General features: G+C 41.2%; 73 protein-coding genes and 2 other annotated features (2 of these 75 cut by a window edge). Of the genes, 71 read left to right on the top strand and 2 right to left on the bottom strand.

Annotated elements, in window-relative coordinates; translation table 11 throughout:
• From gltX to BK583_RS20000, 64 genes are all read left to right on the top strand, one after another.
• Positions 1 to 931 carry the 3' portion of a glutamate--tRNA ligase gene (gene gltX / locus BK583_RS20315; protein ID WP_055736633.1) on the top strand. Its footprint begins 533 nt before the window's first position, so 931 of the gene's 1464 nt are visible here — the last part of the coding sequence; its start codon lies beyond the left edge, outside the window; it ends in the stop codon at positions 929 to 931.
• Positions 932 to 938: 7 nt separating this feature from the next.
• Positions 939 to 1157 (top strand) — a binding site (T-box leader).
• Between the two features lie 60 nt (positions 1158 to 1217).
• Positions 1218 to 1874 (top strand): serine O-acetyltransferase, encoded by a 657-nt coding sequence (cysE, locus tag BK583_RS20310; protein ID WP_038484991.1) that lies wholly within the window; start codon positions 1218 to 1220, stop codon positions 1872 to 1874.
• A 34-nt stretch (positions 1875 to 1908) separates the two neighbouring features.
• Positions 1909 to 3303: a cysteine--tRNA ligase gene (gene cysS, locus BK583_RS20305; RefSeq protein ID WP_055736634.1), complete on the top strand. Its 1395-nt coding sequence runs from the start codon at positions 1909 to 1911 to the stop codon at positions 3301 to 3303.
• 13 nt (positions 3304 to 3316) lie between these two features.
• Positions 3317 to 3718 (top strand): Mini-ribonuclease 3, encoded by a 402-nt coding sequence (locus BK583_RS20300; RefSeq protein ID WP_038484994.1) that lies wholly within the window; start codon positions 3317 to 3319, stop codon positions 3716 to 3718.
• Entirely contained in the window at positions 3715 to 4557 is an 843-nt protein-coding gene (gene rlmB / locus BK583_RS20295) for a 23S rRNA (guanosine(2251)-2'-O)-methyltransferase RlmB (RefSeq protein ID WP_078440281.1), read from the top strand. Before BK583_RS20300 ends, rlmB begins: the two co-directional genes overlap by 4 nt.
• A 1-nt stretch (position 4558) precedes the next feature.
• The gene (locus tag BK583_RS20290; protein ID WP_055736635.1) at positions 4559 to 5068 is read left to right on the top strand and encodes an NYN domain-containing protein; all 510 of its coding nucleotides are present in this window, start codon (positions 4559 to 4561) and stop codon (positions 5066 to 5068) included.
• An 86-nt stretch (positions 5069 to 5154) separates the two neighbouring features.
• The gene (sigH, locus tag BK583_RS20285) at positions 5155 to 5820 is read left to right on the top strand and encodes an RNA polymerase sporulation sigma factor SigH (RefSeq protein ID WP_038475763.1); all 666 of its coding nucleotides are present in this window, start codon (positions 5155 to 5157) and stop codon (positions 5818 to 5820) included.
• Between the two features lie 87 nt (positions 5821 to 5907).
• Positions 5908 to 6081 (top strand): 50S ribosomal protein L33, encoded by a 174-nt coding sequence (gene rpmG, locus BK583_RS20280; RefSeq protein ID WP_437182837.1) that lies wholly within the window; start codon positions 5908 to 5910, stop codon positions 6079 to 6081.
• 72 nt (positions 6082 to 6153) lie between these two features.
• Complete coding sequence (secE, locus tag BK583_RS20275) at positions 6154 to 6345, top strand: preprotein translocase subunit SecE (protein WP_035395626.1); 192 nt, start codon at positions 6154 to 6156, stop codon at positions 6343 to 6345.
• Positions 6346 to 6393: 48 nt separating this feature from the next.
• Positions 6394 to 6930: a transcription termination/antitermination protein NusG gene (gene nusG, locus BK583_RS20270; protein WP_035395629.1), complete on the top strand. Its 537-nt coding sequence runs from the start codon at positions 6394 to 6396 to the stop codon at positions 6928 to 6930.
• Between the two features lie 158 nt (positions 6931 to 7088).
• Complete coding sequence (gene rplK / locus BK583_RS20265) at positions 7089 to 7514, top strand: 50S ribosomal protein L11 (RefSeq protein ID WP_035395631.1); 426 nt, start codon at positions 7089 to 7091, stop codon at positions 7512 to 7514.
• A 98-nt stretch (positions 7515 to 7612) separates the two neighbouring features.
• Complete coding sequence (gene rplA / locus BK583_RS20260; protein ID WP_038475767.1) at positions 7613 to 8308, top strand: 50S ribosomal protein L1; 696 nt, start codon at positions 7613 to 7615, stop codon at positions 8306 to 8308.
• A gap of 43 nt (positions 8309 to 8351) precedes the next feature.
• Positions 8352 to 8487 (top strand) — a sequence feature (ribosomal protein L10 leader region).
• 35 nt (positions 8488 to 8522) lie between these two features.
• Positions 8523 to 9023, top strand: coding sequence for a 50S ribosomal protein L10 (rplJ, locus tag BK583_RS20255; RefSeq protein ID WP_038475770.1), 501 nt, complete (start codon positions 8523 to 8525; stop codon positions 9021 to 9023).
• A gap of 46 nt (positions 9024 to 9069) precedes the next feature.
• Positions 9070 to 9429: a 50S ribosomal protein L7/L12 gene (gene rplL, locus BK583_RS20250; RefSeq protein ID WP_035395635.1), complete on the top strand. Its 360-nt coding sequence runs from the start codon at positions 9070 to 9072 to the stop codon at positions 9427 to 9429.
• A 79-nt stretch (positions 9430 to 9508) separates the two neighbouring features.
• A complete protein-coding gene (locus tag BK583_RS20245; RefSeq protein WP_055736636.1) occupies positions 9509 to 10123 on the top strand; it encodes a class I SAM-dependent methyltransferase in 615 nt (204 codons plus the stop codon).
• 309 nt (positions 10124 to 10432) lie between these two features.
• Positions 10433 to 13975 carry a DNA-directed RNA polymerase subunit beta gene (rpoB, locus tag BK583_RS20240; protein ID WP_038475775.1) on the top strand — a complete coding sequence of 1181 codons (3543 nt, stop codon included), beginning with the start codon at positions 10433 to 10435 and terminating at the stop codon, positions 13973 to 13975.
• A 111-nt stretch (positions 13976 to 14086) separates the two neighbouring features.
• Positions 14087 to 17707 carry a DNA-directed RNA polymerase subunit beta' gene (gene rpoC, locus BK583_RS20235; protein WP_055736637.1) on the top strand — a complete coding sequence of 1207 codons (3621 nt, stop codon included), beginning with the start codon at positions 14087 to 14089 and terminating at the stop codon, positions 17705 to 17707.
• Between the two features lie 97 nt (positions 17708 to 17804).
• Positions 17805 to 18053 (top strand): 50S ribosomal protein L7ae-like protein, encoded by a 249-nt coding sequence (locus BK583_RS20230; protein ID WP_035395636.1) that lies wholly within the window; start codon positions 17805 to 17807, stop codon positions 18051 to 18053.
• Between the two features lie 98 nt (positions 18054 to 18151).
• Entirely contained in the window at positions 18152 to 18571 is a 420-nt protein-coding gene (gene rpsL / locus BK583_RS20225) for a 30S ribosomal protein S12 (protein ID WP_035395638.1), read from the top strand.
• Between the two features lie 38 nt (positions 18572 to 18609).
• On the top strand, positions 18610 to 19080 hold the full coding sequence (gene rpsG, locus BK583_RS20220; protein ID WP_035395639.1) for a 30S ribosomal protein S7: 471 nt from the start codon (positions 18610 to 18612) through the stop codon (positions 19078 to 19080).
• A 38-nt stretch (positions 19081 to 19118) separates the two neighbouring features.
• Entirely contained in the window at positions 19119 to 21197 is a 2079-nt protein-coding gene (fusA, locus tag BK583_RS20215) for an elongation factor G (RefSeq protein ID WP_038475780.1), read from the top strand.
• Between the two features lie 117 nt (positions 21198 to 21314).
• A complete protein-coding gene (gene tuf, locus BK583_RS20210) occupies positions 21315 to 22505 on the top strand; it encodes an elongation factor Tu (protein WP_038475783.1) in 1191 nt (396 codons plus the stop codon).
• 291 nt (positions 22506 to 22796) lie between these two features.
• Positions 22797 to 23105: a 30S ribosomal protein S10 gene (gene rpsJ, locus BK583_RS20205; protein WP_017729599.1), complete on the top strand. Its 309-nt coding sequence runs from the start codon at positions 22797 to 22799 to the stop codon at positions 23103 to 23105.
• A 41-nt stretch (positions 23106 to 23146) separates the two neighbouring features.
• On the top strand, positions 23147 to 23767 hold the full coding sequence (gene rplC, locus BK583_RS20200) for a 50S ribosomal protein L3 (protein WP_035395645.1): 621 nt from the start codon (positions 23147 to 23149) through the stop codon (positions 23765 to 23767).
• A 24-nt stretch (positions 23768 to 23791) separates the two neighbouring features.
• Positions 23792 to 24415 carry a 50S ribosomal protein L4 gene (gene rplD, locus BK583_RS20195; RefSeq protein WP_038475788.1) on the top strand — a complete coding sequence of 208 codons (624 nt, stop codon included), beginning with the start codon at positions 23792 to 23794 and terminating at the stop codon, positions 24413 to 24415.
• Positions 24415 to 24702, top strand: coding sequence for a 50S ribosomal protein L23 (gene rplW / locus BK583_RS20190; protein ID WP_035395648.1), 288 nt, complete (start codon positions 24415 to 24417; stop codon positions 24700 to 24702). Before rplD ends, rplW begins: the two co-directional genes overlap by 1 nt.
• A 26-nt stretch (positions 24703 to 24728) precedes the next feature.
• The gene (rplB, locus tag BK583_RS20185) at positions 24729 to 25559 is read left to right on the top strand and encodes a 50S ribosomal protein L2 (protein WP_038475791.1); all 831 of its coding nucleotides are present in this window, start codon (positions 24729 to 24731) and stop codon (positions 25557 to 25559) included.
• Between the two features lie 60 nt (positions 25560 to 25619).
• Entirely contained in the window at positions 25620 to 25895 is a 276-nt protein-coding gene (gene rpsS, locus BK583_RS20180; RefSeq protein WP_035395650.1) for a 30S ribosomal protein S19, read from the top strand.
• 22 nt (positions 25896 to 25917) lie between these two features.
• On the top strand, positions 25918 to 26262 hold the full coding sequence (gene rplV, locus BK583_RS20175; protein ID WP_035395652.1) for a 50S ribosomal protein L22: 345 nt from the start codon (positions 25918 to 25920) through the stop codon (positions 26260 to 26262).
• A gap of 3 nt (positions 26263 to 26265) precedes the next feature.
• Entirely contained in the window at positions 26266 to 26928 is a 663-nt protein-coding gene (rpsC, locus tag BK583_RS20170; RefSeq protein WP_038475794.1) for a 30S ribosomal protein S3, read from the top strand.
• 2 nt (positions 26929 to 26930) lie between these two features.
• A complete protein-coding gene (gene rplP, locus BK583_RS20165) occupies positions 26931 to 27368 on the top strand; it encodes a 50S ribosomal protein L16 (RefSeq protein WP_035395655.1) in 438 nt (145 codons plus the stop codon).
• A complete protein-coding gene (rpmC, locus tag BK583_RS20160) occupies positions 27355 to 27558 on the top strand; it encodes a 50S ribosomal protein L29 (RefSeq protein ID WP_035395658.1) in 204 nt (67 codons plus the stop codon). The genes rplP and rpmC overlap by 14 nt, the downstream gene beginning before the upstream one ends.
• A 17-nt stretch (positions 27559 to 27575) precedes the next feature.
• On the top strand, positions 27576 to 27836 hold the full coding sequence (gene rpsQ / locus BK583_RS20155) for a 30S ribosomal protein S17 (RefSeq protein ID WP_035395660.1): 261 nt from the start codon (positions 27576 to 27578) through the stop codon (positions 27834 to 27836).
• A 29-nt stretch (positions 27837 to 27865) separates the two neighbouring features.
• A complete protein-coding gene (rplN, locus tag BK583_RS20150; protein WP_035395662.1) occupies positions 27866 to 28234 on the top strand; it encodes a 50S ribosomal protein L14 in 369 nt (122 codons plus the stop codon).
• 55 nt (positions 28235 to 28289) lie between these two features.
• Positions 28290 to 28598, top strand: a complete 309-nt coding sequence (gene rplX, locus BK583_RS20145) for a 50S ribosomal protein L24 (RefSeq protein WP_035395719.1) — start codon at positions 28290 to 28292, stop codon at positions 28596 to 28598.
• Between the two features lie 29 nt (positions 28599 to 28627).
• A complete protein-coding gene (gene rplE, locus BK583_RS20140; protein WP_038475797.1) occupies positions 28628 to 29167 on the top strand; it encodes a 50S ribosomal protein L5 in 540 nt (179 codons plus the stop codon).
• A 26-nt stretch (positions 29168 to 29193) separates the two neighbouring features.
• The gene (locus BK583_RS20135) at positions 29194 to 29379 is read left to right on the top strand and encodes a type Z 30S ribosomal protein S14 (protein ID WP_035395665.1); all 186 of its coding nucleotides are present in this window, start codon (positions 29194 to 29196) and stop codon (positions 29377 to 29379) included.
• 26 nt (positions 29380 to 29405) lie between these two features.
• Positions 29406 to 29804, top strand: coding sequence for a 30S ribosomal protein S8 (gene rpsH / locus BK583_RS20130; protein ID WP_035395667.1), 399 nt, complete (start codon positions 29406 to 29408; stop codon positions 29802 to 29804).
• A gap of 32 nt (positions 29805 to 29836) precedes the next feature.
• Positions 29837 to 30373 carry a 50S ribosomal protein L6 gene (rplF, locus tag BK583_RS20125; RefSeq protein ID WP_038475800.1) on the top strand — a complete coding sequence of 179 codons (537 nt, stop codon included), beginning with the start codon at positions 29837 to 29839 and terminating at the stop codon, positions 30371 to 30373.
• A gap of 31 nt (positions 30374 to 30404) precedes the next feature.
• On the top strand, positions 30405 to 30767 hold the full coding sequence (rplR, locus tag BK583_RS20120; protein WP_035395670.1) for a 50S ribosomal protein L18: 363 nt from the start codon (positions 30405 to 30407) through the stop codon (positions 30765 to 30767).
• Positions 30768 to 30790: 23 nt separating this feature from the next.
• The gene (gene rpsE / locus BK583_RS20115) at positions 30791 to 31291 is read left to right on the top strand and encodes a 30S ribosomal protein S5 (protein ID WP_038475803.1); all 501 of its coding nucleotides are present in this window, start codon (positions 30791 to 30793) and stop codon (positions 31289 to 31291) included.
• Between the two features lie 13 nt (positions 31292 to 31304).
• Positions 31305 to 31493, top strand: coding sequence for a 50S ribosomal protein L30 (gene rpmD / locus BK583_RS20110; RefSeq protein WP_035395673.1), 189 nt, complete (start codon positions 31305 to 31307; stop codon positions 31491 to 31493).
• A 36-nt stretch (positions 31494 to 31529) separates the two neighbouring features.
• A complete protein-coding gene (gene rplO / locus BK583_RS20105) occupies positions 31530 to 31970 on the top strand; it encodes a 50S ribosomal protein L15 (protein WP_038475806.1) in 441 nt (146 codons plus the stop codon).
• Positions 31970 to 33280 (top strand): preprotein translocase subunit SecY, encoded by a 1311-nt coding sequence (gene secY, locus BK583_RS20100; protein ID WP_055736638.1) that lies wholly within the window; start codon positions 31970 to 31972, stop codon positions 33278 to 33280. The genes rplO and secY overlap by 1 nt, the downstream gene beginning before the upstream one ends.
• A 68-nt stretch (positions 33281 to 33348) precedes the next feature.
• Positions 33349 to 34002, top strand: coding sequence for an adenylate kinase (locus BK583_RS20095; protein ID WP_038475811.1), 654 nt, complete (start codon positions 33349 to 33351; stop codon positions 34000 to 34002).
• A complete protein-coding gene (map, locus tag BK583_RS20090; protein ID WP_038475814.1) occupies positions 33999 to 34745 on the top strand; it encodes a type I methionyl aminopeptidase in 747 nt (248 codons plus the stop codon). The genes BK583_RS20095 and map overlap by 4 nt, the downstream gene beginning before the upstream one ends.
• Positions 34746 to 34818: 73 nt before the next feature.
• Positions 34819 to 35037 (top strand): translation initiation factor IF-1, encoded by a 219-nt coding sequence (infA, locus tag BK583_RS20085; RefSeq protein WP_035395681.1) that lies wholly within the window; start codon positions 34819 to 34821, stop codon positions 35035 to 35037.
• A 32-nt stretch (positions 35038 to 35069) separates the two neighbouring features.
• A complete protein-coding gene (gene rpmJ / locus BK583_RS20080; RefSeq protein ID WP_003333770.1) occupies positions 35070 to 35183 on the top strand; it encodes a 50S ribosomal protein L36 in 114 nt (37 codons plus the stop codon).
• Between the two features lie 22 nt (positions 35184 to 35205).
• Entirely contained in the window at positions 35206 to 35571 is a 366-nt protein-coding gene (rpsM, locus tag BK583_RS20075; protein WP_035395683.1) for a 30S ribosomal protein S13, read from the top strand.
• Between the two features lie 18 nt (positions 35572 to 35589).
• A complete protein-coding gene (gene rpsK, locus BK583_RS20070; RefSeq protein ID WP_035395685.1) occupies positions 35590 to 35982 on the top strand; it encodes a 30S ribosomal protein S11 in 393 nt (130 codons plus the stop codon).
• Positions 35983 to 36154: 172 nt separating this feature from the next.
• Positions 36155 to 37099, top strand: coding sequence for a DNA-directed RNA polymerase subunit alpha (locus BK583_RS20065; RefSeq protein ID WP_038475820.1), 945 nt, complete (start codon positions 36155 to 36157; stop codon positions 37097 to 37099).
• A 31-nt stretch (positions 37100 to 37130) separates the two neighbouring features.
• Entirely contained in the window at positions 37131 to 37493 is a 363-nt protein-coding gene (rplQ, locus tag BK583_RS20060) for a 50S ribosomal protein L17 (RefSeq protein ID WP_035395688.1), read from the top strand.
• 96 nt (positions 37494 to 37589) lie between these two features.
• Positions 37590 to 38384: an ATP-binding cassette domain-containing protein gene (locus BK583_RS20055; protein WP_038475823.1), complete on the top strand. Its 795-nt coding sequence runs from the start codon at positions 37590 to 37592 to the stop codon at positions 38382 to 38384.
• A complete protein-coding gene (locus BK583_RS20050; protein WP_055736639.1) occupies positions 38360 to 39205 on the top strand; it encodes an ATP-binding cassette domain-containing protein in 846 nt (281 codons plus the stop codon). The genes BK583_RS20055 and BK583_RS20050 overlap by 25 nt, the downstream gene beginning before the upstream one ends.
• The gene (locus BK583_RS20045; RefSeq protein ID WP_055736640.1) at positions 39198 to 39992 is read left to right on the top strand and encodes an energy-coupling factor transporter transmembrane component T family protein; all 795 of its coding nucleotides are present in this window, start codon (positions 39198 to 39200) and stop codon (positions 39990 to 39992) included. Before BK583_RS20050 ends, BK583_RS20045 begins: the two co-directional genes overlap by 8 nt.
• A gap of 19 nt (positions 39993 to 40011) precedes the next feature.
• On the top strand, positions 40012 to 40764 hold the full coding sequence (gene truA / locus BK583_RS20040; RefSeq protein WP_055736641.1) for a tRNA pseudouridine(38-40) synthase TruA: 753 nt from the start codon (positions 40012 to 40014) through the stop codon (positions 40762 to 40764).
• A 215-nt stretch (positions 40765 to 40979) separates the two neighbouring features.
• On the top strand, positions 40980 to 41417 hold the full coding sequence (rplM, locus tag BK583_RS20035; protein ID WP_035395693.1) for a 50S ribosomal protein L13: 438 nt from the start codon (positions 40980 to 40982) through the stop codon (positions 41415 to 41417).
• 20 nt (positions 41418 to 41437) lie between these two features.
• Entirely contained in the window at positions 41438 to 41830 is a 393-nt protein-coding gene (gene rpsI / locus BK583_RS20030) for a 30S ribosomal protein S9 (RefSeq protein WP_035395695.1), read from the top strand.
• A 496-nt stretch (positions 41831 to 42326) separates the two neighbouring features.
• On the top strand, positions 42327 to 43232 hold the full coding sequence (locus BK583_RS20025) for a hypothetical protein (protein WP_139366223.1): 906 nt from the start codon (positions 42327 to 42329) through the stop codon (positions 43230 to 43232).
• Positions 43233 to 43241: 9 nt separating this feature from the next.
• On the top strand, positions 43242 to 43439 hold the full coding sequence (locus BK583_RS20020; RefSeq protein ID WP_055736643.1) for a hypothetical protein: 198 nt from the start codon (positions 43242 to 43244) through the stop codon (positions 43437 to 43439).
• A 289-nt stretch (positions 43440 to 43728) separates the two neighbouring features.
• Positions 43729 to 43947, top strand: coding sequence for a hypothetical protein (locus BK583_RS21470; RefSeq protein ID WP_055736644.1), 219 nt, complete (start codon positions 43729 to 43731; stop codon positions 43945 to 43947).
• Positions 43948 to 44587: 640 nt separating this feature from the next.
• Complete coding sequence (locus tag BK583_RS20010; protein WP_055736645.1) at positions 44588 to 44848, top strand: hypothetical protein; 261 nt, start codon at positions 44588 to 44590, stop codon at positions 44846 to 44848.
• A 262-nt stretch (positions 44849 to 45110) separates the two neighbouring features.
• Positions 45111 to 45542, top strand: coding sequence for a cell wall-binding protein YqgA (gene yqgA, locus BK583_RS20005; RefSeq protein WP_055736646.1), 432 nt, complete (start codon positions 45111 to 45113; stop codon positions 45540 to 45542).
• 85 nt (positions 45543 to 45627) lie between these two features.
• Positions 45628 to 45882 (top strand): hypothetical protein, encoded by a 255-nt coding sequence (locus BK583_RS20000; RefSeq protein ID WP_095149330.1) that lies wholly within the window; start codon positions 45628 to 45630, stop codon positions 45880 to 45882.
• 87 nt (positions 45883 to 45969) lie between these two features.
• On the opposite strand, the gene BK583_RS20990 is transcribed toward BK583_RS20000, so the two are convergent.
• A complete protein-coding gene (locus BK583_RS20990; RefSeq protein ID WP_160319298.1) occupies positions 45970 to 46137 on the bottom strand; it encodes a hypothetical protein in 168 nt (55 codons plus the stop codon).
• A 622-nt stretch (positions 46138 to 46759) separates the two neighbouring features.
• Between BK583_RS20990 and BK583_RS19995 the strand changes: the two genes are divergently transcribed.
• From BK583_RS19995 to salA, 6 genes are all read left to right on the top strand, one after another.
• Positions 46760 to 48352 (top strand): right-handed parallel beta-helix repeat-containing protein, encoded by a 1593-nt coding sequence (locus BK583_RS19995; protein ID WP_055736648.1) that lies wholly within the window; start codon positions 46760 to 46762, stop codon positions 48350 to 48352.
• 146 nt (positions 48353 to 48498) lie between these two features.
• On the top strand, positions 48499 to 48930 hold the full coding sequence (locus tag BK583_RS19990) for a DUF2521 family protein (RefSeq protein ID WP_038475844.1): 432 nt from the start codon (positions 48499 to 48501) through the stop codon (positions 48928 to 48930).
• A gap of 57 nt (positions 48931 to 48987) precedes the next feature.
• Positions 48988 to 49716 (top strand): N-acetylmuramoyl-L-alanine amidase CwlD, encoded by a 729-nt coding sequence (cwlD, locus tag BK583_RS19985; RefSeq protein WP_038475847.1) that lies wholly within the window; start codon positions 48988 to 48990, stop codon positions 49714 to 49716.
• A gap of 66 nt (positions 49717 to 49782) precedes the next feature.
• Positions 49783 to 50622, top strand: a complete 840-nt coding sequence (gene glcT, locus BK583_RS19980) for a glucose PTS transporter transcription antiterminator GlcT (protein WP_055736649.1) — start codon at positions 49783 to 49785, stop codon at positions 50620 to 50622.
• Between the two features lie 139 nt (positions 50623 to 50761).
• The gene (ptsG, locus tag BK583_RS19975; RefSeq protein ID WP_055736650.1) at positions 50762 to 52807 is read left to right on the top strand and encodes a glucose-specific PTS transporter subunit IIBC; all 2046 of its coding nucleotides are present in this window, start codon (positions 50762 to 50764) and stop codon (positions 52805 to 52807) included.
• 102 nt (positions 52808 to 52909) lie between these two features.
• Positions 52910 to 53962: an iron-sulfur carrier protein/transcriptional regulator SalA gene (gene salA / locus BK583_RS19970; RefSeq protein ID WP_055736651.1), complete on the top strand. Its 1053-nt coding sequence runs from the start codon at positions 52910 to 52912 to the stop codon at positions 53960 to 53962.
• Positions 53963 to 53997: 35 nt separating this feature from the next.
• On the opposite strand, the gene gerD is transcribed toward salA, so the two are convergent.
• Positions 53998 to 54582 carry a spore germination lipoprotein GerD gene (gerD, locus tag BK583_RS19965; RefSeq protein ID WP_078440277.1) on the bottom strand — a complete coding sequence of 195 codons (585 nt, stop codon included), beginning with the start codon at positions 54580 to 54582 and terminating at the stop codon, positions 53998 to 54000.
• A 134-nt stretch (positions 54583 to 54716) separates the two neighbouring features.
• On the opposite strand from gerD, the gene BK583_RS19960 reads away from it, so the two are divergent.
• Positions 54717 to 55062, top strand: partial view of a KinB-signaling pathway activation protein gene (locus tag BK583_RS19960; RefSeq protein WP_055736652.1) — the 5' portion only. It continues 239 nt past the right edge of the window; 346 of the gene's 585 nt are visible here — the first part of the coding sequence; it begins with the start codon at positions 54717 to 54719; its stop codon lies off the right edge, out of view.

Raw genomic sequence — 55062 nt, 5'->3', positions numbered from 1 at the left:
TGACTCGAATGGAATTGGCGATTTCGTTATTGCTCGTAAAGATGGCGTGCCAATGTATAATTTTGCGGTTGTTGTGGATGACCACCTAATGAAGATTAGCCATGTTATTCGCGGAGAAGAGCATTTATCGAATACACCAAGACAGATTCTGTTGTTTGAAGCATTTGGTTGGGAAGTACCAACTTTTGCACATGCGTCCCTTATTCTTAACCCGAATCGCCAGAAAATGAGTAAGCGCGATGAATCGATTATTCAATTTGTTGAACAGTATAAGGAGCTTGGCTATATGCCAGAAGCGATCGTCAACTTCTTAGCTTTATTAGGGTGGTCGCCAGTGGGAGAAGAGGAGATCTTCACATTAAAGCAATTAGAAGAACAATTTACACTTGACCGCGTGTCGAAAGCTCCTGCTGTGTTTGATACGGATAAGCTTGCATGGATGAACAACCAGTATATTAAAGAAGCAGACCTTGATGAAGTAATTGATTTAGCGCTACCACACTTAATTTCAAGTGGTCGTGTTTCTGAAAATATGGGTGAAGAGCGTCTCGAATGGGCGAAGCGTCTTATCGGTCTTTATCAAGAGCAAATGCAGTACGGTGCAGAGATTGTCACGCTAACGGAACAATTTTTCAAGAAAGACGTAGATTATACAGAAGACGCAAAAGCAGTTCTAGCAGAAGAGCAAGTACCAGAAGTCTTAGAGCAATTTGCGAAAGAACTTGACCAGTTAGAAGAATTTACAGTGCCAGAGATTAAGAAGGCGATTAAAGCGACACAAAAAGCAACAGGGCAAAAAGGAAAGAAATTATTTATGCCAATTCGTGCGGCTGTGAGCGGTCAAACCCACGGACCAGAGCTTGGAGATACGATTGAGCTGTTAGGCAAAGCGGTAGTGACAAGTCGTTTACAAGAAGCGGTCCAACAATAACATATAGCTATACATGATGATTGGGAAAAGTAAGCACAGGAATTTTACAGAGAGAATGACCAAGGGCTGGAAGTCATTTAGAAGGAATGTGTTGAACATGCACCCAGGAGTCTTGCTTTGAATGCATATGCGTAGTAGGAGTGAGCGGCAGACCACGTTAAGGTTAGAGAGATCCAGGTTCTTTCCTGGAAAACAGAGTGGAACCGTGCAATCTTGTGCCTCTGTACCTACTGTAGGTACGGAGGTTTTTTATTGTGACAAAAAGGAGGGGAACTGTTTGAGTTTAATGCGTACCATGCTTAGTGACATAGACGTTGTATTTGATCGAGATCCTGCAGCAAGAAACCGATTAGAAATTATTTTTACGTACTCAGGTGTGCATGCGGTATGGGGGCACCGCATCGCTCATGCGCTATGGAAAAGAGGCTGTTTTTTCCTAGCTCGATTGCTTTCTCAGTTTACGCGTTTTTTGACGGGTATAGAAATCCATCCTGCTGCCCAAATTGGAGAAAGACTTTTTATTGATCATGGTATGGGTGTTGTCATTGGTGAAACATGTGAGATAGGAAACGATGTCACCATTTTTCAAGGAGTCACGTTAGGCGGTACAGGGAAAGAAAAAGGCAAGAGGCATCCTACAGTGAAAGACGGGGCACTTATTGCCACAGGAGCAAAAGTGCTAGGGTCTTTTACAATTGGTGAGCAAGCTCGAATCGGAGCAGGCTCAGTTGTTTTAAATGAAGTGCCTGCCTATTCAACTGTTGTTGGTATTCCAGGGAAAATTGTCATTAAAAACGGAAAGAAAGTTGCTTCAGCGCATACATTAGACCATTCATTACCCGATCCCATTGCAGACAGTATTTCAGAAATGGAAAAAGAAATTCAGCGTTTAAAACATGAATGTGTTCGGCTTTCGGAGGAAAAAAACGGGTCAATCCATTAAGCAGTCATAACGGATATTGGAAAGGAAGTTTACCATGTTAAGAATCTATAATAGCTTAACGAATAAAAAAGAAGAATTTAAGCCGATGGTTCCTGGAAAAGTAAAGATGTATTTCTGCGGGCCGACAGTTTACAATTTTATACACATTGGAAATGCCAGGCCACCTATTGTGTACGATATGGTCCGACGTTATTTAACGTATCGTGGTTTTGATGTCACGTTCATCTCAAATTTCACAGACGTCGATGATAAAATTATTCGTGCTGCCCAAGAGCTTGGCGAAGAAGTTTTTGATGTAGCAGAACGATTTATTGAAGCGTACCACACAGATACTGCCGCATTAAATGTAAAAAAAGCAGATCTTCATCCTCGTGTAACCGAGACAATGGATGACATTATTGATTTTATTAAACAACTTGAAGAAAAAGGATTTGCTTACGAAGCCGGTGGGGATGTTTATTTTCGAACAAGGAAGTTTGATGATTACGGAAAGCTCTCGGGCCAATCAATAAATGAATTGCGAAGTGGAGCACGAATTGGTGTAGATGAACGCAAAGAAGATGCGGTTGACTTCGTTTTGTGGAAAGCAGCTAAGCCAGACGAAATATCGTGGGAAAGTCCATGGGGGAATGGACGGCCTGGGTGGCATATTGAATGTTCAGCAATGATTCGAAAAAATTTAGGTGACACCATCGACATCCATGCAGGCGGAAAAGATTTAACGTTTCCCCATCATGAAAATGAAATTGCCCAATCAGAGGCACTAACAGGAAAAACATTAGCAAATTATTGGATGCATAATGGATTTGTTAACATTAATAACGAGAAAATGTCGAAATCTCTTGGCAACTTTGTGTTAGCACATGACATCATTCAACAATTCCCGGCAGAAGTCGTGCGCTACTTTATGTTGTCCACTCACTATCGTACGCCAATAAACTTTAGTGACGAATTGTTAACAAGTGCAGTAACAAGTCTTGACCGTTTAAAAAATGCGGTTACAAATATCCAGCATCGTTTAAATGAAACGGTGGATTTAGGAAAAATCGATGATTGGTTGGAAAAGATTGCGTCCTATAAACAGCGTTTTATAAAGGAAATGGATGATGATTTTAATAGTGCAAATGCGATAAGTGTCCTATTTGATTTAGCTAAAGAAGCAAACGTTTATACGAGCGAGGCGCAAACATCTAAGCGCGTTTTGGAAGCATTTTTGAAGCTGTTTGAAGAGATAAGCAACGTACTTGGCTTGGAACTGACTCATGCAGAGGAACTGGTAGATGATGAGGTTGAAGCGCTTATCCAAGAACGGAATGAAGCTCGAAAATCAAGAAACTTTGCCCGTGCAGATGAGATTCGAGACCTATTAAAAGAAAAGAAAATCTTGTTAGAAGATACGCCTCAAGGTGTAAGGTGGAAACGAGGATAACGTGAAATCAAAAATGGAATGGAAACAGTTGAATGGTTTAGCCTTAGCCTATATGGGGGATGCCGTCTTTGAGAAGCGTGTTCGATTTGAGCTTCTCAAAGAAGGGGCAGTACGTCCGAATAAGCTGCATCGTGCAGCTACGACGTACGTTTCCGCAAAGGCACAGTCTTACATTCTGCATGAATTAGAGAATCGGGGTTTGTTGACAGACGCAGATTTTGCTGTCATAAAAAGAGGTAGAAATGCTAAATCACACACAATCCCTAAAAACACAGACGTTGCAACTTACAAAAATTCAACAGGATTTGAGGCGCTTTTAGGCTATTTATATGTTCTTGAAGAAACAGATCGACTCGAACAGTTGCTAAGTCAATCGATTCAAATTATTAAAGATAAAGGAGGGCAGTCTTCATGAAAAAGAAAGAACGGACAAACGTGAAAAAAGAAAAACCTCAGTTAAATCAACGAAAACGACCACGACCACAACAACCAGCTGAGCCAGTGAATGATCCCCAAAGTGAGTTTGTGACAGGAAAAAACCCGGTCATTGAGTCATTAAAATCGGGAAGAGAGATTCATAAAGTATGGATTGGGGAAGGATCGCAGCGTGGTCAAATGACCTCGATTATTCAGTCAGCAAAGGAAAAAAATATTCTTGTACAAACTGCCCCTAAAAAGAAGCTTGATCAACTAGTTGGGCACCAAAATCACCAAGGTGTTGTCGCTTCAATTGCTGCCTATCGGTATGCGGAAATAGATGATCTGTTCGGGAAAGCGAAAGAGAAAGGGGAAGAACCGTTCTTTCTTATCCTTGATGAAATTGAAGACCCACATAACCTAGGTTCGATTATGCGAACAGCTGACGCCGTTGGGGCACACGGTATTATCATCCCGAAGCGACGTGCAGTTGGCCTCACACAAACGGTGGCAAAATCTTCAACGGGTGCCATTGAGTATATTCCAGTTGTACGTGTGACAAATATTCCAAGAACAATGGATGATTTAAAGAAACGTGGCTTATGGTTTGCAGGTACCGATGCAAAAGGTGAACAAGATTACCATCAAGGTTCTTTTGATATGCCGTTAGGTCTTGTCATTGGCAGTGAAGGAAAAGGGATTAGTCGATTAGTGAAAGAGAAGTGTGACTTTCTATTGCAAATCCCTATGGTTGGTCATGTGACGTCTCTCAATGCTTCGGTTGCTGCAAGTCTACTAATGTATGAAGTGTTCAGGAAACGAAAAGGACTAAACTAAGATGAACATTCTGCTCGTTGATGGCTATAACATGATCGGAGCGTGGCCTGTATTGCAGCGCCTTAAAGTAAAAGATTTAGGTCAAGCAAGGGACAAGCTTGTTGACATGCTCGCTGAATATGCAGCTTATACTGGCTTTAACGTGAAAGTCATCTTTGATGCACACATGGTGTCTGGTATTGGAAAGGTGTATCATACCCATAGAGTGGATGTACTATATACAAAGAATAAAGAAACAGCAGACGAACGGATAGAAAAGCTAGCGCGGGAATTAAAAAGAATTGATCGAACAATCTATGTCGCTACTTCTGATATGGCAGAGCAGTCGGTTATATTTGGTAGTGGAGCGTTGCGGAAATCAGCAAATGAGCTAATGGTGGAAACGGAACTTGCTTCAAAGCGAATCAACAAGATGGTACAAAAGACAAAATTAGTGCAGGAATCGTCGAAAATTAGCTTATCAGAGGAAGTTGCTGAAATTTTTGAAAAATGGCGTCGAGGAGACAAATAAGCTGTTGACCTGCTAGAAAAATGTGCTATATAATGTGTATAACTTTTCACAACATTATGTCTATGCAATCGCGAGGAGTGATTAGTTTGGGTGCAGGTCTAGTAGAAGAAGTCGCAGTAAGGTTTCAAGAAAATCCATTTGTCAACTGGGAAGACGATTCGCTCATTAACGAAGTTCGAACAGGCAATACACTTGCATTAGAGCACTTGATTGGAAAATATCGTAATTTTGTGAGGGCAAAAGCGCGATCTTATTTTCTAATTGGTGCAGATCACGAAGACATTGTTCAAGAAGGAATGATTGGGCTTTATAAAGCAGTGAGAGATTTTAATGGGGACAAGCTATCTTCGTTCAAGGCTTTTGCTGAACTATGTATCACTAGACAAATTATCACGGCGATTAAAACAGCAACAAGACAGAAACACATTCCGCTTAATTCATACGTTTCATTGGACAAGCCGTTGTATGACGAAGAGTCTGATCGAACGTTAATGGATGTTATTTGTGGGAATCGAATCACTGATCCTGAAGCGCTTTTAATAAACAGAGAGGAATTTTCGTTTATTGAAGGTAAGATGAGTGAGATTTTAAGTGAGTTAGAACGACAAGTACTTATGCTTTATTTAGATGGTCGGACTTATCAAGAGATTTCTGTGGATCTTAAGCGCCATGTGAAATCAATTGATAATGCCTTGCAACGAGTAAAGCGAAAGCTAGAACGCTATGTTGAATTAAAGAGCGTCATGCTATAATGAATAAGGGCGTTGACTTCTGTCACGCTCTTTATTTCTTTTGCCATAGATTGACACTATGTACTAGCTGTGCTAGAGTCTAAGGGCATGTGGATTCGTCGGAGGTGTGGAACGAATATGAAAAAACGTATAATGGCTTGTGAACGTTGTCAAGCGAGAAACTACTCGTATCCAACGGACAATAATGCGCACACCCGATTAGAAATGAAGAAATTTTGCAAACGATGCAATGAACATACGCTCCATTTAGAAACAAAATAACATTTTCAGTAAACGTCTTTACGGACGTTTCTTTTTCGAGATATCGAGATTAATGGAGGTGCTCCTAGCAAGATGGCTGATGAAAGAAAAGGTCCTGTGGCGTTTCTTCGTAATGTAGGCAAAGAAATGAAGCGAGTCTCATGGCCAACAAGAAAAGAACTTACGCGATATACATTAGTTGTACTAGCAACGCTCGCAATTATGGTTGGTTTCTTTTTCCTAGTGGACGAAGCCATTTCATTTTTATTACGATTTTTACAGTAGGCAAGGTTGAGTTGGATTAAAAGGAGGGAAGGACAGCTGTCCTGAAAAATGGAAAAGAATTGGTTTGTAGTACACACGTATTCAGGTTATGAAAACAAAGTAAAAGCAAATCTAGAAAAACGTGTGGAATCGATGGAAATGACAGATCACATTTTCCGCGTGCTCGTTCCGGTTGAAGAAGAAACGGAAACGAAAAACGGAAAAACAAAACAAGTAACAAAGAAAGTCTTTCCTGGATACGTATTAGTGGAAATGGTTATGACAGATGATTCATGGTATGTTGTGCGTAACACACCAGGCGTAACTGGATTTGTTGGGTCAGCAGGTGCAGGTTCTAAACCGACAGCGCTTATGCCTGATGAAGTTGACCGCATCCTTAAACAAATGGGCGTGGAAGAACAGCTTATGGAAGTGGACTTTGAAATTAAAGAGTCTGTTAAAGTGAAAACAGGTCCATTTGCAGACTTTGTCGGTACGATTGAAGAGATTCAACTAGATAAACAGAAGCTAAAAGTGCATGTAAACATGTTCGGTAGAGAAACACCAATTGAATTAGAATTTGCGCAAGTTGAAAAGATTTCTTAAAAAAACTTGCGCCATTGTTTTTTAAGTGATAGAATCTTAATGTTTAGTATGACATGTACTATACAGTCGGATGTTTTTGCATCCGTCTTTTTGAGTGGGAGGATATGAAATTTGACATATCCGGGTAACCACATCACGGACTTAAGGAGGTATGTCACGTGGCTAAAAAGGTAATTAAAATGGTTAAGCTACAAATCCCTGCAGGTAAAGCTAATCCGGCACCACCAGTTGGACCAGCACTAGGTCAAGCAGGTGTAAATATCATGGGATTCTGTAAAGAATTTAATGCTCGTACAGCAGACCAAGCAGGTCTTATCATTCCAGTAGAAATTACTGTATTTGAAGACCGTTCTTTTACATTTATCACAAAAACGCCACCAGCTGCAGTTCTTTTAAAGAAAGCAGCAGGAATCGAATCAGGTTCTGGTGAGCCAAACCGTAACAAAGTTGCGACTGTTAAACGCGATAAAGTAAAAGAAATCGCTGAAACAAAAATGCCTGATTTAAACGCGGCTTCTGTTGAAGCGGCTATGCGCATGGTTGAGGGTACTGCCCGCAGCATGGGTATTGTGATTGAAGACTAATTGGTTCGTTTGCTGAGAGGTTGCGCTCACATATGGGTCGCAGCCTTTCAAATAGTGGGAGGACTTTCCGTTAAAACCACATACGAGGAGGAAATAGAATGGCTAAAAAAGGTAAGAAATATACAGACGCTTTGAAGCTTGTTGATCGCGATGCGTCATACCAAGCAGAAGAAGCTATCGAATTAGTGAAAAAAACATCGATCGCTAAGTTTGATGAAACAGTAGAAGTTGCTGTTCGTCTTGGCGTTGATCCTAAAAAAGCAGACCAGCAAATCCGTGGAGCAGTTGTGCTTCCTCACGGAACTGGTAAGACACAACGTGTTCTTGTATTTGCTAAAGGTGAGAAAGCGAAAGAAGCTGAAGCAGCTGGAGCAGACTTCGTTGGAGAAGATGATTTAATCAACAAAATCAACCAAGGTTGGTTTGACTTTGATGTTATCGTTGCAACTCCTGACATGATGGCTCAAGTTGGTCGTCTTGGTCGTGTGCTTGGACCAAAAGGTCTTATGCCGAACCCGAAAACAGGAACAGTTACATTTGATGTAACAAAAGCTGTTGAAGAAATCAAAGCTGGTAAAGTAGAATACCGCGTTGATAAGTCTGGAAACATTCATGTACCAATTGGTAAAGTTTCATTTGACTCAGCGAAGCTTACAGATAACTTCAAAACAATTATTGAAACACTTCACAAAGTAAAGCCTGCTGCAGCAAAAGGAACGTATGTTAAAAACATTGCAGTAGCTTCAACAATGGGCCCTGGTGTCCGCGTTGTTACTTCAGCTTACTCTAAATAATTCCATTTGACATGGGTTGTAACGTTGTGGTAAGTTTTATCTTGTGATTAAAATAGTCATGCCGTAGACAGTAGGAGCGTGTACGCTTAAATATCCTACCGAGGTGAGCAAATAGATCTCTTGTAATTTAGAGTGAATTGCCCTCGTGTGTCGAACGCGAGGGCTTTCTATATGAGCCGGGCGGTATGCAATTCGTTTTACAGGAGGTGTAACTATGAGCAGTATTATCGAGCAAAAACAACAAGTTGTAGCTGAGATTGCTTCAAAGCTAAAAGACAGCAAGTCAACAATTGTTGTTGACTATCGTGGTCTTAATGTTGCGCAAGTAACAGAGCTTCGTAAGCAACTACGTGAAGCGGGTGTTGAGTATAAAGTTTACAAAAACACGCTTGTACGTCGTGCTACAGCTGAGACAGGCCTTTCTGGACTTGATGAGCACCTTGTTGGACCAACTGCAATTGCATTTGGTGGAGAAGATGTTATCGCTCCAGCTAAAGTTCTTAATGAATTTGCTAAGAAGAACGAAGCGCTTGAAATTAAAACAGGTGTAATCGAAGGTGAAGTTGCAACAGCGGCAGATGTGAAAGCATTAGCTGAGCTTCCATCTCGTGACGGTTTACTTTCAATGCTTGCAAACGTGCTTCAAGCACCAGTACGTCAGTTCGCGCTTGCTACAAAAGCAGTTGCAGAACAAAAAGAAGAACAAGGCGCGTAAGTTAACCGCCTAAACTATAACAGATATCGAATTAGGAGGATTTACAATGAGTAAAGATCAAATCATTGAAGCGATCAAAGAAATGACAGTTCTTGAGCTAAATGACCTTGTAAAAGCAATCGAAGAGGAGTTTGGTGTAACAGCAGCAGCTCCGGTAGCAGTAGCAGCAGGTGGCGGAGAAGCAGCAGCTGAGCAAACTGAATTTGATGTAGTTCTAGAATCTGCTGGTTCATCTAAAATCGGCGTAATCAAAGTGGTTCGTGAAATCACTGGTCTTGGACTTAAAGAAGCGAAAGCACTAGTTGATGGTGCTCCAGCTCCAATCAAAGAAGGCGTATCTAAAGAAGACGCTGAAGAGATGAAAGGCAAGCTTGAAGAAGCTGGCGCTAGCGTAGAAGTTAAGTAATTTCGCTTAACAATAGAAAGAAGGTCCGTGGAACGTTTCCACGGACCTTCTTTTCCCATAAAGTAAAGGAGGGATTCTGTTGAGTGATCATTATTATTCCCATTCACCAAACGCTAAAAGCAATGAGCGAACGTGGCGTTATACGTTGAGAGGGCATGATTTTTCGTTTACAACCGATAGGGGAGTTTTCTCAAAAGGAGAAGTCGACTTCGGTAGTAGGCTCCTGATTGAAACCTTTCAAGCACCAGAAATTGATGGAGGTATTCTTGATGTCGGTTGCGGGTATGGTCCAATAGGATTAGCGCTTGCGAAAGAATGTCAAGATCGCTCTGTTGTCATGATTGATGTCAATGAGCGTGCATCCACACTTGCGGAAAAAAATGCAACGGTTAATGGTGTGGCTAATTCTGATATCCGTTGGTATGAGAATGGTGTAAAGGACTTACGAGATTCGGACGTATTTGCTTCGGTGGTGACGAATCCGCCTATCCGAGCTGGGAAAGAGACTGTTCATGAAATCTATGAAGATGCTTATGAAAGGTTGCTTCCAGGAGGAGAGTTATGGGTTGTCATTCAAAAGAAGCAAGGGGCGCCATCAACGAAAAAAAAGTTAGAAGTTTTGTTTGGAGAAGAGTCAGTTGAAGTGAAGGCAAAGGATAAGGGGTATTTTATCTTTTTTGCAAGAAAAAATTGACTTGTTTTTTTCTCTATGCTATTATTATTTAATGCGTATAACTGCCTAAAATGCCGTTTCCAAATTCATGAGAGAACGCTCAATGATTGAAACGGTTCATTTTTGGTTATGCTAGTGCAATGCGTATAGAGTATATGAAAAATGTTTCTGATTTTCATACTATAAAGCTTTTTGTTCGTTTTGTATAGTCTAACATTTTTATGTTGGATCATGTAAGGCATTAGGATCAATCTGTTTGACTATCATTTTATGAGGGGCAAACAGTTGTAAGTTTAGATACTAAAACGCGAGATTTAAGGGGTGAATCAGTTGACAGGTCAACTAATTCAGTATGGACGTCACCGCCAGCGAAGAAGCTATGCGCGAATTAATGAAGTGCTGGATCTGCCAAACTTAATTGAAATTCAAACAGCTTCCTATCAATGGTTTCTTGATGAGGGTTTAAGAGAAATGTTTCAAGATATTTCTCCAATCCAAGACTTTACAGGTAATCTAGTCTTGGAATTTATTGACTACAGCTTGGGCGAACCTAAATACCCAGTTGATGAGTCAAAAGAACGTGATGTAACGTACGCTGCTCCACTTAGAGTAAAAGTGCGTTTAATCAACAAAGAAACAGGTGAAGTAAAAGAGCAAGAAGTGTTCATGGGAGATTTTCCTCTTATGACGGAGACAGGCACGTTTGTCATTAATGGAGCTGAACGTGTTATTGTATCTCAGCTTGTTCGTTCACCGAGTGTGTACTACAGCCAAAAACTTGATAAAAACGGTAAAAAAGGGTTTACAGCTACCGTTATTCCGAATCGCGGTGCGTGGCTTGAGCTTGAAACAGATGCTAAAGACATCGTTTATGTTCGTATCGACCGTACAAGAAAGATTCCTGTATCGGTATTACTGCGTGCGCTAGGTTTTGGTTCTGATCAAGAAATCATTGACCTTTTAGGTGAAAATGAGTACTTGCGTGCGACCCTTGAAAAAGATAATACAGATTCAACGGATAAAGCGCTATTAGAAATTTACGAGCGCCTACGTCCAGGAGAGCCGCCAACCGTTGAAAATGCAAAGAGCTTATTAGAATCTCGTTTCTTTGATCCAAAGCGCTATGATTTAGCGAATGTTGGACGTTACAAGATTAATAAAAAGCTTCACATAAAAAATCGCCTGTTTAATCAACGTTTAGCCGAAAAGCTTGTTGATCCTGAAACAGGTGAAGTACTTGCAGAAGAAGGTACGTTACTGGACCGTCGTACATTGGATAAGTTGATCCCTCATTTAGAGAAAAATGTTGGTTTCCGTACAGCTCGTACGTCTGGTGGAGTATTAGAAGAATCGGATGTAGACATTCAGTCTATTCGCATTCAAGCTGCAGATGACCTTGATGAAGAAAGAACGATTTCCGTTATTGGTAATGGAATGGTTGATCGCGATGTGAAGCACATTGCTCCTTCTGACATCATTGCATCTATCAGCTACTTCTTTAACTTGTTACATGGTGTAGGTGACACGGATGATATTGATCACCTTGGTAACCGTCGTTTGCGTTCTGTAGGGGAACTTCTACAAAACCAGTTCCGTATTGGTCTTTCTCGTATGGAGCGTGTGGTTCGTGAACGTATGTCAATTCAAGACCCGAATGTCATTACGCCACAGGCACTTATTAACATTCGCCCTGTTATTGCATCTATTAAAGAGTTCTTTGGTAGCTCTCAGCTTTCTCAGTTCATGGACCAAACAAATCCTCTTGCCGAGTTAACGCATAAGCGTCGTCTTTCTGCACTCGGACCAGGTGGTTTAACCCGTGAACGTGCTGGTATGGAAGTGCGAGATGTTCATTACTCTCACTATGGTCGTATGTGTCCAATTGAAACACCAGAGGGTCCAAACATTGGTCTAATTAACTCCCTATCTTCTTATGCAAAAGTAAATGAGTTTGGTTTTATGGAGACACCGTATCGTCGTGTGGACCCTGAGACAGGTAAAGTAACAGCTCGTATTGATTACTTAACGGCAGATGAAGAAGATAATTATGTAGTCGCTCAAGCGAATGCGAAATTAAATGATGATGGTTCCTTCATGGATGAGAACATTATCGCTCGTTTCCGTGGTGAAAACACCGTTGTTCCTTTCGAAAGAATTGATTATATGGATGTATCGCCGAAACAAGTTGTATCTGCGGCTACGTCGTGTATTCCTTTCTTAGAGAATGATGACTCCAACCGTGCCCTTATGGGAGCGAATATGCAGCGTCAAGCTGTTCCGTTGCTTGTACCTGAAGCACCACTTGTTGGTACAGGGATGGAGCATATGTCTGCGAAAGATTCTGGTGCTGCAGTTGTGTCGAAATACCCTGGTGAAGTAGAGCGCGTTACGGCAAAAGAAATTTGGGTACGCCGTATAGAAGAAGTAGATGGTAAACAGGTAAAAGGGGATCTTGATAAATATCGCCTACAAAAGTTTATCCGCTCGAACCAAGGAACAAGCTACAACCAGCGTCCAATCGTTCGTGAAGGTGACGTTGTTGAAAAACGTGAGATTCTTGCAGATGGTCCTTCTATGGAACAAGGCGAAATGGCTCTTGGTCGTAACGTACTTGTTGGCTTTATGACATGGGAAGGTTACAACTATGAGGATGCTATTATTTTAAGTGAGCGTCTTGTTAAAGATGACGTGTATACATCTGTTCATATAGAAGAGTATGAAAGTGATGCTCGTGATACAAAGCTTGGACCTGAAGAAATTACAAGAGACATTCCAAACGTCGGTGAAGATGCACTACGCAACCTTGACGAACGTGGAATCATCCGTGTTGGTGCAGAAGTAAAAGATGGCGATATTCTTGTTGGAAAGGTTACTCCAAAAGGGGTTACAGAACTAACGGCTGAAGAGCGTCTTTTACATGCCATCTTTGGTGAGAAAGCGCGTGAAGTTCGTGATACTTCATTACGTGCACCACACGGTGGAGACGGTATCGTGTTGGATGTGAAGATCTTTAATCGTGAAGATGGCGATGAGTTACCACCTGGTGTGAATCAGCTTGTACGAGTTTATATCGTACAGAAGCGTAAGATTAACCAAGGTGATAAAATGGCCGGACGTCACGGTAACAAAGGTGTAATCTCACGTATCCTACCAGAAGAGGATATGCCGTATCTTCCAGACGGAACACCAATTGATATCATGTTAAACCCATTAGGGGTACCATCACGAATGAACATCGGACAAGTGCTTGAGCTTCATTTAGGAATGGCAGCTCGTAAACTTGGCATTCACGTTGCATCACCAGTATTTGATGGCGCTCGTGAAGAAGATGTTTGGGGAACCCTCGATGAAGCGGGTATGGCTCGTGACGGTAAAACAATCCTTTATGACGGACGCACAGGTGAGCCGTTTGACAACCGTGTTTCTGTAGGAATCATGTATATGATTAAACTTGCGCACATGGTTGATGATAAGCTTCACGCACGTTCAACAGGTCCTTACTCTCTTGTTACACAACAACCACTAGGTGGTAAAGCTCAGTTCGGTGGACAGCGTTTCGGAGAGATGGAAGTATGGGCACTTGAAGCCTACGGTGCTGCTTACACACTACAAGAGATTTTAACGGTGAAATCAGATGATGTTGTAGGACGTGTGAAAACGTATGAAGCGATTGTTAAAGGTGAGAATGTTCCTGAACCTGGCGTTCCTGAATCGTTCAAAGTATTAATCAAAGAGCTTCAGTCCCTTGGTATGGACGTTAAGATGCTTTCGAGTAATGAAGAAGAAATAGAAATGAGAGAATTAGACGATGAAGATGAACAAACATCTGAAAAGCTAAATCTCCAATTAGAAACAAACGAATCACAAGCTTAATAGTGAGGAGGGAGGAGTGATCCTCCTTCCCTCATCCATTTATAGAGGGTGGAACGTTCCACCTATAAAAGGGACTCCACAGTAGTGGAAATCATAAGGGAGGTTGGCCCCTTGATCGATGTAAATAACTTTGAATACATGAAAATTGGTTTGGCATCGCCAAATAAGATTCGTTCTTGGTCTCGTGGTGAAGTAAAAAAACCTGAGACAATTAACTACCGTACATTAAAGCCGGAAAAAGACGGTCTTTTTTGTGAGCGTATCTTTGGACCGCAAAAAGACTGGGAATGTCATTGTGGAAAATATAAACGCGTTCGTTATAAAGGTGTCGTTTGTGACCGTTGTGGTGTTGAAGTTACACGGGCGAAAGTACGCCGTGAACGCATGGGGCATATCGAATTAGCTGCTCCTGTATCTCATATTTGGTATTTCAAAGGAATCCCAAGTCGAATGGGGCTTGTTTTAGACATGTCTCCTCGTTCTTTAGAGGAAGTCATTTATTTCGCATCGTACGTGGTAACAGATCCAGGTGATACACCACTTGAGAAGAAACAACTTCTCTCTGAAAAAGAATACCGCGCTTATTATGATAAATACGGTCGTACGTTCACCGCGTCAATGGGTGCAGAAGCGATCCGTAAACTTTTAGCTGATATTGATTTACCTAAAGAAGTAAATGCGTTAAAAGAAGAATTAGAAACAGCACAAGGTCAAAGACGTACACGTGCGATTAAACGTTTGGAAGTATTGGAAGCATTCCGTAATTCAGGGAACGAGCCGTCTTGGATGGTGCTTGATGTTCTACCTGTTATCCCGCCAGAACTACGTCCGATGGTTCAGTTAGATGGTGGTCGTTTTGCTACTTCTGATCTGAATGACCTTTATCGCCGTGTGATTAACCGGAATAACCGTTTAAAACGTCTATTAGATCTAGGCGCTCCTAATATTATCGTACAAAATGAGAAGCGTATGCTTCAAGAAGCTGTCGATGCACTGATTGACAATGGTCGTCGTGGTCGTCCTGTTACAGGTCCTGGTAACCGTCCATTAAAATCACTGTCTCATATGCTAAAAGGAAAACAAGGTCGTTTCCGTCAAAACTTACTAGGTAAACGTGTTGACTACTCAGGTCGTTCGGTTATCGTTGTTGGTCCGAACTTGAAGATGTATCAGTGTGGATTACCGAAAGAAATGGCGCTTGAACTCTTTAAGCCATTTGTTATGAAAGAACTAGTTTCTAAAGGGTTAGCTCATAACATTAAGAGTGCGAAGAGAAAAGTAGAACGTGTTCAACCAGAGGTCTGGGATGTGCTAGAAGAAGTTATTCGTGAACATCCGGTACTTCTAAACCGTGCACCGACACTTCACCGTTTAGGAATTCAAGCTTTCGAACCAATTTTAGTTGAAGGCCGCGCAATTAAGCTTCACCCTCTTGTATGTACAGCTTATAATGCTGACTTTGATGGTGACCAAATGGCGGTACACGTACCACTTTCTGCTGAAGCACAAGCGGAAGCGCGTATCTTAATGTTGGCTGCGCAAAACATCTTAAATCCTAAGGATGGTAAGCCAGTTGTAACACCTTCACAGGATATGGTCCTTGGTAACTACTATTTAACAATGGAGAATGCAGAGGCTCGTGGAGAGGGTGCAGTATTTAAAGATACGAACGAAGCGATTATTGCGTATCAAAACGGCTACGTCCACCTTCATACAAGGGTTGCTGTTCCTGTTTCATCACTTAACAAGCCTACTTTTAAAGAAGAGCAGCAAGACTTGCTTTTACTTACAACTGTAGGGAAGTTACTCTTCAATGAAATTATGCCGGATTCATTCCCTTATATAAATGAGCCGACAAATACAAACCTTGAAGTAGAAACGCCAGAGAAATATCTCGTTTCAAGTGATACAAATATTAAGGAAGAATTTAAGAATCGCCCTATCGTTGCGCCGTTCAAAAAAGGATTCCTTGGTAATGTTATCTCTGAAGTCTTCAAGAAGTTCAAGATTACAGAAACGTCTAAGATGCTTGACCGCATGAAGGACCTTGGTTTCACGTATTCGACAAAAGCGGGTATTACCGTTGGTGTATCTGATATCGTCGTACTATCTGAGAAAAAGGAAATTCTTGAAGAAGCTGATACGAAAGTTGAACGTATTACGAAGCAGTTCCGTCGTGGTTTGATTACAGAAGAAGAGCGTTATGACCGTGTTATCTCTATCTGGAGTGAAGCGAAAGACGTTATTCAAAGTAAGTTGATGGGTACCCTTGATGAACGTAACCCAATCTTTATGATGAGTGACTCTGGAGCCCGTGGTAACGCATCAAACTTTACGCAGCTTGCTGGTATGCGTGGACTAATGGCGAATCCATCTGGTCGAATTATTGAATTACCGATCAAATCAAGTTTCCGTGAAGGGTTAACGGTACTAGAGTACTTTATCTCTACACACGGAGCTCGTAAAGGTCTTGCCGATACCGCACTTAAAACGGCTGACTCAGGTTATTTAACACGTCGACTTGTTGACGTTGCCCAAGACGTTATCGTTCGTGAGAATGACTGTGGCACCGATCGCGGTCTTGAAGTAGCAGCGATTAAAGAAGGCACTGAAACAATTGAGAATCTATATGATCGTCTTGTTGGACGTGTGGCGTTTAAAACCGTTCATCATCCAGAAACGGAAGAAGTTCTTATTCGTCGCGGTGAATTAATGACTGAAGACATTTCGAAACAGATTGTTGATGCTGGTGTTGAAGCAGTAACGATTCGTTCTGTCTTTACATGTAATACCCGTCACGGTGTATGTAAAGCTTGTTATGGCCGCAACCTTGCAACAGGAAGCGATGTTGAAGTTGGAGAAGCAGTTGGTATCATTGCTGCCCAATCCATCGGTGAGCCAGGAACACAGCTTACGATGCGTACATTCCACACAGGTGGTGTAGCAGGTGACGATATTACACAAGGTCTACCGCGTATCCAAGAGTTGTTTGAAGCGCGTAACCCTAAAGGTCAAGCAACGATTACTGAAATTGATGGCGATGTAATCGACGTTAAAGACGGTGATAAGCGAGAGGTAACGATTCAAAACGCACTAGAAACAAAAAATTATGCAATTCCTTATGGTTCCCGTCTGAAAGTGGTCCCTGGTGATAAAGTTGTTGCTGGTCAAACACTAACAGAAGGTTCAATTGATCCAAAAGAATTGCTTAAGGTTACTGGTATGGGTGGCGTTCAAGAGTATCTCTTACGTGAAGTTCAAAAAGTATACCGTCTACAAGGGGTAGAAATCGGCGATAAGCACGTTGAGGTTATGGTTCGCCAAATGCTTCGTAAGATCCGTGTAGTTGATGCAGGGGATACAGGCGTCTTACCAGGTTCTCTCATTGAGATTCAGAAGTTTAACGACGCAAATAGTAAAGTCCTTGTAAGTAACGAGCGCCCAGCAACAGGTCGTCCGGTCTTACTTGGAATTACAAAAGCGTCGCTTGAGACGGATTCCTTCTTATCAGCAGCGTCGTTCCAAGAAACAACTCGTGTCTTAACAGATGCTGCAATTAAAGGAAAACGTGATGAGCTTCTCGGACTTAAAGAGAATGTTATCATTGGTAAGTTGGTACCAGCAGGAACGGGGTTAAATCGTTATAAGAATCTTGGTATCCATTCTGCTCATGATGAAAAAGCAGAAAAAACCGAAGAAGTTGTAGCAGAGGAAGTACTCGTTCAAGAATAAATTATTGAAATCACCGGATAGGCTGTTGACACAGCCTATCTTGCGGTGATACTATATCAAAGTGTGCCTGACAGTCTGCTGCTTTGGAGGTTTGACTATGTCTTATGAAAAAGTAGAACAGGCAAAAGATCCGGTAATCGGAAGAAAACAGACACTAAAAGCACTGCATGCTCGTATAGTCAAAGAGCTGTACGTGGCAAACGACGCTGATCAGCGGATAACGCAAGAGGTTGTCAATGCTGCTATAGATACAGATGTTGCGGTTGTGTATGTCGATTCAATGAAGTTGCTTGGAAAAGCGTGTGGAATTGAAGTCGGTGCAGCCACTGTAGCGTTAAGGAAATAGAGAGTTTGTTTTGATTGTTCAAAACAACCTATTCTTTTGCCTAAACATGAACCACCTGGATCAGTGGTCTTAGAAATAAAGAAGGGAGGAAACAAAAAATGCCTACTATTAATCAGTTAATTCGCAAAGGTCGCGTAGACAAAGTGAAAAAGTCTGACTCACCTGCACTTAACAAAGGATACAATAGCTTCAAAAAAGCTCAAACAAATGTATCTTCTCCACAAAAACGTGGTGTTTGCACGCGTGTTGGTACTATGACACCGAAGAAACCGAACTCGGCTCTTCGTAAATATGCTCGTGTACGTTTGACGAACTCAATTGAGGTTACTGCATACATCCCAGGAATTGGACACAACTTGCAAGAGCACAGTGTTGTACTTATCCGTGGAGGTCGTGTAAAAGACTTACCAGGAGTACGTTACCACATCGTTCGTGGTGCACTTGATACTGCAGGTGTTCAAAACCGTATGCAAGGTCGTTCTAAATATGGAACTAAGAAGCCAAAAGAGAAAAAGTAATAAACTAAAAAGGATAATCGGTGAAAGGAGGGGGACTCATGCCTCGTAAAGGTCCAGTACCACGTCGTGATGTATTACCTGATCCAATGTATAATTCTAAGCTTGTAACCCGCCTCATCAACCGCATCATGGTTGACGGGAAGCGCGGAACAGCTCAAACGATTTTATATAATGCTTTCGATCTTGTAAAAGAGCGTAGCGGAAACGATGCAATGGAAGTTTTCGATCAAGCATTGAAGAACATTATGCCAGTTCTTGAAGTTAGAGCTCGCCGTGTTGGTGGTTCAAACTATCAAGTACCAGTAGAAGTAAGACCTGATCGTCGTACGACTTTAGGTTTACGCTGGTTAGTAAACTATTCACGTCTTCGTGGCGAAAAGACAATGGAAGAGCGTCTTGCTAACGAAATTCTTGATGCAGCAAACAACACTGGTTCTGCAGTTAAGAAACGTGAAGATATGCATAAAATGGCAGAAGCAAATAAAGCATTTGCTCACTACCGCTGGTAGGATTAAAATAACATTTATTTTGAAAGGAGAACGTTATTATGGCAAGAGAATTCTCCTTAAAAGATACGCGTAATATCGGCATCATGGCTCACATCGATGCCGGTAAAACGACGGCAACTGAACGTATTCTTTACTATACAGGTCGTGTACACAAAATTGGTGAAACACACGAAGGTGCTTCTCAAATGGACTGGATGGCGCAAGAGCAAGAGCGTGGTATTACAATCACATCTGCTGCGACAACAGCTCAATGGAAAGACCACCGTATCAATATCATTGATACGCCTGGACACGTAGATTTTACAGTAGAAGTTGAACGTTCATTACGTGTACTTGATGGGGCAGTTGCGGTATTAGATGCACAATCAGGTGTTGAACCGCAAACAGAGACTGTTTGGCGTCAAGCAACAACGTATGGTGTACCACGTATCGTATTCGTTAACAAAATGGATAAGACTGGTGCAGATTTCATGTATTCTGTTGGAACATTACGTGATCGTTTACAAGCGAACGCTCACCCAATTCAACTTCCAATCGGTGCTGAAGATGAGTTCTCGGGTTTCATTGACTTAATTGAAATGAAAGCCCACATCTCAAAAGATGACCTTGGACAAGAGTGGGAAGTAACAGATATTCCTTCTGAATATGAAGAGCAAGCAACAAAAATGCGCGAATCACTAGTTGAAGCAGTTGCTGAACTAGATGAAGAGCTTATGATGAAGTATCTTGAAGGTGAAGAGCCAACAAACGAAGAGCTTGTTGCTGCTATCCGCCAAGGTACTTGTAATGTTGACTTCTACCCTGTTATTTGTGGTTCTGCTTTCAAAAACAAAGGGGTTCAAGCTTTACTTGATGCAGTACTTGCTTATTTGCCATCTCCTCTCGACGTTGCGGCTATTCGTGGTCATGTTCCTGACAGCGAAGAAGAAGTAACTCGTGAGCCTGGTGATGATCAACCGTTTGCTGCACTTGCTTTTAAAGTAATGACAGATCCTTTCGTAGGGAAACTTACATTCTTCCGTGTTTACTCTGGTACACTTAACTCTGGTTCTTATGTGCGTAATGCGACAAAAGACAAGCGTGAACGTGTAGGTCGTATTCTTCAAATGCACGCGAACTCTCGTGAGGAAATCTCAACGGTTTACTCTGGTGATATCGCTGCTGCAGTTGGTCTAAAGGATACAACAACTGGGGATACTTTATGTGATGAAAAGAACCTTGTAATCTTAGAGTCCATGCAGTTCCCTGAACCAGTTATTCACTTATCTGTAGAGCCTAAGTCAAAAGCAGACCAAGATAAAATGGGTATTGCGCTTGCGAAGCTTGCAGAAGAGGATCCAACGTTCAAAACGCATACAGATGAAGAAACGGGTCAAACCATCATCGGTGGTATGGGTGAGCTTCACTTAGACATCATCGTTGATCGTATGAAGCGTGAATTCAAAGTAGAAGCAAACGTTGGTGCACCACAAGTTTCATACCGTGAAACAATTCGTCAAACAGCACAAGTCGAAGGTAAATTCGTTCGTCAGTCTGGTGGACGCGGTCAGTTCGGACACGTTTGGGTTGAGTTCTCTCCTAACGAAGAAGGCGCTGGCTTTGAATTCGAAAATGCGATTGTTGGGGGAGCAGTTCCTCGTGAATACATTGGTTCCGTTCAACAAGGTATTGAAGAAGCACTTGATAACGGTATGGTTGCTGGATTCCCAGTAATTGATATTAAAGCGAAACTGTATGATGGTTCTTACCATGATGTCGATTCATCTGAGATGGCCTTTAAGATTGCCGCTTCAATGGCACTTAAAAATGCTAAATCAAAATGTGCTCCGGTATTACTTGAGCCTCTAATGAAGGTTGAAGTTGTAATCCCTGAAGAGTACATGGGCGATATTATGGGTGACATTACAGCTCGTCGTGGACGTGTTGAAGGTATGGAAGCTCGTGGTAACTCACAAACAGTTAAAGCGTTTGTTCCACTTGCTGAAATGTTTGGTTATGCAACTAGCCTTCGTTCTCGTACACAAGGCCGTGGAACGTATTCTATGTTCTTTGACCACTATGAAGAAGTACCTAAGAGTGTTTCTGAAGAGATCATTAAAAAACAAACTGGAGCATAAGTCTTCCGCGTTGTTTTGAGTAACAAATTGTTGTAAGCTAGGGAGGAAACTGGCTGCTTGTCAGCTACCTTTCTTATGAATAAAAAAATTAACTGTATTTAAGGGAGGAAATGAATCATGGCTAAAGAAAAATTTGATCGTTCCAAAACACATGCCAATATCGGTACAATTGGACACGTTGACCATGGTAAAACAACTTTAACTGCTGCAATTACAACTGTACTTGCTAAACGTTCTGGTAAAGGACAAGCAATGGCATATGATGCAATCGATGGTGCTCCAGAAGAGCGTGAGCGTGGTATCACAATCTCAACTGCACACGTTGAGTATGAAACTGATTCTCGCCACTATGCACACGTTGACTGCCCAGGACACGCTGACTATGTTAAAAACATGATCACTGGTGCTGCACAAATGGACGGAGGAATCTTAGTAGTATCTGCTGCTGACGGTCCAATGCCACAAACTCGTGAGCACATCCTTCTTTCTCGCCAAGTAGGCGTACCTTACCTTGTTGTATTCTTAAACAAATGTGACATGGTAGATGACGAAGAGCTACTTGAGCTAGTAGAAATGGAAGTACGTGACCTTCTTTCTGAGTATGACTTCCCTGGTGATGACGTTCCAGTTATCCAAGGTTCTGCTCTTAAAGCACTTCAAGGTGAAGCTGAGTGGGAAGAAAAAATCGTTGAGCTTATGAACGCTGTTGACGAATATATCCCAACTCCAGAGCGCGACAAAGATAAGCCTTTCATGATGCCAGTTGAGGACGTATTCTCAATCACTGGTCGTGGAACAGTTGCTACTGGTCGTGTAGAGCGTGGTCAACTTAACGTTGGTGACACTGTAGAAATTCTTGGTATTGAAGAAGAGAAGAAATCTACAACTGTAACTGGTGTAGAAATGTTCCGTAAGCTTCTTGACTATGCAGAAGCTGGAGACAACATCGGTGCCCTTCTTCGTGGGGTAGCTCGTGAAGATATCCAACGTGGCCAAGTACTTGCTAAGCCTGGTACAATTACACCACACACAAATTTCAAAGCTGAAGTTTATGTTCTTTCAAAAGAAGAGGGTGGACGTCACACTCCATTCTTCTCTAACTATCGTCCACAATTCTATTTCCGTACAACTGACGTAACTGGTATCTGCCAATTACCAGAAGGTACAGAAATGGTTATGCCTGGTGATAACATTGAAATGACTGTTGAGCTTATCGCTCCAATCGCGATTGAAGAAGGTACTAAATTCTCAATCCGTGAAGGTGGCCGTACAGTAGGCGCTGGCGTTGTAGCTACAATCCAAAAATAATTCATTTCTATAACTAAAGAGGACGGATTTTATTCGTCCTCTTTTTCTTTTGAAAAAAATTCTCTCAAACCCTTGCAATCATAGGCGTTGATCTATATAATAGTAGAAGTGTGCCCCGAAAGGTACGTTTCTTTGTTTCTATGAACAGAAAGTAATGTTTCTATGTGTCACACGTTTGACAGCGATGATGCGGAAGGTTGCTGACACACCCGGCCCCTTTGCCATGGGAGGGTGAGGAAATTTCCGCGGAGTATGTCTATTTTATAAAATGGGCGAAAAAGGAGGGCTATTATGGCAAAGCAAAAGATTCGTATTCGTTTAAAAGCGTATGATCACCGTGTTCTAGATCAGTCAGCTGAGAAGATTGTTGAAACGGCAAAACGTTCAGGTGCGAGCGTATCAGGACCGATTCCACTTCCAACTGAAAAATCTGTTTACACGATTTTACGTGCGGTTCACAAGTATAAAGATTCTCGTGAGCAGTTCGAAATGCGTACGCACAAGCGTCTAATTGACATTGTGAATCCAACACCACAAACTGTGGATGCGTTAATGCGTTTAGATTTACCGTCTGGCGTTGATATCGAAATTAAGCTATAAGCTAAAAAATAAAATTTAACATTTAATAGGAGGTGTAACGGATGTCCAAAGGAATCTTAGGAAGAAAAATTGGTATGACTCAAGTATTTGCTGAAAACGGTGAAGTAATTCCTGTAACAGTTATTGAAGCTGAGCCAAATGTTATTCTTCAGAAGAAAACAATTGAATCAGATGGTTATGAAGCTATTCAAATCGGTTTCGCTGATGCGAAAAAGCCTAACAAACCAGAAGCAGGTCATGCAGCGAAAGCAGAAGCAACACCTAAGCGCTTCATTAAGGAAATCCGTGACGTTAATCTTGACGAGGTTGAAGTTGGTCAAGCGATTAGCGTAACAACATTTGCAGCAGGAGAAATCGTTGATGTAACAGGTACATCTAAAGGGAAAGGTTTCCAAGGTGCAATTAAGCGCCATAACCAATCTCGTGGACCTATGTCTCACGGTTCTCGTTACCACCGTCGTCCTGGTTCAATGGGACCTGTAGCGCCTAACCGCGTATTTAAAGGTAAATTATTACCTGGTCGTATGGGTGGAGAGCAAATTACAATCCAAAACCTAGAGATCGTTCGTGTAGATGAAGAGCGCAATCTTCTTCTAGTTAAAGGGAACGTTCCTGGTGCGAAGAAAAGCTATGTAACTGTTCAAGCAGCAGTTAAAGCGTAACGTTATAGAAAGGAGGCCATTCGAATGCCAAAAGTAACAGTTTTTAACCAAACAGGTTCTCAAGTTGGAGACATCGAACTTGCTGATGCAGTATTTGGGATTGAACCAAATAACAGTGTATTACACGATGCAGTAATCATGCAGCAAGCGTCTCTACGTCAAGGTACGCATAAAACAAAAGGACGTTCTGAAGTTCGTGGTGGTGGTAGAAAGCCATGGCGCCAAAAAGGAACTGGACGCGCGCGTCAAGGTTCTATCCGTTCTCCACAATGGGTTGGCGGTGGTGTTGTATTTGGACCAACTCCACGTAGCTATAGCTACAAACTTCCAAAGAAAGTTCGTCGTTTAGCTCTTAAGTCTGCTTTGTCTTCTAAAGTACAAGGTTCAGAATTAGTTGTGCTTGATACTCTTTCTTTTGAAGAGATTAAAACGAAATCTATGAAGGAAGTACTTGCTAGTTTATCAGTAGAATCAAAAGCACTTGTTGTAACAGCTGATTACAATGAAAATGTTGCTCTTTCTGCTCGTAACTTACCAGGTGTTACTTTCCTTACAGCTGACAGCGTTAATGTGTTAGACCTTCTTAAGCATGACAAAGTTGTCATCACTAAAGACGCAGTCGAAAAGGTAGAGGAGGTGCTTGCGTAATGTCGAACGCACGTGATATCATTAAGCGCCCTATTATTACTGAGAAGTCTGCTGACTTAATGGAAAATAAACAGTACACGTTTGACGTTGATGTTCGCGCGAACAAATCTCAAATCAAAGATGCGATCGAAGAAATCTTTGAAGTGAAGGTTGCTAGCGTCAATACGGTCAACTATAAAGGTAAGTCTAAGCGATTCGGTCGTTTCACAGGCTTTACTGCAAAACGCAAGAAAGCAGTCGTTCAACTATCAGCGGATAGTAAAGAACTAGACTTCTTTGAAGCGTAAGAATTTGAAGAAGGAGGGAACTTATTATGGCAATTAAAAAGTATAAACCGACCAGTGCTGGACGTCGTCACATGAGTGTGTCTGATTTCGCTGAAATCACAACTGACAAGCCGGAAAAATCGTTACTTGCTCCTTTGCATAATAAAGGTGGTCGTAACAACCAAGGTCGTTTAACTGTACGTCATCAAGGTGGCGGTCATAAGCGTCAGTACCGTGTAATTGATTTCAAACGTAATAAAGATGGAATTCCAGGACGCGTTGCTACAGTCGAGTATGATCCAAACCGCTCTGCAAACATCGCTTTGATTCACTATGTTGATGGTGAAAAGCGTTATATCTTAGCTCCAAAAGGCTTAAAAGTAGGTACTATGATTGAGTCTGGTTCTGAAGCGGACATTAAAGTAGGTAACACGTTACCACTAATTAATATCCCTGTAGGTACTGTGATTCATAATATTGAACTTCGTCCTGGTAAAGGCGGTCAATTAGTACGTTCTGCTGGTACTGAAGCTCAACTTCTTGGTAAAGAAGGACAATATGTGCTTGTACGTCTAAATTCTGGCGAAACACGCTACATTCTTTCAACTTGTCGCGCAACGATCGGTCAAGTTGGAAATGTTGAACATGAGCTTATTAACATCGGTAAAGCTGGACGTTCTCGTTGGAAAGGTATCCGTCCAACTGTTCGTGGTTCTGTAATGAACCCTAACGATCACCCACACGGTGGTGGTGAAGGTAAAGCGCCAATTGGCCGTCCGTCACCAATGTCTCCATGGGGTAAACCAACACTTGGATTCAAAACTCGTAAGAAAAACAAACACTCCGACAAGTACATCGTACGTCGTCGTAAAAAATAACGTGGTTTGTCTACGGTTCTCATCTAGAACCGTGGTCGAATCTCGAAGGGAGGCACTCACATGGGCCGTAGTTTGAAAAAAGGACCTTTCGTCGATGGTCATCTGATGAAGAAAGTCGAAGCTTTAAACGAAACAAACGACAAGAAAGTTGTAAAGACTTGGTCTCGTCGTTCTACAATCTTCCCTGACTTTATTGGTCACACGTTTGCTGTTTATGATGGACGCAAGCACGTACCGGTATATGTATCAGAAGATATGGTTGGACACAAACTTGGTGAATTTGCTCCTACACGCACGTATAAAGGGCATGCCGCTGACAAGAAAACAAGACGTTAAGTAAGAAAGGAGGACCAATCTCATGGAACAAGCTAAAGCTGTTGCGAAACAGGTTCGCATTGCGCCTCGTAAAGTTCGTCTTGTTATCGATCTTATCCGCGGTAAACAAGTCGGTGAAGCCATTGCAATCTTAAAGCATACACCTAAATCTGCTTCTCCTGTAGTTGAAAAGCTTTTGAATTCCGCTATTGCGAATGCTGAGCACAATTACGAAATGGAGCCGAATAATCTCGTTATTTCAGAAGCTTTCGTTGATGAAGGCGTTACGCTTAAACGTTTCCGCCCTCGTGCACAAGGTCGTGCGAGCCGGATCAACAAACGTACGAGCCACATTACATTGGTTGTATCAGAAAAGAAGGAGGGATAACACATGGGTCAAAAAGTAAATCCTATCGGACTTCGCGTTGGCGTTATTCGTGATTGGGATTCTAAGTGGTACGCTAGTAAAAAAGACTATGCTGATCTACTTCATGAAGACATCACAATTCGTGAACACGTTGAAGGTCGTTTAAAAGATGCATCAGTATCTAAAGTAGAAATCGAACGCGCTGCGAACCGTGTGAATATCACAATTTCTACTGCCAAGCCAGGAATGGTGATCGGAAAAGGCGGTTCAGAAGTTGAAGCACTACGTAAATCTCTAAACCAACTTACAGGTAAAAGAGTACACATTAACATTTCAGAAATTAAGCATGCAGATTTAGATGCTAAATTAGTTGCTGAAAATATCGCTCGTCAGCTAGAGAATCGTATCTCTTTCCGTCGCGCTATGAAACAAGCCATTCAACGTACAATGCGTTCTGGTGCAAAAGGAATCAAAACACAAGTATCTGGTCGTCTTGGTGGCGCAGATATCGCTCGTGCAGAGCACTATAGCGAAGGAACAGTTCCACTTCACACACTTCGTGCTGATATTGACTATGGTACAGCTGAAGCTGATACAACATACGGCAAAATCGGTGTGAAAATTTGGGTTTACCGTGGTGAAGTCCTTCCAGCGAAAGGAACGAACAAAGAGGAAGGAGGCAACTAATCATGTTAATGCCTAAACGCGTTAAATATCGTCGTGAACACCGCGGAAAAATGCGTGGTCGTGCTAAAGGCGGTACAGAAGTACATTTCGGTGAATACGGTCTACAAGCGCTTGAAGCGTCTTGGATTACAAACCGTCAAATCGAATCAGCTCGTATTGCAATGACTCGTTACATGAAACGTGGCGGTAAAGTATGGATTAAGATTTTCCCATCTAAACCTTACACTGCTAAGCCACTTGAAGTTCGAATGGGTTCAGGTAAAGGTGCTCCAGAAGGTTGGGTTGCCGTCGTGAAACCAGGTAAGATTATGTTTGAAATCTCCGGTGTATCTGAAGAAGTTGCACGCGAAGCTTTACGTCTTGCCTCTCACAAGTTGCCTGTTAAATGTAAATTCGTAAAACGTGAAGAAGTGGGTGGTGACTCAAATGAAAGCAACTGATATCCGTAATTTAACCACTGCTGAAATCGAACAAAAGACGCAAACTCTTAAAGAAGAGCTTTTCAACCTACGCTTTCAATTAGCAACTGGGCAACTTGAAAACCCAGTGCGCATTCGCGAAGTCCGCAAAGGTATTGCACGTGCAAAAACTGTTTTGCGTGAACGCGAGCTCGGAATTAACAACGGCTAAAAAAGGAGGTTTGCTGCATGGACCGCAATCAGCGTAAAGTTTACCAAGGTCGTGTCGTTTCTGACAAAATGGACAAAACGATTAGCGTACTTGTTGAAACATACAAGGTCGATCGCCTTTATGGTAAACGTGTAAAGTACTCAAAGAAGTTCAAAACACATGATGAAGAAAATACTGCAAAAGTTGGCGACATCGTTCGTATTATGGAAACTCGCCCACTTTCAAAAGATAAACGTTTTCGTTTAGTAGAAGTTGTAGAAGAAGCTATTATTATCTAATAGGCTACGGTTGAAAGGAGGTAAACAGTATGATTCAACAAGAAAGCCGTTTAAAAGTTGCTGACAACTCTGGAGCGCGTGAAGTTCTTTGTATTAAAGTACTTGGTGGTTCTGGACGTAAGACAGCTAACATTGGTGATGTTATTGTTTGTTCGGTAAAACAAGCAACACCAGGTGGCGTTGTTAAGAAAGGTGACGTTGTTCGCGCGGTAATTGTTCGCTCTAAGAGCGGTGTTCGCCGTAACGACGGGTCATATATCAAGTTTGATGAGAACGCAGCTGTAATCGTACGTGACGATAAGGGTCCTCGCGGAACTCGTATCTTCGGTCCGGTAGCACGTGAACTTCGAGACAAACAGTTTATGAAAATTGTTTCTCTAGCTCCTGAGGTACTATAAGGTTCGTTTTGGATAAAGAGATCAATGGATGTTTACTCAGGGAGGTGCAAAAGTGATGCATGTCAAAAAAGGCGATACAGTAATCGTTATTGCTGGTAAAGACAAAGGGAAGCAAGGGACGATCCTTGAAGCTTACCCGAAAAAGAGCCGTGTGCTTGTTGAAGGAATTAACATGGTAAAGAAACACGCGAAACCTTCACAAGATAATCCACAAGGTGGAATTCTTGATCAAGAAGCACCGATTCATTCTTCTAACGTTATGCTAGTTGATCCAAAAACAGGAGAACGTACTCGTGTTGGATTTAAAGAAGAAGATGGTAAAAAAGTACGTGTAGCGAAAAAATCTGGCGAAATCATCAAGTAGTCAGTCAGGTGAAAGGAGGACCACTCTAAATGAATCGTTTGAAAGAAAAGTATCAGACTGAGATTGTTTCATCTCTAACAGAGAAATTTAACTATTCTTCTGTAATGGCTGTGCCAAAGATTGAAAAGATTGTTGTGAACATGGGTGTTGGTGAAGCTGTTCAAAACGCAAAAGTTTTGGATAAAGCGGTTGAAGAACTTCAACAAATCACTGGTCAAAAGCCTGTTGTAACAAAAGCAAAGAAATCAATCGCTGGCTTTAAATTACGTGAAGGTATGCCAATCGGTGCAAAAGTTACATTACGCGGTGAGCGTATGTATGACTTCTTGGATAAATTGGTTTCTGTTTCTCTTCCACGTGTACGTGACTTCCGTGGGATCTCAAAGAAAGCATTTGACGGTCGTGGAAACTACACGCTTGGCGTGAAAGAACAGCTAATTTTCCCGGAAATCGACTATGATAAAGTTGATAAAGTCCGTGGTATGGATATCGTAATCGTTACAACTGCTCAGACAGATGAAGAAGCGCGTGAATTACTTACTCAAGTAGGCATGCCGTTCCAAAAATAATCTCTTAAAGAAGAGGAGGGAACACGTTGGCAAAAAAATCTATGATTGCAAAGCAACAGCGCACTCCTAAGTATAACGTTCAAAAGTATACTCGTTGTGAGCGTTGCGGACGTCCTCATTCAGTGTTGCGTAAATTTAAACTTTGCCGTATTTGCTTCAGAGAACTTGCTTATAAAGGGCAAATTCCTGGTGTGAAAAAAGCAAGCTGGTAAATCGATTGGGAAGGAGGTAATTAATTATGGTCATGACGGATCCAATTGCAGATATGCTAACTCGTATTCGTAACGCGAACCTTGTACGTCACGAGAAATTAGAGCTTCCTGCTTCTATGGTGAAGAAGGAAATCGCTGAAATTCTTAAGCGTGAAGGTTTTGTTCGCGATTATGAGTACATTGAAGATAACAAACAAGGTGTTATTCGTATCTTCTTAAAGTACGGAACATCTAACGAGCGTGTAATTACTGGTCTTAAACGTATTTCTAAGCCAGGACTACGTGTCTACGCAAAATCAACTGAACTACCTCGTGTACTTGGTGGTCTTGGTATTGCGATCGTATCGACTTCTAAAGGTTTATTAACTGATAAAGAAGCGCGTCAACAACAAATCGGTGGCGAAGTACTCGCTTACGTTTGGTAATAAAGCTTAATTGAAATGGAGGTGTACTACAAATGTCTCGAGTAGGATTAAAACCTATTACAATTCCTGAGGGAGTTACAGTTTCTTTAGATGGTAACCTTTGTACTGTTAAAGGTCCTAAAGGTGAATTAAGCCGTGAGCTTCACCCTGCTATTAAAGTAAACTTAGAAAACAACGAAATGAGTTTCGCTCGTCCATCAGATCATAAAGAGCATCGTGCTCTACATGGTACAATGCGTGCGAACGTAAACAACATGGTTGAGGGAGTAACAAAAGGATTTGAGCGCGCACTTGAACTGAACGGTGTCGGTTACCGTGCTTCTAAATCTGGCAATAAGCTTGTGCTTAACGTTGGTTATTCTCACCCAGTTGAAATCACACCTGAAGAAGGTCTTGAAATCGAAGTACCATCTAACACGAAAGTTATTGTTAAAGGAATTAACAAAGAACGTGTTGGTGCACTTGCTTCTAACATTCGCGCTGTACGTCAGCCTGAGCCTTACAAAGGTAAAGGTATTCGTTATGAAGGCGAGTATGTGCGTCGTAAAGAAGGTAAAACTGGTAAATAATTAGTATCGACAAAGAAAGGAATGACGTCTCATGATTACGAAGCCTAACTCAAATACAGGCCGTAAGAAAAGACACGCTCACGTACGCCGCAATTTAAGCGGTACGCCGCAGCGTCCACGTTTAAACGTATTCCGTTCTTCTAAGCACATTTACGCTCAATTAATTGATGACGTGAATGGTGTCACTCTTGCTCAAGCTTCATCACTTGATAAAGAATTGAAGATCGAAAAGGGTTCAAATAAAGAAGCAGCTCGCCAAGTTGGTGAAGCAGTTGCAAAACGTGCGATCGAAGCGGGACACGAAGTTATCGTGTTTGACCGTGGAGGATATCTATATCACGGACGCGTTGCTGAGCTTGCAGATGCAGCTCGCGAAGCAGGTCTGAAATTCTAAAAACGAAGGAGGGAAACCTTTTTATGCGTTCAATCGATCCAAATACTTTGGAACTTGAAGAAAAAGTCGTTACGATCAACCGTGTCGCAAAGGTTGTTAAAGGTGGTCGTCGCTTCCGCTTTGCTGCACTTGTTGTAGTAGGGGATAAAAATGGTCACGTCGGCTTTGGAATGGGGAAAGCTCAGGAGGTACCTGAAGCAATCCGTAAAGCTGTTGAAGATGCAAAGAAAAACTTAATTGAAGTACCGCTTGTTAATACAACAATCCCACACCAAATTGTTGGACGTTTTGGTGCTGGACGCGTATTTCTAAAGCCGGCTTCAGAAGGTACTGGAGTTATCGCTGGTGGTCCTGTACGTGCTGTACTTGAACTATCTGGTGTTGGCGATGTTCTTTCTAAGTCTCTTGGTTCAAGCAACCCAATTAACATGGTTCGTGCTACAATCACAGGCTTAACGAATCTTAAGCGTGCTGAAGAAGTAGCAAAACTACGTGGTAAATCCGTAGAAGAACTGTTAGGTTAAGGGAGGGATTACGATGGCGAAGAAGTTAGAAATCACCCTTACACGTAGCTTGATCGGCCGTCCTAGCGATCAACGCGTGACAGTAAACACACTTGGTTTACGTAAAATGCATCAAACTGTAGTACAAGAAGATAACGTAGCAATTCGTGGTATGGTTAACAAAGTAAAGCACTTAGTTACTGTAAACGAAATTGACGCGTAAATAGATGATTTTTAGCAACGAGGAGGTGTAGGAAGCATGAAACTTCATGAGTTACAACCAGCAGAAGGTTCACGCAAAGTCCGTAATCGTGTAGGTCGCGGAATTGGTTCTGGTAACGGAAAAACTTCTGGTAGAGGACACAAAGGTCAAAAAGCCCGCTCAGGTGGTGGCGTAAGACTTGGTTTCGAAGGTGGTCAAAACCCACTTTATCGTCGTTTACCGAAACGTGGCTTTACGAACATTCACCGTAAAGAATATACGGTTGTTAGCCTTGATGTATTAAACCGTTTTGAAGCAGGAGCAGAAGTTACTCCTGAACTCTTAATTGAATCAAAAGCAGTTAAGAACGTAAAACACGGTATTAAAGTGTTAGGAAATGGCAGCTTAGATAAAAACTTGACTGTTAAAGCAAACAAGTTCTCTGCATCTGCAGTAAAAGCAATTGAAGCTGCTGGCGGAAAAACAGAGGTGGTTTAATGTTTAAGGCGATCTCCAACATCTTCCGTGTGAGAGATTTACGTCGCAAAATCATCTTTACGCTCTTGATGCTTATCGTATTTCGAGTTGGTACATTTATTCCCGTGCCAGGTACGAATAGTGATGCGCTAGACTTGCTATTCGGTGAGGCGAATGCATTCGGCTTTCTTGATACCTTTGGTGGTGGAGCATTAAGTAACTTCTCGATTTTTGCGATGGGGATTATGCCTTACATTACAGCATCGATCGTTGTACAGCTTTTACAGCTAGATGTTGTACCGAAATTTGCTGAATGGGCGAAGCAAGGTGAGGCTGGTCGAAAAAAGCTAACACAGGTTACTCGTTATGGAACGATCGTTTTAGGTTTTGTTCAAGCGATTGCCATGTCCATCGGTTTTAACTCAATGGCTTCTACAGGTTCGGTCGACTTAATTGTCAATCCTGGTCCGATGACATACATCTATATCGCGATTGTATTAACAGCAGGTACCGCCTTTTTAATGTGGGTTGGTGAACAAATTACTGCACATGGTGTTGGTAATGGCATCTCGATCATCATTTTTGCAGGTATCGCAGCTGGTATTCCAAATATGCTTAATACGTTGTATGTTTCGGAACTTGAAGGGGCTGGCGATCAGCTATTTCTAGCTATTGTCACCGTAGCGCTGTTGGCTTTAATTGTTTTACTTATTATTGTCGGTGTGATCTATGTGCAACAAGCATTGCGTAAAATTCCTGTGCAATACGCGAAACGTGTTGTGAACCGTAGTCCTGTTGGCGGACAGTCAACGCACTTACCGATTAAGGTAAATGCGGCAGGGGTTATCCCAGTTATCTTTGCTTCCGCACTATTTTACTTCCCTTCCACAATCGCAACGTTTGTTGGAACAGAAGATAGTGCATGGGCAAATTGGATTGTTCAAAACTTTGTACCCGGCACATTGATTGGAGGATCAGCTTTTGTTCTTCTTATCATCGCCTTTACGTATTTCTATACGTTTGTTCAAGTTAACCCCGAAAAAATGGCGGATAACTTGAAGCGACAAGGTGGATACATTCCTGGTATTCGTCCAGGGCAAGCGACACAGTCGTTTATTACGCGAATTTTATACCGGTTAACGTTCGTTGGTGCGCTTTTCCTAGCAACGATCGCAACGATTCCGGTTGTCTTTATTGCTCTTTTAGATCTCCCACCTCAAGTTCAGATTGGTGGAACTGGACTTCTCATCATCGTTGGGGTTGCTCTTGATACGATGAAGCAAATTGAAGGACAGTTAATAAAACGATCGTATAAAGGATTTATCAACTAAAGAGAGCGGAATTGGGTTTTTCCCTCCTCCGTTCATCTTTTATAGAACTTGCTGGAAGGGGATTTGAAATGAACTTAATCTTAATGGGATTGCCTGGTGCCGGCAAAGGTACTCAAGCAGAAAAGATTGTTGAACATTACGGCTTGCCTCATATCTCAACTGGTGATATGTTCCGTGCAGCAATGAAGAATGAAACAGAACTTGGTCTTAAAGCGAAATCCTATATGGATGCTGGTGGCCTCGTTCCGGATGAAGTAACAATCGGTATTGTGAAAGATCGGTTGTCACAGAAAGATTGTGAGAATGGTTTTTTACTCGATGGTTTCCCAAGAACAATTGCGCAAGCAGAAGGACTTGAAGAGATCCTTACATCTCTCGGTAAAGAACTTGACTATGTTCTGAATATCCACGTTCCTGAAGAACTCTTAATTGAGCGTTTAACAGGTAGACGTGTTTCACCAACTTCTGGCAAAACGTATCATCTTCTTTACAACCCACCAAAGGTTGAAGGAAAATGTGATGTAGATGGAAGCGAGCTTATTCAACGTGATGATGACAAGCCAGAGACAGTTAAGAAACGTCTTGAAGTGAATCAGCAGCAAGCTCAACCATTAATTGACTTTTATGAGTCAAAAGGTTATTTAAAGCATATTGACGGTAATAGAGATATTGAAGATGTCTACAAAGACATTGATGCATTACTCGCGGAGACGCATGCATGATTGTAATAAAAACCGAACGTGAACTTGAAATTATGAGACAGGCTGGGCGTATTGTTGCATTAACACATGCTCACTTGAAACCATATATCAAACCAGGTGTTACTACTGGTGAACTCGATTCAATTGCTGAAGCGTTTATTCGTTCACATGATGCAACACCTTCTTTCCTAGGTTATGGGGGGTTTAAAGGAAGCGTATGTGCTTCCGTAAACGAAGAGTTGGTGCATGGCATTCCTGGTAATCGAGTGCTTGAAGATGGTGACATTATTAGCTTAGATATAGGCGCATATTATAATGGCTATCATGGTGATTCTGCTTGGACATATGGGGTTGGAACAATTAAAGAGGAAGATCAACAATTGCTTGATGCAACGGAAGAGTCTCTTTACAAAGGTTTAGAGCAAGCTCGTCCAGGCAATCGTTTATCAGATATCTCGCATGCGATTCAATCACATGTGGAACCTCTTGGTTATTCTGTTGTTCGTGAGTATGTTGGCCACGGTGTTGGTCAAAACTTACATGAGGACCCACAAATTCCTCATTACGGACCTCCAGGAAAAGGACCAAGGCTCAAACCCGGTATGGTACTAGCAATTGAGCCAATGATTAATGCAGGTAGTCGATATGTAAAAACTCTTTCTGATAACTGGACAGTAGTAACTGTAGATAAGAAAAACTGTGCCCATTTTGAGCATACGATTGCAATTACAGAAACCGGGTATGAAATCTTGACGAAAGCATAGATTTTCAGGTAAGATAGAATGTCTGTGTAGTTCTGGATTTGTTAGCATCTAACTCGAAGGGAGGAAACTACCCATGGCGAAAGAAGACGTTATTGAAGTGGAAGGTACGGTTATTGAACCACTTCCAAATGCAATGTTTCGTGTTGAACTTGAGAACGGTCATAAAATTCTTGCGCATGTATCTGGGAAAATTCGCATGCACTTTATCCGCATTTTGCCTGGTGATAAAGTGACAATTGAGCTTTCTCCTTATGATCTAACGCGTGGTAGAATTACGTACCGCTATAAATAAAAAACTTCTCCGTACACAAGGAGGTTTATACAATGAAAGTAAGACCGTCGGTAAAACCGATCTGTGAAAAATGTAAAGTTATTCGCCGTAAAGGCAATGTCATGGTAATTTGCGAAAATCCAAAGCATAAACAAAAACAAGGCTAATCGATAAGGAGGTGCCGAGCCTATGGCACGTGTTGCAGGTGTTGATATTCCTCGCGATAAGCGCGTTGTAATTTCACTTACGTACGTATTCGGTATTGGTAAATCTACAGCAGCGAAGATTCTTGAAACTGCTGGTATTGACCAGAATACACGTGTGCGCGATTTGACTGAAGAAGAACTTGGTCGTATCCGTGAAGCTGTTGAAGCATATCAAGTTGAAGGTGATCTTCGTCGTGAAGTATCCCTTAACATTAAGCGTCTAATTGAGATTGGAAGCTACCGTGGAATCCGTCATCGTCGTGGATTGCCCGTTCGTGGTCAAAACTCTAAGAATAACGCTCGTACGCGCAAAGGTCCAGCTCGTACAGTAGCGAACAAGAAAAAATAGATAGGAGGGAACAAATCTATGGCTAAAAAAACGAATACTCGTCCAAAGCGTCGTCAAAAGAAAAATATTGATACAGGAATGGCTCACATTCGCTCGACTTTCAATAATACAATCGTGACGATCACTGATACGCATGGTAATGCAATCTCTTGGGCAAGTGCTGGTGCTTTAGGATTTAAAGGTTCTCGTAAGTCTACTCCTTTCGCTGCGCAAATGGCGGCTGAGACTGCTGCGAAAACAGCAATGGAGCATGGCATGAAAACCATCGAAGTTTCTGTTAAAGGTCCTGGAGCTGGTCGTGAAGCGGCTATCCGTTCATTACAAGCAGTTGGTTTAGAGGTAAACATGATTAAAGACGTAACGCCTGTTCCTCATAACGGCTGTCGCCCGCCGAAACGTCGTAGAGTGTAATAAGATCAATCATTGTATAGATTTCTTAGTAGTGTCTATAATGGATAAGACGAGATCTATTAGACAATGAAGGTTAGACTAATAGGCATTGCTCATGGGAAGGCTTAGTGATTGTCCTTTGGGCAATCCTTGTGTTTGCCAGAGTTCGACGTTTTGAAGGAGGGTTTGTTTAATGATTGAAATTGAAAAGCCGAATATTGAGACGGTTGAAGTTAGCGAAGATGCAACATACGGCAAGTTTGTTGTTGAGCCTCTTGAACGTGGTTATGGAACAACACTAGGAAACTCCTTACGTCGCATTCTACTATCATCGCTTCCTGGTGCAGCAGTATCTTCAGTTCAAATTGATGGTGTTCTACACGAATTCTCTACTATTGAGGGTGTTGTGGAAGATGTAACGACAATCATTTTGCACTTAAAGAAACTAGCTTTAAAGATTTATTCAGACGATGAGAAAACACTAGAGATTGATGTTCAAGGCGAAGGCGATGTTACTGCTGGAGACTTAACACATGATAGTGATGTAGAAATTTTAAATCCTGAGCTTCATATCGCTACGCTTACAAAAGGAGCATCGTTCCGCATGCGCCTTCAGGCAAAACGCGGTCGGGGTTATATCCTTGCTGACGGGAATAAAAGCGACGACCAGCCAATTGGCGTTCTTCCGATTGACTCGATCTATACACCGGTAGCGCGTGTAAACTATCAAGTTGAGAATACACGTGTTGGGCAAGTCACAAACTATGATAAACTAACCCTTGATGTGTGGACCGATGGAAGCACTCGCCCTGAAGAAGCAGTATCTCTTGGAGCGAAAATCTTAACAGAGCATTTAAATATTTTCGTAGGCTTAACGGATCAAGCGCAAAACGCGGAAATCATGGTTGAAAAAGAAGAAGACCAAAAAGAAAAAGTCTTGGAAATGACAATTGAAGAGCTTGATCTTTCGGTTCGTTCTTACAACTGTTTAAAGCGCGCTGGTATCAACACGGTACAAGAGCTTACGCATAAAACAGAAGAAGACATGATGAAAGTTCGTAACCTTGGACGTAAGTCTTTAGAAGAAGTACAAGAGAAGCTAGGCGAGTTAGGACTCGGGCTTCGTAACGAAGAATAATTGTTTTTTGGGTTAAAGGAGGGAATATAGCATGGCATACGCAAAACTTGGTCGTACAAGTTCACAACGTAAAGCGTTACTACGTGATTTAGTAACAGACTTAATTATTAATGAGCGTATTGAAACGACTGAAGCTAAAGCAAAGGAATTGCGTCCACTCGTTGAAAAAATGGTGACATTAGGTAAACGTGGAGACCTTCATTCTCGTCGTCAAGTTGCTTCTTTCGTACGTAAAGAAGTAGCAAACGAAGAAAATGGTCAAGACGCAATCCAAAAGCTTTTTGCTGAGATTGCGCCTCGCTTTGAAGAGCGTCAAGGTGGATATACACGCATTCTTAAAGTTGGTCCTCGTCGTGGAGACGGAGCACCAATGGCAATTATTGAGTTTGTTTAAGTAACTCATGTAAGCGGCGATTAAGGGCAGGAGATTATGGAAGCAAGAGCTTTCTTCACTCTATGCCCTTTTTTGTTTTAGGAAGGAAATGAGTCGATGCTGCAGCTAAACAACGCTAGCTATCATTTTAAAGAGAGTGAACCGGTCCTAATAAATGTTTCTTTCTCCATTTCGAAAGGAGAATACATTGCCATTATTGGGAAAAGTGGATCAGGGAAATCTACTCTTGGTAAGCTGATAAAAGGGTTAGTAAAACCCACTTCAGGTTCCATTACTTATCATCAAGAGAAAGAAAACATCGGGTTCTTGTTTCAAAACCCAGATAACCAGATGGTACGAACGATTGTTGAAGATGACCTTGCTTTTGGCTTAGAGAATGCTGCAGTGAATCCGTCTCTTATGGAAGAACGAATGGAACGTTATGCAAAGAAGCTTGGGATTGATCACTTACGGAAGCGATCTATTAATGAGCTTTCTGGTGGTCAAAAGCAGCGTGTGGCGTTAGCGGGTTTACTTGTTCTTGAACCCGAACTTATTATACTTGACGAAGCAACGTCTATGCTTGATCCAGAAGGACGACATGAGGTGCTAGAGCAATTAGAGTCTATGCATCAAGAGTCTAAAACACTTGTAACCATTACTCACGACGTAGAGGAAATGGCCAAGTGCAATCGTATTATTGGTTTGGCAAACGGTGAAGTTATTTTTGATGGGTCATTCACCCAATTAATGCATCAAGAGGACGTTATGCAAGAACTGGGATGCGTAAAGCCCTTCCGCTATGAAGTCATCGCCATGTTAAAGGAACAGGGAATTGGTGTGAATGAAACAATCATTACGTCGGATGAAGAGTTATGTGAGGCATTATGGACGTTTGCTTTAAAGATGTAAGCTATCAATATGAGACAAATCAAGCAACCTCCTATAAGGCATTGCAAGAGGTTTCCTTTTCCATACCAGACGGTAGTTTTACCGCTGTAATAGGAAAAACGGGCTCAGGAAAATCTACCCTTGTTCAGTTGCTCGCTGGGTTACTTAAACCAACTACAGGTGCTGTGCTTCTCAATGGACACACCCTACATGAAGATCAGAATCAGTTGATCCGCAATCACATTGGCTACGTGTTTCAATACCCTGAACATCAACTATTTGCCGAAACAGTCTATGAAGAGCTTGCCTTTGGTTTAAAGTTGGCAGGTAAGCAGAAAGAGCAAATTGAACAAAGAATAGAAGAAATCATGAAAGTAGTAGAGCTAGAGTCTGAGATTTTACAACGTTCCCCCTTTCACTTATCAGGGGGGCAAATGAGAAGAGTGGCCATCGCTGCTATTCTCATGATGAAGCCGAAGCTCTTACTAATTGATGAACCGACAGCAGGGCTTGATCCACAATTAAAAGAAGGAATGATGAAGGTCTTTCAACGCTATAAAAAGCAAGAACATGCGACGGTTTGGATGGTCACTCATTCCATGAATGATGTCGCTCTTTATAGTGATCATTGTATTGCTCTTGAAGCAGGTCTGCTTGTTCGAGCAGGTAAAACATGTGATGTACTTCAAAGTGGAGATGTACCATTACCTCACACGATGGCTTTTGCAAAAGCGCTTATGAAACATCAACATCAACCGCCTTTTTTAAAGAATACAGAAGAGCTTGTAGGATGGATCACGTCATCGTGGCTGAAAGAGAAGGAGAATGAGCATAATGGCTAGAAGATCTGTCGTCATTGGCGATTACATTGAGGGCCACTCATTTATTCATACTCTAGATGCAAAAGTAAAGCTGATTAGTACGTTTCTCTTTGCGATCGTCTTTTTCACTGTGTCATCAATCGGCTCATTTAGTTTAAGTTCGATTCTTATTTTACTTTTGCTGTTAAGTAGCCGTTTGCCAATAAGAGCGGTTCTGCAATCATTAGCGCCCGTTTTTGTCTTTTTACTCGTCTTTTCCCTTATTCAACTTATCGTGATTCAAGATGGAAAACCATTGTTTTCAATCGGGCCAATAACGATTTATGACGAAGGGATGACCATGGCATTTATTGTCTTCTGGCGCACCATTATGCTTTTTCTTATCGCTATTATAATGACAGCAACAACCAGTTCTTATCATATTACACAAGCAATTGAAACTTTATTAAGTCCATTGAATAAAGTGCGTTTTCCAGTTAGGGACGTGGCTACAATGGTTTCAATTGCATTACGATTTATTCCAATCTTACGGGATGAACTATTACTCATTCAACAAGCACAGCGAGCAAGAGGGTATGGTCGTTTTAAAAAATCATTAAAAAATCGTATAAAGCTTTTTATTCCATTATTCGTACCGTTATTTATTCGTGCGCTTAAACGAGCGGAAGAGTTAGGAGAAGCGATGGAAGCAAGAGGCTATCAAAGTCGGGGCACCTATACAACTTGGAAAAAGAAACAGTGGCAAAGGAACGATACCTTCGCGCTCTCTCTTAGTATTGTACTGGCATGCCTCATTTTATCGCTTTAAGCAAAAAAGGAGAGAAATCATGGCAAGGTATGCATGTAAGCTTGCGTACGACGGGACAGAATACAGTGGCTACCAAGTGCAGCCTCAAAAAAGAACCGTGCAAGCTGTTATTGAGCAAGCGTTAACGAACATTCATAAGGGGGAGCATATCTCTGTAACGGCATCAGGAAGAACGGATGCCGGTGTACATGCGAAGGCGCAGGTCATCCATTTTGATTCTCACCTCCAAATGGCTCCTTCTAATTGGATACAAGCATTAAATGTTCATTTGCCAAACGATGTTGTAGTGGAAGAAGTGAGTGAAGTGGCAGAGGATTTTCATGCGCGATTCCACACAACGGGTAAAGAATATCGCTATTATATCCATCATGGCGAGGTGCCGAATGTGTTCCGCCGTCATCATGCCTTGCACATTAAACAACCTTTAGACGTGCCTGCTATGCAGACGGCTGCTCAGTATCTACTTGGTACGCACGACTTTTCTGCATTTTGTGCATCTAATACAGCCATAGTTGATAAAGTTCGAACGATAGCAAGTGTATCCCTTCACCCAAATGGTGGAGAATTAGAATTTACGATTGCTGGTAATGGATTTCTTTACAATATGGTGCGTATTATCGTTGGCACCCTCATTGAAGTTGGATCCGGTAAGCGAGACGCAAGGGAAATGGAGACCATTTTGGCAAGCAAAGATCGAGCGTTCGCAGGAAAAACAGCACCAGCACAAGGGTTGTATTTATGGCAAGTTGATTATGAAAATAATCCATTTTAAAAAGAGGAAACACCCGGATAAGTTTTTTTAAATTAAATTGACTTTATCGCTTAATTATTGTATGATGTTAGATGGTAATTCTAAAGACCCACTGCCCCGGGTTGCGGAATGAGATCACATATTACGCTTTGTGTTTCTTGAACAGCCAGCTTAAAAAACACAAGCACAAATAGAGCAAGACAAAACACTATGTTTTATTATTAGGAGGTTTAATGATGCGTACAACATATATGGCAAAGCCAAACGAAGTTGAGCGTAAGTGGTACGTTGTCGACGCTGAAGGTCAAACGCTTGGTCGTCTTTCTTCAGAAGTTGCTTCAATCCTACGCGGAAAACACAAACCAACATTTACACCACATGTAGACACTGGTGATCACGTGATCATCTTGAATGCAAGCAAAATCCAATTAACGGGTAACAAGCTTCAAGATAAGATCTACTATCGTCACACAAACCACCCAGGTGGATTAAAGCAAACAGCTGCACACGAAATGCGTGCAAACAAGCCTGAGCGTATGCTTGAGCTAGCGATCAAAGGAATGCTTCCAAAGAATACTTTAGGTCGTAAGCAAGGTATGAAGCTTCACGTATATGCAGGTTCTGAACACAATCATCAAGCACAAAAACCAGAAGCGTACGAGCTTCGCGGTTAATCTTTAGGAGGTAATGGATTATGGCTCAAGTACAATACTACGGCACAGGTCGTCGTAAGCATTCTGTAGCACGTGTTCGTCTCGTTCCTGGTGACGGAACAATCGTTGTAAACGGTCGTTCACTTGACGAATATTTCGGTCTTGACACATTAAAGCTTATCGTAAAACAACCACTTGTTGAAACAGGTGTTACTGGTCAATACAATGTCCATGTAAATGTACAAGGAGGCGGCTTTACAGGTCAAGCTGGTGCGATCCGTCATGGCGTAGCACGTGCGCTACTTCAAGTAGATCCTGATAACCGTCCATCGTTAAAAGCTGCTGGCTTCTTAACGCGTGATGCACGTATGAAAGAACGTAAAAAATACGGTCTTAAAGCAGCACGTCGTGCGCCTCAGTTCTCAAAACGTTAATATACTTGCTATATCAATGTTTACCCTCTTTGCCCTTCTGGAGCAGAGAGGGTTTTTTCATGTTCAATTTTAGAGTTGAATACCCATTGAATACCCATTGAATACCCCGAGCTAAAAATTCATGTACTTCTGGAACATCTCTGCTGTTTTCTCCTTTGTTTCATCGGTCACATTAGTATAGATATCTATTTATTCAGATAGAGGCTCGCTAGTATTCCTTCTATAAAAAAAGGTGCGTAAGAAACAGTATGCATCACACATCACACATAATTTAGAAGATATAAAAAAATCCAGCGCATAAAGAAAAGATGGTTGCGAAAACGATGCTGACTACATCCTTTGGTGTACCATTAAAGCGTAACCAGTCAACGTTAAATGTCCATTGGTTAAGAAAGGTGCTTCCAAAAAGCATCAACCAGCTGGATAAAAGAAGACCTAACGCAACCAGTTTGTATCTGTAAAATCTATATATTTACTAGGATAATAAACTGGTTTAGTGAGCACCTTAGCGTCCTCTAACCATAAATCAAAAGCAAGCCTTGTAGCTCCTGATATTGATACATCATCTTCTTTCATGATACAGTTGGCATCCTGCAACCATTCTGTAGCGAAAGAACAAGCTTTCTTGTATCGGTTAACTACTAACTTCTCTTTTTCCCATTCTTTCGTTAGTCCGCTAAGTTGTAAAGACTCCTTAACACTGTTGTCGAAAGTTAAAAAGTCGTTCTTGCCTATATTGTTGGCAATCGCGATGGTAAGTATGGGGTTCTCGCAAAATGCTGCTGTGGCCCAGACTAACGACGAGATGGAAGTACTTACAGGGAGTGCAGCTCAAGAATTTGTTGATGTGACACTTAACGCAGTACAAGAAGGCGAAATCGAGAACATTGCAGATGCATCGACTTATGATCTTGAAGGATCAGTTGTGTATACAGTTGGTGGTGGTGTTACGGTGGTTACATTACCGGTACAGGGTGAATATGCTATAATTAGTAATGTAACGGTATTCATCGATGAGCATAATAATGTATTACAGACAAATGAGATGTTAGTGAGTCAGAATGATGAGGGTAACTTCAAAGTTGAAACGTATCTAGACGGGTCACTTTTGAAGTCTGTCGATACAGATCTTGCTTATATGGATGATGAAGAATTACTTTCAGAAAACACTGTAGACCCATCTGAAGTAGAAGTAATGGGTGTAGGCGCAGTAGCAGCTTGCATTGGAGCGGTGTTAGGTGTCGGTAGTGCGGCTTCATATCTTATCGCAGTTGGTTGCGGTGGTTCTTGTGTAGCACCTACTGCCGTAACGGCACCAATTTGCGCAGCATGTATTGGTGGTTTCGCGGTTGTTGGTGGTGCTGGTGTTACTGCAGTAGTTAATTGCTTCAATTTCCTGTGAGGTGTTTAAATGAATAAAGTCTTAGCTTTTTCCATTTTAGGGATGAGTTTAGCGGCAGCTGTTCTAATTATAGCGACACCTTTCTTGTTTGATCCGCCATATGGAAATGGATTAAAAATGGTGGTTGCAGGATCAACTACAGTATTTGTTATATTTTGCATTATGATATTAACGTTACGTCGTCGATTAAATCATGAAAAAGAATAGAAAGCATTGAGAAGTAGACGTATGTCTACTTCTTTTTTTTGATAACTACTCCGATCCGCTTTTCGAACTACTCATAAATATTAAAAAATGGGTTGATTGCAGAGACATGTCAAATAATTTATGTATATAAGTAATTGGTAATTTTTGTATAATAAAAGGACATCTGATCACGGGTGTGATAAATAGAGGAAGGTGACAGACAATGTACGTAAAAATTTCGGAAAGGGGTGTTAATTCATGATTTCTATCCGAAAAAAAGGACTGTACGGTTTTATCTTTACAATGTTTCTTGGTTTACCCGGTCAAAGGGAATGAAGGTGAAATAAAGGACCATGAGCTTTTTGAGTTTGAAGCCTATATTAATCACAATGAAATTATAGATGGTACAGAACCCTTTGATAAGGTTGACACAGCAGGGAACGATTCAAGTCAAAATAACGGAATTGTTTGTTCATGGGATGATGTAACGTACCCTTTAAAGCAGTCCATAAAAGAGAAAAAATCCTGAACAGAACAAAGAAAAACTAGCTCCAATAAATATTGCACTTGCCTTACTTTTGCTCATCTTAATGAAGGAAGGGCTGAGTATTATTATGCTTGATAGTAAAGCAATTATTAGTAAAAGTACTGACATTTACACCCCTAGATTAATTTTAAAGAGAAAAGAAATTTATTTCAAGGAGAGGAAGCGCCAATCAGAGCGGGATTTTACCACAACCGTGTTGAAGCAGATGGAGCTCTGCCTTACATTGATAGCCAAGGTTTAGCAATGAATGTTACTGTTAGATAGAATAGTATTAAGAGGCTTGTAAATGAAAAGCTGGCTGAAGCAGATACTTTTTCTGATTAAATTCTAGTATTAACTCTAGTAAAGATTCTTCGAATTTAAACCATTCTGTTGGAATCCTATTCTTTTATGGGTTATCACCTAATATTAATTATGATTATTTAGCAAACGACTTCTAATTGCTCTGGTAGTATTTCTAAATACATATGATTTGGCCTCAGCACATGAAATAGTTGTCTATGTTCTTGAATCAGGTACAAACTTTTTTGTTTATATCAGAGACAATTAAGGGCTTAATGTAGCACCAATCCACGGGAATTAGAGATTCAATGCATCTTTCTAACAAGTGAGGTAAGGTGACTTGAAAAATTTTTTAAGAAGGCTATTAAAAGTTTTGTTTTGGACTGTAATATTTACTATAGTTCCTATGTATGTAGTGTTTTTAGCGGCTGACATTTATGAAGTATATGTTCTTACTAAACAAGGTGGAAATGCATTATTTTGGACTTATGTGTTCGGCACCATGGGATTAATGGTTACTATTCCGTTAGCGACATTATCTTATTTGTTAGTTGTGTTTTTTGAGTGGAAAGATGGAGACAAAAAAACGAAAAGATATTGATTTATAGTATAGTTTCAGGTGTCAGTCTTAATGTCGTTATATAATGCAAGTATGAGAGAATACCCAATACGTTAATCTTACTCACCTGTCGGGTCTGATTAGTTCCGTCATTAAAAACACATAAGCAGAAGAGTGCCCTGTACTATCACGTACCGTATAGCAAACCAACCTCCTTTTAAAGAATATCAAAAAGCATAATTTTTTTATGGAGAATTATGTTATTATTGATCTTGTGTTTCATAATTATTAGGAGGTTAAGAAAATGAAGAAAAAAGTATTATTTCTGTCTTTATTATTATTTTTATCTTTGGGTTTCGCTAAAAGTGATATTGCCGAAGCTGCAATGCACCCTTGGAAAAAACTCCCTCAAGCAGGTAGTACATGTGAAGTAAGAGCGTGGACTGATTACATGAGTTATTCAACAAGAGCTACTTCGGTTGACTTCTATCTTGAATCTAGAGGGAACTGTGGCACTCTAAGCTATATAGCAAATGCTAATGCTAATTATGGCGGCGGAATGCATGCGGTATCCTCTACGGAAAGTGGATCTTTTTCTTTCCGCACGCCTGTAAAGAAAGCAAGACTACAAACGATTAATGTTCGCCCAGCAGCAGGACCACTTTGGGCAAGATTCTCTAAAAACGGTAGGGTTGTAGGTATATATGAATCAAATAATCTTTCTTACCCTAGATAATTTCAAACTTGAAAAAAGCGTGTACGAGCTTAATAGCCTTATGCGCTTTTTATATGATAAGATTTTCGCAAGAGGTGGGGGAGAAATGAAGATTGTAGCGCGAAGGATCTGGCCGTTATTTGCATTATTGGGTCTAGCAGCAGTGGTTATGCGTTTCTTTACAGAATCCATTTGGCTAGACATCCTGTTTAATTTTTCAGTTGGAATAACGTTAACTTTTGTAGCGGTTGACATGTTATATGAAGAGCGAAAGAATAGCCGATGGCAGATTGTGATAATTGGATTTTGTGTGTTGCTGTTTCTAGTTGAAGGAATAGTGAATGTAATATCAGTTTTTTAAAGGTCTGCTTAAAAGCAGGTCTTTTTTACATTCTTGGTCTTACAGCTTAGATAGAGGGCATAAAAAAATAAGCAGGCAGAAGCCTACTTATAGATCTTCTATTCTCCAAACATCATTATCCAAAAGAATTAAATCTAAATTTAACTTTTTAGCTTCTATTTTCGCAGAAGCTAAATTAGCAAACGTTTTGTCCTTATAGTGTAAATCCTTTGAGGTTTCAGCAATCCCGTCAACGTACCGTACTACTCTGTACATGGGGCACTCTCCTTTGACAGCCAATATGTAAGCTGTAAAGCAATTGTCTCATAGGGAAACGAATAATGATAGAGATATAAGCAATTTACATACCCTTACAACTTTGTGGGTAAACATTTATTTCATTAGACAGCGTAAAATGCGTGTTTGCCCAAATGATCTATAAGACAGAGGACAGGACAAAAATGTTTTATATGTAGTGGAAATGAACCATAGTGGCGTTAATCTAACTGGTTTTGAGGTAATGGATGCATGTCGTAAACCCATACGGCGGTGTGCCTTCGTGAAAATTGGAGTTAAGCTTCATTTGATTGAATCCGTTTCAACCTTTTGGCTTTTCTAGGTATGCTTTTTGCTTCTATTCCAGCATTATTTCTTGCTTTAATCTATCGTAGGCTTGAGAGAGGGTCGGTAAACAACCTATGCTGATAATGAAAGTAGTTCCTTTGCATAGCTGTAAAAAAGCATAAACTATACATGATACATCGGTTCTCACTCGCTAATAGCGCCAAAAGAAACGCTCAAACCTTGTTTGGGCGTTTCTTTTTGTATGTTTGATTTCCACGCTTAATGTTCTCTTTGAAAAGTGATTACACTAAATAAATGAGAAGAGGGAGCCGAAATGAAACAATCAGTAACAGTGAAAGATTATGGAGCGATAGGTAATCAAACCAATGATACAAAGGCATTTCAGAAAATGTTTGCTGAAGAACGAGAGATCTATGTACCGAGAGGAATATATCATATCGATGAAACCATTAGGGTGTATGAAAATACGTCAGTCGTCATGGAAAATGGTGCTGTCATTCGTTGGAGAGGTCGTGCCAATCGATGCGTTTTTTTAAATGGGGAGTATGGGAATACAGGGATTTCTGGATATAGTGGTGATGGGAACATCTATTTTCAAGGAGGGATCATTGACTTAGGCGAAATCCCTTCTGGTGCGACAGGGTATGGGCCTATTGCTTGTGGGTGGGCTCATGCGGAAAACATTCACATGGAGAACGTAACGTTTACAGGTGGGTACAATAATCACTTTGTCGATATGACAGCTGTTAGGCGATCAAGCTACATCAATTGTGTCTTTAAAGATATGACCATTACAGGTGGCAATGTGTATGAAGCACTACAGATTGATATGTCGACAAATTCTGCTTTTCCACATTTCGGGGCGACGGATAATAAACCGAGTTATGACTGTGTTGTCGATCGGTGCACTTTCCGTAACGTTGCGATTGGCGTAGGTAGTCACGCATCTAGAGTAGTTGATGGGAAACAAATTATGTATAACGCGATTCGCATAACGAACTGTGCATTTTATAACATGAACGATCACGGTATTCGGCTAGACAGTTATGAAGGAGCCTATATTGAGGGAAATTACATTGATGGCACTGGTCAACATGGCATTTATGTTATTGGGGGTAAAGGCAACTTCATTGGTGCCAATTATCTAAAAGATATAAAAGAACACGGTATTTGTCTTGTTGATAAAGGCATTGGTGGAACCAGCTATCCTGCTGCTACCTCCATCGTCCATGGATCGCGCATATTTAATTGTGGGCGATCAGCTGTACGCATTGTAAGAGGAAAAGGCATTGATGTGACACAAGTGAAAGCAATTAATAGTGGAGAAGACGGCTTAAGCGCTACGGATAGTGACATGATTCGCTTTATGAACTGTGATGTGAAAAACGCTTCAACAACAGGCAATGGTCGTTTTAATGGCGTACGATTAAGTGGTGTTTCAGGTGGTCAACTATCTGGTTTAGATGTATCCAATAAAGGTCATTCCACGAATTATGCAAACGGCATACAAGTGACGAGCACGAGTCACAACATTAATACATTTGAGAACAGAATAGATAAGGGATCAAGCGGAAGGGTGAACATTGCTATAAATAATGGAAATCGTGTCGACGGTGAAACGTATTTAACAGAGCTACTAAATGTTAGCGGAGTCGGTCAAACCATTCGTTTAAACGACGATATTAATAACTATACGTCCATTATTGTTGGATCAGGGATCGTCAGTCGTAAAGAAACAACCCATTCTATAGCAAGAGGGTTTTACAATAATGGGTTTCGTAGAGGAGATGATGTGATCAATGTCGAAACGGCAAATGGCAGAATCATTATGGATGTGATTTCACCCACTGAATTAAGAATTGTTCGAGCAGATCATCCTGTAAGGGTCATAATAGGGAAACGATAACAGTCTTTTCTAGTGTGCACAATTTGTTTTTATTTATTGCAAGAACGGGCAGAAATCATTAACAATACATGAAGGAATTGCTGTGCTAACTTATGTATGGGTCAGCTCCCCGAGCTCATACTAGTTGAAAAAAGGGGAAATGGAACATGAGTCAGGTTGTTTCAATAGCCGATAAACGGCGGGAGAAGAAATGGGACTTTGAAAGAAAGATGTTGCGTAAAATTGATATCCGTAAAATGGAGAAAAATATACAAGAATGGATCAAGCCAATTATGCCCTTTCATTTACAGGCGTATCCCTTCTTAATTGATCAATGTATGGATGTGGTCATAGATGCGTTTTTACTTGGAACTGAGTACGGTAAATACGGATTTAAAGGAGAGCCTCTGCACCAGTCGAAAGGGAGATGTTTTGATGTGTTAGCGCATCTGTCTCACGATTTAGCTGCTACCTTGTCAGGATGGGGCAATAAAGGAATTGAGGAATCAACTGTTATAGCAACAGACATGCTTATTGGCTCTTGGTGGGAAAAAGGATTTAACGAATCTTACAAGGCCCATAAAATGCGTTTAGTGTAATCATTCATATCTTCTTCTTGTCCACGTATATATAAAGTGAGACAAGGGGGAGACGGGATGAAACGATATCAGATCATTTTAATCACAACGGGATTGATGATGGCCATTATTCTTTTATGGGCGCGTTTTGACGCAGGTACAGAGGATTCGACTACGTGGCACTTGCCGCTATCTGGAAAAGTGATCGTGCTAGACCCTGGTCATGGGGGAATGGATGGTGGCGCCAGTTCTAAAGAAGGTGTCTTAGAGAAAGAAGTCACCCTTGAAGTGTCAATAAAGCTACGTGATTATTTACAAGAAGCTGGTGCCCTCGTATTAATGACACGTGAAGAAGATGTGGATTTAGCAAATGAAGGAACAAAAAAGATTAAACACCGGAAAACCGAAGATTTAAAAAAGCGAGTAGAAATGGTGAATGAAAGCGACGCAGATTTTTTTATTTCCGTGCATATGAATGCCATTCCATCTCCTAAATGGCGTGGTGCTCAAACCTTCTACCACTTAAAAAATAAGCAAAATGAAGATTTAGCTGTTTTTATACAAGAAGAAATGAAGCGGAACCTTGAAAATACGAATCGCTATGCCAAGCCAATCCATCACGTTTATTTATTAAAACAAGCGACGATTCCAGGCGCACTTATTGAAGCAGGCTTTTTATCAAACCCTGAAGAAGCATTATTACTTGAGACAGATGACTATCAGCAGAAAATGGCCGCTTCAATTTATGAGGGAATTCTTCGCTTTGCTTCAGGTGAAAAAGCACCAGCTGCAAATCCCTATGAATAAATGGATTCTTTGTTTGACGGTAGGCGCTCCCCTCAAGTAGGATAAGAGGTGGAGTGATGATATGTAATGGAAGCTTATCGTGTAAAAAAGGTGTTAAATAATAATGTTCTTATAGCGATTATAGATGAAGAAGAAGTCATACTAATTGGAAAAGGCATCGGCTTTAATAGGAAAAAGGATAGCACCGTTCCAAGTACGGAAGCAGAAAAAGTATTTGTTCTTAAAAATGAAAAAGAACAAAGAAGCTATTTGACCCTTTTACCGAATGTAGAAAAGTCTTTACTCGATGTAACGATAGAAGCAATTGAACTCATTTCAAAACGGTTAGGAGCTCCTTTAAACGAGCATATTCATGTTGGTCTAATGGATCACCTTTCATTTGCACAATCCAGAACGGCGGCTGGACTGCACATTAGCAACCCTTTTTTAACAGAAACAAAATTGCTTTATCCAAATGAGTATGCGATTGCAGTAGAAGTGCTTCATTTAATCGAGGAACGGTTACATATGAAGATGCAACCGGAAGAAGCTGGATTTATCGCCCTGCATATCCATAGCGCTGTTAAAAACAAAGATCTTGGAACGGTAAACGCTCATTCGCAGCTTGTTTCAAAACTGCTGGGCATTATAGAAGAGCAACTTGATATTGTTTTGGATAAAGAAAGCATTGATTATATGCGGCTTGTTCGCCATCTTCGGTTTACGATTGAACGGGTTGAAAATAACGAAGAAGTGGAAGAGGCAAAAGCCATTGATACCCTCTTGAAACAAGAGTATCCGCTATGCTATAATCTGTCTTGGAAGCTCATCAAAATTATGCAGCACTCCTTAGGGAAGCCTGTTTTTGATGCAGAAGCGGTTTATTTAACAATGCACTTACAACGAGTTCAACATAAATATAAATAGTCGTGTGACTGATTCGATCAGGCATGAGGTAAATGTGTACTGTCCATACTAGGGATAGTCTATTTTTCCTCATGCCTTTTTTGTTTGCTCACATAAAACCGTTTTCGTTTGCTTCACTATAATGAAAGTTGGGAGAGACATGTTCAAAAAACTTTTTGGGAACCTGCAAAAAATCGGGAAAGCTTTAATGTTGCCAGTGGCTATGCTACCAGTAGCTGGTTTACTACTAGGTATTGGTTTTGCTTTACAAACTGAAGATACTATTTCGTACTTACCGTTTTTAGGAGCAGAGTGGATTCAACATACTGCAGGGGTTATGGAAGCAGCCGGTGGGATTATTTTTGATAACCTTGCATTAATCTTTGCGGTTGGGGTCGCGATTGGCTTAGCTGGGGATGGTGCAGCAGCACTTGCAGCGCTAGTCGGATATCTTGTCATGAATACGGTAATGGGAGAATGGCTCGGTGTTACATCTGAGATGGTGGCAGGTGATCCTGGTCTTGCACACGTCTTAGGAATCCCTACCTTACAAACAGGTGTGTTTGGAGGAATCTTAGTCGGAATTATTGCCGCCGTTTGTTACAACCGTTTTCATGATATTGAAATGCCGGCATTTCTTGGATTCTTCGCAGGTAAGCGGTTTGTGCCGATTGTCACAGGTGCTATGACATTTATTGTAGCCTTACTGTTATTAATCGTTTGGCCGCCAATCCAGACGGGCTTAAATGAAGTATCGGTTTTCTTATTGGAAACAGGGCAATACTTTGCAGTTTTTTTCTTTGGCTTTATTAAACGTCTCCTTATTCCGTTTGGTTTGCACCATATTTTCCATGCGCCGTTTTGGTTTGAATTTGGACAATACACAAATGCAGCAGGAGAGATTGTTCGAGGCGATCAGCTCATTTTCTTTGCGCAGCTCCGTGATGGCGTTGAAATTACTGCTGGTAATTTTATGGCAGGGGAATACCCAATTATGATGTTCGGTTTGCCTGCAGCAGCACTAGCCATGTACCACGCAGCAAAACCGGAGAAAAAGAAAATTGTTGCTGGATTAATGGTATCCGCAGCACTGACTTCTTTTTTAACAGGAATTACAGAACCACTTGAATTTATGTTCCTTTTTGTAGCGCCTGTATTATTTGTCATTCATGCTTTTCTAGATGGGATATCGTTTGTTATTATGACGTACTTTAGCGTTAACATAGGGTACACATTCTCTGGAGGGGCTATTGACTTCTTCTTATTTGGGATATTGCCAAATCAAGACGGTTGGTGGATAACCATTATTGTTGGTCTCATTTTTGCCGTTATTTACTACACTGTATTCCGCTTTGCTATTGTAAAGTTCAATTTAAAAACACCAGGACGTGAAGTGGAAGAAGCAACAAATGAAAAAGCAAAAGACAAAGGTGCTTTAGCTGGTCACATTTTAACAGCAATGGGTGGAAAAGAGAATATTGCTCATTTAGATGCCTGTATTACACGATTACGTGTGTCTGTTAACGACATTAAAGCAGTCGATAAGAAAGAACTAAAAAACCTTGGTGCCGCAGGTGTACTTGAAGTAGGAGATAACATTCAAGCCATCTTTGGACCACGCTCTGAGACGATAAAAGGACAAATGCAAGACATTATGTCTGGTAAAACGCCTCGAACGGTTGAAAGAAAGCCTGAAGATGAAGTGAACAAGCAAGTAGAAGAGGCTCAGCCAGAAGCGTTACAGCAAGAGCAGGAATCACACATAGCTTCACCAATGACAGGAAGACTCCTTTCAATTAATGAGGTACCAGACCAAGTGTTTGCTGAGAAAATGATGGGCGATGGCTTCGCGATTGAACCAACGGACGGAACGGTGGTCTCCCCAGTAGAAGGAAAAATTACAACGGTCTTTCCTACAAAACATGCGATTGGGATTACCTCTGTAACTGGCCGAGAAGTGTTGATCCATATTGGAATTGATACAGTGAAGTTAGGTGGAGAAGGCTTTACGGTATACGTTGAAGAAGGACAATCCGTTCATCTTGGAGATAAGTTAGTTGAATTTGATGTAGCCTATATCTCAGAAAACGCAAAATCTACTGTTACACCAATTGTTTTCACTAACTTAGCAGAAGGTGAAACGGTTCAAGTAAGAACAGGGTCAGTAAAAGCTGGCGACGAGAATAAGATACAAATAAATAAGTAAAACAAGTGGAACTAGAGTGCAATGCGCTCTAGTTCTTTCTTTATTTTATCTATGCTATACTAAAAGGAATTACGTGTTTGTTTCAAAGGATGGTGCAGAGGAATGACGGATCAAGAAATATTGGAAGCGCTAAAACGGGTAAAAGACCGGGATTTAGATAAAAGCATAGTGGATACAGGTGGCGTGCGTGAAATAAAAAATAAAAACGGAAATCTAAGCTTAAAAATAGCTTTGGCACGTACAGGAACGTCTGAACAAATGCAAGTACAACAAGAAATTGTAAATGTTTTAAAAAGCGAAGGTGCTGCTTCGGTAGGTCTGCGTTTTGATACATTAACAGATGAAGAAATTCAATCACTAGGTGGAGCAAAAGAAGAGCCTTTTAAAGGCCCTGCATTACTTGCGCCAGATAGTAAAACCACCTTTATAACTGTAGCAAGTGGAAAAGGTGGAGTTGGAAAATCGACTGTAACGGTAAACACAGCAGTTGCATTAGCGCGTATTGGAAAGAAAGTCGGCATCATTGACGCGGATATTTATGGATTTAGTGTACCGGATATGATGGGCATTGAAGAACGACCGAAAGTCGTTGATAAACGCATTTATCCTGTTGAACGATTTGGGGTAAAAGTGATTTCAATGGGCTTCTTTGTTGAAGACAATGCACCTGTCATATGGAGAGGGCCAATGCTCGGAAAGATGATCAACCAATTTTTCTCCGAATGCGAATGGGGCGAGCTCGATTACCTTGTCTTAGATTTACCACCTGGCACTGGTGACGTAGCCCTTGATCTGCACTCCATGTTGCCTGATTCAAAAGAGCTTCTTGTCACAACTCCTCACGCTACCGCTGCATTTGTTGCTGCACGTGCAGGGGCGATGGCGATTAAAACAAACCATGAAATGCTTGGTGTTGTTGAGAATATGGCATATTTCGAGAGCCAAACAACAGGGGAAAAAGAATATGTATTTGGTCAAGGTGGCGGTCCTCGATTAGCGGAAGAGCTGAAGACAGACCTATTAGCGCAAATTCCATTAGGACAACCTGTCGTTGATGAAAACGATTTTGCTCCATCTATCTATGGAGAAGATCACCCAATCGGCGAAATTTATCAAGAACTAGCCCAAGCCATTGCTTTTAAGGTAGAACGATAAAAAATAAGAGACTGAGCCCGAGGGGGTTCAGTCTCTTATTCGTTTGAATTATCTTCTGAGTCTTTACTCTGCTTCTCAATGGCTTCATTCATTAGACCTGCCATTTTCGCTGCAAAATAAGGACTCTCTAACGCTTCACTCATAATCCCCATAATTTGTTCGCGGTATTCTTTTGATTTCATTAGTTCCAACGCTTGCTCACCCATTTGTGGATCTTTGAGTATATCCATCATCATTTGTTGATAGTCAGGGTCTTTCATTAATGATTTAAGGATTTTCTCATTTTCCCCTTGCATACTTTCTGCAAAAGCTTTTGCAAATTCAGGGTCTTTCATGACTTCTTGCCAATACTTTTTGCCTTCATCAGATGTTAATGTGTCTTGAATGGTTTCTTTAACGAAAGCACTATCCATGACGATTTCTTCTCGCATATCTTCTTCTGCAATTAACTCGTGTAACGCTTTTTTTCCTTCGTCTGTTTTCAATAGATCAATTACCATTTTTTTCGTACCTTCGTAATCGGTGTTCTGTTGTGCTTCTGTTTGGGCACAGCCACTTAGCGTAACGAATAGGAAGGATATAGATATGATTATGGCAAACGTATAGTTCTTCATACGCATAATGTGGAATCCTTTCTGTCTTGAATTTGCTTTTAGTGTTTGCCGTGCTTAAGAAAATATGCATAAACAAGCTGGTGTTTCTTTACTAAGGTTGCTACAATTAATAGTGGATTCTAAAAATGGGGGATTTGCTCGTGAACAGCAGGAAAGTTGTTTTTATATTTTGGTCGACGTTGCTTCTTGGAAGTTTATCCGGCGGGATTGTTGGCGTTTTGACGAATCTAGACCGGTATCTCGGTGATGGTGCTGAGAATTTTTTGATTGGACTTGTTTGGATGCTTGGCATTAGTGCTGCATTTACACTTGTATCGCAAATGGGCTTTTTTGCATATTTATTTATACATCGTTTTGGTCTTGGTTTGTCTCGATCGCATAAATTATGGAACCGCATCCAGTGGATACTGATTGCGTTCGTCTTTTTTGACTTAGTTTATTTTCGCTATATCGCGTTTGGCGAAAACAATTCTTTCTGGGGGTATT

Origin of the sequence: Shouchella oshimensis, assembly GCF_002019765.1 — a bacterium.
Classification (GTDB): domain Bacteria; phylum Bacillota; class Bacilli; order Bacillales; family Bacillaceae_D; genus Shouchella; species Shouchella oshimensis.
Note: the sequence above shows the minus strand (reverse complement) of the source record. Positions and strands in the feature narration are given on the sequence as shown.

What these genes read in the sequence shown, in the direction of transcription:
- cysE (WP_038484991.1), top strand. Translation starts at nt 1,218, where the DNA reads ATGCGTACCATGCTTAGTGACATAGACGTTGTATTTGATCGAGATCCT.
- cysS (WP_055736634.1), top strand. Translation starts at nt 1,909, where the DNA reads ATGTTAAGAATCTATAATAGCTTAACGAATAAAAAAGAAGAATTTAAG.
- BK583_RS20300 (WP_038484994.1), top strand. Translation starts at nt 3,317, where the DNA reads ATGGAATGGAAACAGTTGAATGGTTTAGCCTTAGCCTATATGGGGGAT.
- rlmB (WP_078440281.1), top strand. Translation starts at nt 3,715, where the DNA reads ATGAAAAAGAAAGAACGGACAAACGTGAAAAAAGAAAAACCTCAGTTA.
- BK583_RS20290 (WP_055736635.1), top strand. Translation starts at nt 4,559, where the DNA reads ATGAACATTCTGCTCGTTGATGGCTATAACATGATCGGAGCGTGGCCT.
- rpmG (WP_437182837.1), top strand. Translation starts at nt 5,908, where the DNA reads ATGTGGATTCGTCGGAGGTGTGGAACGAATATGAAAAAACGTATAATG.
- secE (WP_035395626.1), top strand. Translation starts at nt 6,154, where the DNA reads ATGGCTGATGAAAGAAAAGGTCCTGTGGCGTTTCTTCGTAATGTAGGC.
- nusG (WP_035395629.1), top strand. Translation starts at nt 6,394, where the DNA reads ATGGAAAAGAATTGGTTTGTAGTACACACGTATTCAGGTTATGAAAAC.
- rplA (WP_038475767.1), top strand. Translation starts at nt 7,613, where the DNA reads ATGGCTAAAAAAGGTAAGAAATATACAGACGCTTTGAAGCTTGTTGAT.
- rplJ (WP_038475770.1), top strand. Translation starts at nt 8,523, where the DNA reads ATGAGCAGTATTATCGAGCAAAAACAACAAGTTGTAGCTGAGATTGCT.
- rplL (WP_035395635.1), top strand. Translation starts at nt 9,070, where the DNA reads ATGAGTAAAGATCAAATCATTGAAGCGATCAAAGAAATGACAGTTCTT.
- BK583_RS20230 (WP_035395636.1), top strand. Translation starts at nt 17,805, where the DNA reads ATGTCTTATGAAAAAGTAGAACAGGCAAAAGATCCGGTAATCGGAAGA.
- rpsL (WP_035395638.1), top strand. Translation starts at nt 18,152, where the DNA reads ATGCCTACTATTAATCAGTTAATTCGCAAAGGTCGCGTAGACAAAGTG.
- rpsG (WP_035395639.1), top strand. Translation starts at nt 18,610, where the DNA reads ATGCCTCGTAAAGGTCCAGTACCACGTCGTGATGTATTACCTGATCCA.
- fusA (WP_038475780.1), top strand. Translation starts at nt 19,119, where the DNA reads ATGGCAAGAGAATTCTCCTTAAAAGATACGCGTAATATCGGCATCATG.
- tuf (WP_038475783.1), top strand. Translation starts at nt 21,315, where the DNA reads ATGGCTAAAGAAAAATTTGATCGTTCCAAAACACATGCCAATATCGGT.
- rpsJ (WP_017729599.1), top strand. Translation starts at nt 22,797, where the DNA reads ATGGCAAAGCAAAAGATTCGTATTCGTTTAAAAGCGTATGATCACCGT.
- rplC (WP_035395645.1), top strand. Translation starts at nt 23,147, where the DNA reads ATGTCCAAAGGAATCTTAGGAAGAAAAATTGGTATGACTCAAGTATTT.
- rplD (WP_038475788.1), top strand. Translation starts at nt 23,792, where the DNA reads ATGCCAAAAGTAACAGTTTTTAACCAAACAGGTTCTCAAGTTGGAGAC.
- rplW (WP_035395648.1), top strand. Translation starts at nt 24,415, where the DNA reads ATGTCGAACGCACGTGATATCATTAAGCGCCCTATTATTACTGAGAAG.
- rplB (WP_038475791.1), top strand. Translation starts at nt 24,729, where the DNA reads ATGGCAATTAAAAAGTATAAACCGACCAGTGCTGGACGTCGTCACATG.
- rpsS (WP_035395650.1), top strand. Translation starts at nt 25,620, where the DNA reads ATGGGCCGTAGTTTGAAAAAAGGACCTTTCGTCGATGGTCATCTGATG.
- rplV (WP_035395652.1), top strand. Translation starts at nt 25,918, where the DNA reads ATGGAACAAGCTAAAGCTGTTGCGAAACAGGTTCGCATTGCGCCTCGT.
- rpsC (WP_038475794.1), top strand. Translation starts at nt 26,266, where the DNA reads ATGGGTCAAAAAGTAAATCCTATCGGACTTCGCGTTGGCGTTATTCGT.
- rplP (WP_035395655.1), top strand. Translation starts at nt 26,931, where the DNA reads ATGTTAATGCCTAAACGCGTTAAATATCGTCGTGAACACCGCGGAAAA.
- rpmC (WP_035395658.1), top strand. Translation starts at nt 27,355, where the DNA reads ATGAAAGCAACTGATATCCGTAATTTAACCACTGCTGAAATCGAACAA.
- rpsQ (WP_035395660.1), top strand. Translation starts at nt 27,576, where the DNA reads ATGGACCGCAATCAGCGTAAAGTTTACCAAGGTCGTGTCGTTTCTGAC.
- rplN (WP_035395662.1), top strand. Translation starts at nt 27,866, where the DNA reads ATGATTCAACAAGAAAGCCGTTTAAAAGTTGCTGACAACTCTGGAGCG.
- rplX (WP_035395719.1), top strand. Translation starts at nt 28,290, where the DNA reads ATGCATGTCAAAAAAGGCGATACAGTAATCGTTATTGCTGGTAAAGAC.
- rplE (WP_038475797.1), top strand. Translation starts at nt 28,628, where the DNA reads ATGAATCGTTTGAAAGAAAAGTATCAGACTGAGATTGTTTCATCTCTA.
- rpsH (WP_035395667.1), top strand. Translation starts at nt 29,406, where the DNA reads ATGGTCATGACGGATCCAATTGCAGATATGCTAACTCGTATTCGTAAC.
- rplF (WP_038475800.1), top strand. Translation starts at nt 29,837, where the DNA reads ATGTCTCGAGTAGGATTAAAACCTATTACAATTCCTGAGGGAGTTACA.
- rplR (WP_035395670.1), top strand. Translation starts at nt 30,405, where the DNA reads ATGATTACGAAGCCTAACTCAAATACAGGCCGTAAGAAAAGACACGCT.
- rpsE (WP_038475803.1), top strand. Translation starts at nt 30,791, where the DNA reads ATGCGTTCAATCGATCCAAATACTTTGGAACTTGAAGAAAAAGTCGTT.
- rpmD (WP_035395673.1), top strand. Translation starts at nt 31,305, where the DNA reads ATGGCGAAGAAGTTAGAAATCACCCTTACACGTAGCTTGATCGGCCGT.
- rplO (WP_038475806.1), top strand. Translation starts at nt 31,530, where the DNA reads ATGAAACTTCATGAGTTACAACCAGCAGAAGGTTCACGCAAAGTCCGT.
- secY (WP_055736638.1), top strand. Translation starts at nt 31,970, where the DNA reads ATGTTTAAGGCGATCTCCAACATCTTCCGTGTGAGAGATTTACGTCGC.
- BK583_RS20095 (WP_038475811.1), top strand. Translation starts at nt 33,349, where the DNA reads ATGAACTTAATCTTAATGGGATTGCCTGGTGCCGGCAAAGGTACTCAA.
- map (WP_038475814.1), top strand. Translation starts at nt 33,999, where the DNA reads ATGATTGTAATAAAAACCGAACGTGAACTTGAAATTATGAGACAGGCT.
- infA (WP_035395681.1), top strand. Translation starts at nt 34,819, where the DNA reads ATGGCGAAAGAAGACGTTATTGAAGTGGAAGGTACGGTTATTGAACCA.
- rpmJ (WP_003333770.1), top strand. Translation starts at nt 35,070, where the DNA reads ATGAAAGTAAGACCGTCGGTAAAACCGATCTGTGAAAAATGTAAAGTT.
- rpsM (WP_035395683.1), top strand. Translation starts at nt 35,206, where the DNA reads ATGGCACGTGTTGCAGGTGTTGATATTCCTCGCGATAAGCGCGTTGTA.
- rpsK (WP_035395685.1), top strand. Translation starts at nt 35,590, where the DNA reads ATGGCTAAAAAAACGAATACTCGTCCAAAGCGTCGTCAAAAGAAAAAT.
- BK583_RS20065 (WP_038475820.1), top strand. Translation starts at nt 36,155, where the DNA reads ATGATTGAAATTGAAAAGCCGAATATTGAGACGGTTGAAGTTAGCGAA.
- rplQ (WP_035395688.1), top strand. Translation starts at nt 37,131, where the DNA reads ATGGCATACGCAAAACTTGGTCGTACAAGTTCACAACGTAAAGCGTTA.
- BK583_RS20055 (WP_038475823.1), top strand. Translation starts at nt 37,590, where the DNA reads ATGCTGCAGCTAAACAACGCTAGCTATCATTTTAAAGAGAGTGAACCG.
- BK583_RS20050 (WP_055736639.1), top strand. Translation starts at nt 38,360, where the DNA reads ATGGACGTTTGCTTTAAAGATGTAAGCTATCAATATGAGACAAATCAA.
- BK583_RS20045 (WP_055736640.1), top strand. Translation starts at nt 39,198, where the DNA reads ATGGCTAGAAGATCTGTCGTCATTGGCGATTACATTGAGGGCCACTCA.
- truA (WP_055736641.1), top strand. Translation starts at nt 40,012, where the DNA reads ATGGCAAGGTATGCATGTAAGCTTGCGTACGACGGGACAGAATACAGT.
- rplM (WP_035395693.1), top strand. Translation starts at nt 40,980, where the DNA reads ATGCGTACAACATATATGGCAAAGCCAAACGAAGTTGAGCGTAAGTGG.
- rpsI (WP_035395695.1), top strand. Translation starts at nt 41,438, where the DNA reads ATGGCTCAAGTACAATACTACGGCACAGGTCGTCGTAAGCATTCTGTA.
- BK583_RS20020 (WP_055736643.1), top strand. Translation starts at nt 43,242, where the DNA reads ATGAATAAAGTCTTAGCTTTTTCCATTTTAGGGATGAGTTTAGCGGCA.
- yqgA (WP_055736646.1), top strand. Translation starts at nt 45,111, where the DNA reads ATGAAGAAAAAAGTATTATTTCTGTCTTTATTATTATTTTTATCTTTG.
- BK583_RS20000 (WP_095149330.1), top strand. Translation starts at nt 45,628, where the DNA reads ATGAAGATTGTAGCGCGAAGGATCTGGCCGTTATTTGCATTATTGGGT.
- BK583_RS20990 (WP_160319298.1), bottom strand. Translation starts at nt 46,137, where the DNA reads ATGTACAGAGTAGTACGGTACGTTGACGGGATTGCTGAAACCTCAAAG.
- BK583_RS19995 (WP_055736648.1), top strand. Translation starts at nt 46,760, where the DNA reads ATGAAACAATCAGTAACAGTGAAAGATTATGGAGCGATAGGTAATCAA.
- BK583_RS19990 (WP_038475844.1), top strand. Translation starts at nt 48,499, where the DNA reads ATGAGTCAGGTTGTTTCAATAGCCGATAAACGGCGGGAGAAGAAATGG.
- cwlD (WP_038475847.1), top strand. Translation starts at nt 48,988, where the DNA reads ATGAAACGATATCAGATCATTTTAATCACAACGGGATTGATGATGGCC.
- glcT (WP_055736649.1), top strand. Translation starts at nt 49,783, where the DNA reads ATGGAAGCTTATCGTGTAAAAAAGGTGTTAAATAATAATGTTCTTATA.
- ptsG (WP_055736650.1), top strand. Translation starts at nt 50,762, where the DNA reads ATGTTCAAAAAACTTTTTGGGAACCTGCAAAAAATCGGGAAAGCTTTA.
- salA (WP_055736651.1), top strand. Translation starts at nt 52,910, where the DNA reads ATGACGGATCAAGAAATATTGGAAGCGCTAAAACGGGTAAAAGACCGG.
- gerD (WP_078440277.1), bottom strand. Translation starts at nt 54,582, where the DNA reads ATGCGTATGAAGAACTATACGTTTGCCATAATCATATCTATATCCTTC.